A 55,095-nucleotide genomic window follows, 5' to 3' on the forward strand; every position below is an offset into this window, starting at 1 on the left:
GACTCGGACGACGAGAAGCGGGTTCGCAACGCCGTCCGGCGGCTCACCCCGTCGACCTGGCAGCACTTCCGGCGCGGGTTCAAGAACTGGACCGACGAGGACACCATCGACGGCAAGAACCCGGCCCGACGCACCGCCACCCAGAGCCCCGACGCTCCGTGCGTGTTCCTCAACGACGCCGACTTCGCCGGCGGTGGCGGTTGCGCCCTGCACGCCCAGGCGCTGCGCGACGGGGTGCACCCGTTGGAATACAAGCCGGACGTCTGCTGGCAACTGCCGATCCGCCGCGATCAGGACTGGGTGAAGCGACCGGACGACAGCAAGGTGCTGGTCTCCACCCTGTCCGAGTTCGACCGGCGGGGCTGGGGAGCCGGCGGGCACGACCTGGACTGGTGGTGCACCTCCTCGACGGACGCGCACGTCGGCACCGAGCCGATGTACCTGTCGTACGCCCCGGAGTTGACCGCGCTGATCGGCGCTGCCGCGTACGAGCGGCTGGCCGAGCTGTGCGCGACCAGGACGAGGCAGGGCATGATCGCCCCGCACCCGGCCGACCAACCCTAGCGGATCTTGGTAGCGTTCCCCGCTACCCCGGCGGTCGTCGCTCAGCGCAGGGCGTCGTCGACAAGCGTGCGAGCGCTGCGCTGGGCCGCGTCGGCGACCAGGGGGTCGCCGTCCAGCACACCGGCGACGAGCCCGCCGTCCAGCAGCAGGGTGAGCTGCTGGGCGAGCAGTTCCGGCTCGGCCGCGCCGGCCCGACGGGCCAGCTCGGTCACCCAGGCACGGACCACGGTCTTGTGCTCGACCGTCCGGGCGTGTACCGGCCCAGCGGCGGACGACTCGGCTGCGGTGTTGATGAACGCGCAGCCGTGGTAGCCCTCCCGGCGACAGGCGCCGGTCAGCGCGTCGAACATCCCAACCAGTTGGTCGCGTGGCTCGTCGCCGGCATCGCGGGCCGCCGACCGCAACGCGCCGAACCACGCCTGGTCGACCCGATCGAGGTACGCCAGCACGAGGTCGTCCTTGCGCGGGAAGTGCTTGTAGAGCGTCGCCTTGGCCACGCCCGACTCGGCGATCACCGTGTCCACCCCCACGCCGCGCGGCCCGTGCGCGTAGAAGAGTCGGAACGCGGTGTCCAGGATGCGGTCCCTGGCCGAGCCGGCCGGAGTGCGGGGCGCGGGCATCGGTGCTCCCTCGTTCTGCTGATGACAGCCCTGATCCTATAGACAGCTTCGTCTACGGAGGCAGTGCCCTCGGCCTCGCGACGGCTTCGCGACGGCCTCGCGGACGAGGGGCGGGACATGGGACCGGGGCGCTTTGGAGCTGAATCGCTTGTGACATCAGCGGAAGACACCGGCCGGCGACGGCGGATGACTCGTCTGTGACATCAGCTCCAAAGGACCGCCAACCGTAGTGCCGCTCCTCCGGGCATCCAGTGGGGGCTGCGGTAGACAGACCTGTCTGTTAGCCTGCTGCCGATCGGCACGAGCCGATTCGATGCCCCGACGGAGGATCGATCGACATGCGTATCGCAGTTCTCGGCACCGGCTCGGTCGGTCGAGCCATCGCCGCCCGCACGGCGGAGTTGGGTCATCAGGTGACCATCGGCACCCGCGACGTCGCGGCCATCCGGACCGGCGACCACGCCCACTGGGCGGCGCAGCACCCCGAGGTCGGCCTGGCGACCCTCGCCGAAGCCGCAAGCGGCGCCGAGCTGGTGGTGAACGCCACGAACGGCAACGGCTCGCTGCCGGCACTGGCCGCGGCCGGCGCACCGAACCTGGCCGGCAAGGTTCTGCTCGACATCGCCAACCCGCTCGACTTCGGTGCGGGTTTTCCACCCACCCTGTCGGTGCTCAACACCGACTCCCTCGCCGAACGCATCCAGCGCGAGTTTCCACAGACCAGGGTGGTCAAATCCCTCAACACGGTGACCGCCGAGCTGATGGTGCACCCACATCAGCTCGCCGAAGGTGCGCACAGCGTCTTCGTCTCCGGAGACGACGCGGAGGCCAAGCGGATCGTCACCGGACTGCTCGTCAGCTTCGGCCACACCGACGTGATCGACCTCGGCGACCTCTCCACCGCGCGGGGCACCGAGATGCTGCTGCCGCTCTGGTTGCGGCTCTACGGTCGACTCGACACCGCGAACTTCAACATCAAGGTCGTCCGCTGACCGAGCGGGAACAGCCCGAAGGGGGCCTGCGTCGAGCGCAGACCCCCTTCGGGTACGCCGATCACGGCTCGAACTTGTAGCCCAGACCCCGCACCGTGACGATGAAGCGCGGCGCGGACGGCTCCGGCTCGATCTTGGAGCGCAGCCGCTTGACGTGCACGTCGAGCGTCTTGGTGTCACCAACGTAGTCGGCGCCCCAGACCCGGTCGATGAGCTGGCCGCGGGTGAGCACCCGGCCCGCGTTGCGCAGCAGCAGCTCCAGCAACTCGAATTCCTTCAGCGGTAGCTGCACGGCCCCGCCGTCGACGGTCACGACGTGCCGCTCGATGTCCATCCGCACCGGGCCGGCGGCGAGCGTCGGCGCACCCGCCTCGGCCACCTCCGGGCTCTGCCGGCGCAGCACCGCCCGGATCCGGGCGACAAGTTCCCGCGGAGAGTACGGCTTCGTGACGTAGTCGTCGGCGCCGATCTCCAGCCCGACCACCTTGTCGATCTCGCTGTCCCGAGCGGTGACCATGATGATCGGCACGGCGGAGCGCTGCCGCAGTTGCCGGCAGACCTCGGTCCCCGACATCTCGGGCAACATCAGGTCGAGCAGCACGATGTCGGCGCCGGTCCGGTCGAACTCGGTGAGGGCGTCGGTGCCGGTCGCGGCGACCGAAACCTCAAAGCCCTCCTTACGGAGCATGTACGACAAGGCGTCGGAGAACGACTCCTCGTCCTCGACCACGAGAACGCGGCTCAACGGGGATTTCCTTTCCATCTGCTGTCAGACCTGCCGTAGCCCAGTCGGACCGGACTCGATCCCAACCGGCGGCAGTGTCGCCAGGAGGTCATCCGGTGGACTGGCGGGCAGCCGGAGGGTGAACGTCGATCCACCACCAAGAGTGCTCGACACCTCGACCCGTCCGCCATGGTTGCTCGCAATGTGTTTCACGATCGCCAGGCCGAGCCCGGTGCCGCCGGTGGCACGCGAGCGGGCCTGGTCGGCCCGGTAGAACCGCTCGAAGATCCGGTCCACGTCGGTAGGGGCGATACCGATGCCCTGGTCGGCGACGGCGACCTCGACGTGCTCGTCGTCGCCCCGCAGGGTCACCCGCACCGTGGTGTCCTCGCCCGAGTAGTTGATGGCGTTCTCCACCAGGTTCGCCACCGCCGTGGCGAGTTGGGAGTCGCTGCCGTACGCGGTCAGGCCACGTTGCCCGTCCACGGTCACCGCGACACCCCGGGCGGAGGCCGTGGTGCGGGTCCGGTCGACCACCTCGGCGATCACCCAGTCCAGCGCGACCGGTTCCGGTGGCGGCTGCGGCTCAGCCCCCTGCAACCGGGTCAGTTCCAGCAACTCCTGCACCAGCCGACCCAGCCGGGTCGACTCGTGCTGGATCCGTTCGGCGAACCGGCGGGCGGCCACCAGGTCCTCGGAGAGGTCGGGCGTCGCGGCGTCGGCCGGCTCGGTCGCGTCCAGCAACGCCTCGGCGAGCAGTTGCAGGGCACCGATCGGGGTCTTCAGCTCGTGGCTCACGTTCGCCACGAAGTCGCGTCGTACCCGGGTCAGCCGGTGCGACTCGGTCACGTCGACCGCCTCGACCGCGATGAACCCGTTGCCGAGACCCATTGCCCGCAGGTGCACGCCGAGCGGGTTCTCCCCCGCGCTGTCGCGACCTCGGGGCAGGTCCAGCTCGATCTCGCGTCGCACGCCGGTGCGCCGCACCTGGCCGGCGAGGGTACGGATCAGCGGGTGCGCGGCGATGGAGCCGGGTGTGCTGCCGGTACGCAGGAGCCCCATCGCGCGGGCGGCCGGGTTGATCAGAACGGGGACATCGTCGTTGTCCAGAACCACGACACCGGCCCGGAGGGAGTCGATCGTCCGACGACCGAGCCCGGCCTGCTGCTCGTCGACTATCGCGGGCCTCCCCCTGTTCCAGCGGAAGCTGACGCTCCCCGTCGACGTGGAGCGACCGTCCCGCCTCGGCAGGAACCGGGGCAGCAGCAAGCCGGCGGCCATCCCGGCCACCAACGCCACGGCCACCACGACCGCCACCGCCCACTCCACCCGGCGATCGTAGGGTCATTGTTAACCTGGCTACCACACAGAACGGGACGAACTACCCTCACTTACGGAAGTGTTCACCCCCACGTCTGGCGTCGTTCACCGTGGTTCATCCGGGATCCGTCCGCGCGCCCTACCGTTGGCGTCGCACCTGCTCAACCCCCTGCGCCGGCACCCGTCGGCGGCGACCGACCACAGGACGTGATGATGCGCGACGAGTTCCGGGCCGACCTCCAGATCGTCAGCCAACTGCTGGTGGACATGGCGGAGGGCGTCCGCGCCGCCATGCGCCAGGCCACCCGGGCCCTGCTCACCGCCGACCGGCAGGCCGCCGAGACGGTCATCGAGCGGGACGCCGAAATCGACGACCTCTACCGGCACGTCGAGGAGCGGGTCTGTGACCTGCTCGCCCGACAGGCGCCGGTCGCCTCCGACCTCCGGGCGATGATCACCGCGCTGCACGTGGCCGCTGATCTGGAGCGGATGGGCGACCTCGCCGAACACGTGGCGAAGACCGCGCTGCGCCGGCACCCCTCTCCCGCCGTCCCGGCCGAGCTGCGGACTGTCTTCACCGAGATGTCCGAGATCGCCGACCGGATGGCCGTCAAGATCGGTTCGGTGCTGGCGAAGCCCGACGCCGACCTCGCCGGTGAGCTGGACCGCGACGACGACGCCATGGATGAGCTGCACAAGAACCTGTTCGCCGTGCTGCTCGGCGACGACTGGCCGTACGGGGTGGAGACGGCGATCGACGCCACCCTGCTGGGCCGCTTCTACGAGCGCTTCGCCGACCACGCGGTGAACGCCGGCGAGCACGTGATCTACCTGATCACCGGGGAGAGCGCCCCCACCGGCAACTGACCGGCAGGCAGAGGGCCCCTCACCATCGCTGTCCGCGATGACGAGGGGCCCTTTTTCTGGTGGCTCAGCTTCTGGTGGCTCAGCGCCCCTGGTTGGCCACCGCCGCGGCGGCTGCCTTCGCGGCGGTCGGGTCGAGGTAGGTGCCGCCCAGGGTGAGCGGACGCAGCTGCGGGTCGAGGTCGTAGCGCAGCGGGATGCCCGTCGGGATGTTCAGCTTGGCGATCGCCTCGTCGGAGATCTGGTCGAGGTGCTTGACCAGGGCACGCAGCGAGTTGCCGTGCGCGGCCACCAGCACCGTCCGGCCGGCCAGGATGTCCGGCACGATCGAGTCGTACCAGTAGGGCAGCATCCGGTCGACGACGTCCTTGAGGCACTCGGTGCGCGGCATCAGCTCGGTCGGCAGCAGCGCGTAGCGCGGGTCACCCACCTGCGACCACTCGTCGTTGTCGTCGATGGGCGGCGGTGGCGTGTCGTACGACCGGCGCCAGAGCATGAACTGCTCCTCGCCGTACTCGTCGAGGGTCTGCTTCTTGTCCTTGCCCTGCAGGGCGCCGTAGTGCCGCTCGTTGAGCCGCCACGACCGCCGCACGGCGATCCAGTGCCGGTCGGCGGCGTTGAGCGCCAGCTCGGCGGTGCGGATCGCCCGGCGCATCAGGCTGGTGTGCACGACGTCCGGCAGCAGGCTGTGCTCGCGCAGCAGCTCACCGCCGCGCCGCGCCTCGCCCTCGCCCTTCGCGGTCAGGTCGACGTCCACCCAGCCGGTGAAGAGGTTCTTGGCATTCCAGTCGCTCTCACCGTGTCGCAGCAGGACCAGCGTCCCGACGGTGGGCCCTTCGCTCGCAGTCATGCGGATCATCCTGCCTCAACCGCCCGACGGACACGCGGGCAGTCGTCGTGACGACCACCACGTGAAAAAGCTGATGACCAGCGGATCCGGCCGACACTAGGGTTGTAAGGCACGCCAGTCAGATCGGTCATTACTTGCAAGCGGGGGCGCCATATGCGGACGATGCGGAGTTGGTTCCGGGACACCACCGGCGGCTTACCGACCACCTTCTGGTACCTGTGGTCGGGCACCCTGATCAACCGACTCGGCTCGTTCGTCCTCGTCTTCCTCGCCATCTACCTGACCCAGGAACGTGGCTTCTCGGCCTCGCAGGCCGGCCTGGTGATCGGCCTCTGGGGTGTCGGCGGGGCGTTCGGCACCACCGCCGGCGGCACCCTCGCCGACCGGTGGGGCCGCCGGCCGACGCTGCTCACCGCCCACGTGGGCGCGGCGGCCATGATGCTCGGGCTCGGGCTGGCCCGGGATCTCTGGGCGGTGGCGCTGGGCGCGCTGCTGCTCGGCATGTTCGCCGAGGCGGCCCGGCCCGCGTTCGGGGCGATGATGATCGACGTGGTGCCGGCGAAGGACCGGCTGCGTGCCTTCTCGCTCAACTACTGGGCGATCAACCTCGGTTTCGCCTGCGCCGCCGTCCTCGCCGGCCTCGCCGCCCAGGCCGACTACCTGCTGCTGTTCGTGGTCGACGCCGCCACCATGCTGATCACCGCGTTGATCATCTTCAGTAAGGTGCCGGAGACCCGACAGGCCGGCCCCGCCACCGCCGCCAGGGCAGCGGCGGCTCCGCGCGGCGCCCTGCGCACCATCCTCACCGACCGGGTCTACCTCGGCTTCGTGGCACTCAACCTGTTCGCCGCGCTGGTGTTCCTCCAGCACATCTCGATGCTGCCGATCGCGATGGGCGACGACGGTCTGAGCCCCGCCACCTACGGCTCGGTGATCGCGCTCAACGGCATCCTCATCGTGGTCGGCCAGCTCTTCGTACCCCGACTGATCCGGGGTCGGAGCCGCTCCCACGTGCTCGCGCTGGCGTCAGTGGTGATGGGGGTGGGGTTCGGACTGACCGCGTTCGCCGGCACCCCCTGGTTCTACGGGCTGACCGTGCTGATCTGGACGGTCGGCGAGATGCTGAACTCGCCCTCCAACTCCACGCTCATCGCCGAGTTGTCCCCGGCCGAGCTGCGCGGGCGCTACCAGGGTGTGTTCTCCCTCTCGTGGCAGATCCCGGGGCCAGCGCGCCGATCCTCGGTGGCCTGGTGCGCGAGCATGCCGGAAACGACACCCTCTGGTACGGCTGCGCCGCGCTCGGCCTGCTGACCGCGGTGGCCCACCTGGTGTCCGGACCGGCCCGGGAACGGCGTGCGGCAGCGCTGCGCCACTCCGGCGAGGCACTGGCACCGACGACCGTCTCCCGCGCGGCACAGCCTGCCGAGGCGTAACGAGTGGCGCGGCGGTGCCGGATTTCCTACTGTGCAGGGAATAGTTAACAACCTGAACTGTCGGGAGGTCGGGTGCACGCCCTGCGGCGCTGGTGGCACGACAGCGCAGGCGGACTGCCCGCCACCTTCTGGTACCTCTGGGCCGGCCTGCTGATCAACCGGGCCGGCGCGTTCGCCATGCTCTTCCTCTCGCTCTACCTCACGGACGTACGCGGCGCGAGCGAGGCGCTGGCCGGCACCGTGGTCGGCGCGTACGGGGCCGGCGGAGCGGCCGGCGTGCTGCTCGGCGGGGTGCTCGCCGACCGGTGGGGCCGCCGGGCGACCCTGCTCGCCGCGCACCTGGCCACCGTCGGCCTGATGGTGGCGCTGGCCTTCACCCGACCCCTGCTGCTGATCGCCGTGCTCTCCGCGCTGATCGGCGTGGTCCACTCGATGCCCAGCCCGGCGTTCGTGGCGGCGATCGTCGACGTGGTGCCCGCCGAACGCCGCTCGCGCGCGTTCAACCTTCAGTTCTGGGCGTTCAACCTGGGCATGGCGGTCGCCTCGCTGCTCGCCGGGGTGCTGGCCGAGGCGAGCTTCACCGCGCTCTTCCTGGTCGACGCGGGCGCCACACTGACCGCCGCCGCCGTGATCGCCTGGAAGGTGCCCGAAACCCTGCGGCTGGCCCGGCCAGCGGCTGGCCCCACGCCCGCCACCAGCGCGGCACCGAAACCCGTCCGGGCCCGTCGGCCTGGACTGCACACCGCGCTCACCGACCGTACCTTCCTGGTCTTCGTCGGGCTCACCTTCGTGCTGGCCGTACTCACCATGCAGACGTCGACCATCATGCCGCTGGCCATGCGCGCGGACGGCCTGGGCCCATCGGCGTACGGGCTGGTGGTGGCGCTCGGCGGCGCGCTGATCGTGGTCGGGCAGCTGTTCGTGCCCCGGCTGATCGACAGGCACCGCAAGGACGTGGTGCTGGCCGCCTCCACGGCGCTGCTCGCGCTCGGTTTCGGGGCGCTCGCCATCGCCGACGAACTGGCCATCTACCTGGGTGCCGCAGTGGTCTGGACGGTCGGCTCGATGCTCGCCGCCCCGCCCAACGCGCAGATCAACGCGGACCTGGCGCCACCGCAGCTACGAGCCCGCTACCAGTCGGTCTTCTACCTGACGTTCCCCGCCGCGGCGTTCGTCGCGCCCACCCTCGGCGGGGTGAGCCTCCAACACCTCGGCGACCGGCACTGGCTGATCGTGGGCGGGCTGGGTCTGCTGGCCGCGCTCGGACACCTGCTCGCCGGACCACCCCGGGAGCGGCACGTCGCCGCGCTGCGCCAAGTTGTCGACCCGAAGCCGACAACCGACGCGGACCGCGTACCGATCGGATGACCGACGCAAAGCGCCCACCACGTCCCTGAGGTCGTGGTGGGCGCTCGAAGGCGGGGCCGGCGGCGGCGGGCAACACTCACCCCCGTAAGCATCGCCCGCTCACGCCGCCGGTCCAAACAGGTGGGAACCGTCCCCCAACGGCCGTTCCACCCGTCCCCTCGCGCCTCGTCTGGTGCGCGGATCTGATCGATCCGCCGCTCCCCCGAACGTTTCCAAACGTGGCGCGGTGCAATAAAGCTAGTTCGCCCGGATTCTGGATTCAACCCAGAACGGCTGTCTCGCCGATCACAACTGGCGAGTATCCGCTGCTCCAGCCTCGTCCGTTGGCAACAGTCGGGTACCCATCGGCGATTCCCGCAAACACCTCAACCGTCTTCCCGATCGGGTGACTCGGTCCGGAAGAAGCTGCTCTGACGGCCGTTCCGCAACTGTTCCTGATAAATCAGGTTCAGCCGCCGCAGGTCAAACGTGTGGAACCACTCATCCCAGGTGATCTCGCGAATCCGGCTGCTTTCCCGGTATCCGGGAATGTTGAAGGTCAACACACCCGCACGGCCATCCCGCTCGGTGCCAGCGATGGTCGCCGGCTTGGCCCCGCGTTCCCGGGCCCACCGCTGGATCACCTCGTGGTTCGCCGTGATCAAACTCCGTCCCGGCCGCTCCGGCCGGTCCGTGATCGACGAGATCACCTGCGAACTGCGGACCGACCGCCCCGTACCCCGTCCGGTCCGGATCCCGCCGGCCGCCGTCCCGCCACCGGCCGACGGCGTCAACGTGCGCTTGGCCGGTGTGCTCTTGGCCGCCGCGCTCTTGGCCGGTGCGGTGCGCTTCGCTGTCGTACGCTTCGCCGCCGCGCTCTTGGCCGGTGCGGTGCGCTTCGCCGCCGCGCTCTTGGCCGGTGCGGTGCGCTTCGCCGTCGCGCTCTTGGCCGGCGTCGCGCGCTTCGCTGCCGGCCGCGCCGGTGCCTTCTTCGCCGGCGCCTTCCGCGCGGGTGCCGTACGCGCCGTCGCTGTTTTGCGGGCCGCCGTGCTCTTCCGCGCCGCAGCGGTCTTCCGGGCGGCCGTGGTCCTGCTCGCAGCCGTGGTCCTGCTCGCGGCGCTGGTCCTGCTCGCGGCCGTGGTCCTGCGGGCGGCCGTCGACGTCGCCGCTGTGGTTCTCTTCGCGGCGGTCGCCTTCGCCGGCGCCCTCTTCGCCGCCGCCGTCGACTTACGCGCGGCCGTCGCCTTCGTTGCGGCGGCCCGCTTCGCGGGTGCGCTCTTGTTCGCCGGCGCGGCCTTCGCGCGGCTCGACGTCGGCCTGGCCGCCGACCTCTTGGTGGCAGCCGCACGACCCGCCGACGCCCGGGTGCCGGTGGCCCGGCCCGACGGGCCGGTGCTGCTCCGACCCGCACCGGCGCGCATCGAGCGCACCAACTGTTTCACCAGGTCGGGCTTGCGCAGTGCGGAGATCCCGGAGACCCCGCGTTTGCGCAGTTGCCCGCGGATGTCCTCCACCCGCATCCGGGAGATCTCCGACTCGGAGATTCCGGGCGTACCCGGCGTCTGATTGCCGGCCTGTCGCTTCGTCCTGGTCGCAGTCGCGCCGCGACCTGAGCTGTTCCGCTGAGCCATGGGACGCTCCGCTCCTTGGCACTCCGTCATCGGCGCGCGGGGGTCCCTTGCCGCACCGCGCGGAGCGGCATACCCGTCAGGAGCACTCCGAACCACCGCCAACTCGCCATGACCGCCCCGCCCGCGCCGATCTTGCGTTTTCGGTCGTCGAAAAGCGAGGAATGCCCCCTACGCCGGGACAGCAAGTGCAAGATCGCGGCCGAACTCGATCAATCATGGCGTTGTGGTGCCTGGTTTGGTGTGATGCGAGGACTTTGTCACCCACCACAACTCCATGATCGACGGGGCTGGGGCGGGGGCAGGGCGGGGTGCGTGGGCGGGGCGGGGCGGGGCGGGGCGGGGGTCAGGTTGGGTCGGGGGTGGCGGTGGAGGGTTCGAAGAGGTGGGCGAAGGCGGCCAGGTTGGCTGTCGACTCGCCCCGCTTCACCCGCCACTCGTACTCACGCCGGATCGAACTGCCGAAGCCGATCTCCAGCATCGTGTCGAACGACTCGTCGGCGTACGTGAGCACCGCGCCGAACAGTCGGTCCAGCTCGTCGGCGTCCACGCCGGCCGGATTGACCCGACCGGTCAGGTACACGTCGCCGACCGCGTCGGTGGAGAAGGAGACGCCGTACATCCGGGCGTTGCGCTGCAACAGCCAGGCCCACAGCTCCTCGCGGCGCTCGTCCGGCTGGCGCATCACGAAAGCCTCGATCCGCAGCGCGTGCTCGCCGACGATCAGGTTGCAGATCGTCTTGAGTTTGTGGGTGCCCGGCAGCGTCACCGCGTACGAGCCGGGGCCGGTCGACTCCCAGGCCAGGTCCCGCTCGGCGCAGACCGATTCGATCAGGGTCGCAAGATCGCTCTTCGGGCTCACCGGACCCACTCTACGACCGACCCGGCTCACGCACCCGGTGACAACCGGGCCCCGGGGGTCACCAGGAGCAGGAGAGCGCCGGGTCACCCGCCAGGTCGGCGGCGAGCCGGGCTCGGTGCCCGGCGATGGCCTCGCCGTAGACCCCGAGCAGCCCGGCGACAGTGCGCTCCCAGGAGAAGTGCCGGGCGTGCTGCTCGGCACCTCGGGCCAGCACCGACCGCAACGCCCGGTTCGGCAGCAGGCTGCCCATCGCACGGGCCCAGTCGACCGGGTCGTGACCGTCGATCAGCACGCCACTGACCTGGTCCCGCACGGCGGTGACCAGCCCGCCGACGGCGGCGGCCAGCACCGGCGTACCGCAGGCCTGCGCCTCCAGGGCGACCAGCCCGAACGACTCGTTGTGCGACGGCACCGCGACCAGGTCCGCCGCCCGGTACAGGGCCGGAAGGTCGTCCCCGGTGAGCGGCGGCAGGAACCGCACCCCGTCGCTGACGCCGAGCTTGGCGGCCAACTCGATCAGGGCGGTCGGCCGGTCCAGCCCACTGCCGCTGGGTCCGCCGCAGATCACCACCGTCACCTGATCGGCCAGCGCCGGATCGCGCTCCCGCAACGCGGCGATCGCGCGGATCAGCACGTCGGGGGCCTTGAGCGGCTGGATCCGACCGACGAAGGCAACCACGTACCCGTCGACTGGAAGCCCCAGCCGGCGACGGCCCTGGCGGGCGGCCGCGGACCTGTCACCCGGCGCGGGCCGGAACCGGGCCAGGTCGACACCCGGCTGTACGACGGACACCCGGGTCGGGTCGGCGTCGTACCGGTCGAGCAGGTCGCTGGCCTCGACCCGGGTGTTGGCGACCAGCCGGTCCGCCTCGGCGACGACCTGTTCCTCGCCGATGACCCGGGCCTTGGGCTCCGGCCGGTCCCCGTCCGCGAGCTGGGCGTTCTTGACCTTGGCGAGGGTGTGCGCGGTGTGCACCAGCGGCACCCCCCAGCGCTCCTTGGCCAGCCAACCAACCTGGCCGGAGAGCCAGTAGTGGGAGTGGATCAGGTCGTAGTGGCCGGGCGGACGGGACGCCTCGGCGCGCAGCACCCCGGCGGTGAAGGCGCAGAGCTGACCGGGCAGCTCCTCCTTGGTGAGGCCCTCCAGGGGGCCGGAGGTGATGTGTCGAACCTGCACGCCGGGCGCCATCTCGACCACCGGGGGGAGATCACCGGAGGTGGCCCGGGTGAAGATCTCCACCTCCACGTTGGCCTCGGCGAGTCGCCGGGCGACTTCGAGGATGTAGACGTTCATCCCCCCGGCATCACCCGTACCGGGCTGATGCAGGGGGGACGTGTGTACCGACAGGGTCGCGATGCGGCGAGGCCGGGGCCACGGTTGGGCACCTCGCTGACGCCCGACACCGGTGTGCATTTCCGCCACATCCGCTCCTTCTTCACGGTTGATGCCGTCTCGCACGACCGGCGCTTCTCGGTCAACCTGTACGCCGGATGTCATCTTCCCCATCGGGCTTCGGAAATTCCCCGGCGCGGCCCCTCGGCGTGACGGACCTCATCACTCGAACACGCGCCCATGACTGCCGTACGCCCGGTCGGGGCGGGGCGTACGCCCGGGGTGACAATGTCGGGATGACCTCAGTCGCCATCGTCACCGGAGCGTCCAGCGGGATCGGCGCGGCCACTGCCCGCCGGCTCGCCGCCGAGGGCTTCCACGTGCTCGCCGCCGCCCGCCGCGCCGAACGGCTCACCGAGCTGGTCGCCGACATCACCGCCGCCGGCGGGCAGGCCACCGCCGTGACCTGCGACGTCACCTCGGACGAGTCGGTGGCCCGGCTGGCCGAGGCCGCCGCCCAGGCACCCGGGCCGGTCACCCTGCTGGTCAACAACGCTGGCGGAGCGCGCGGGCTCGACCCGGTGGAGTCCGGCTCGGTCGCCGACTGGCAGTGGATGTACGACGTGAACGTGCTCGGTACCCTGCGGGTCACCCAGGCGCTGCTGCCGGCGCTGGAAGCCTCCGGCTCCGGCACCATCGTGGTGGTCTCCTCCACTGCCGGCCTGACCGTGTACGAGGGCGGGGGCGGCTACACCGCCGCGAAGCACGCGCAGACCGCCATCGCCGGCACGCTCCGCCTGGAGCTGTGCGGCCGGCCGCTGCGGGTCATCGAGATCGACCCGGGCATGGTGAAGACCGACGAGTTCGGGCTGGTCCGCTTCGAGGGCGACGCGGAACGGGCCGCAGCCGTCTACGCCGGGGTGCCGGGGCCGCTGGTCTCCGAGGACGTCGCCGACTGCATCGCCTGGTGCGCCACCCGTCCCGAGCACGTCAACATCGACCGGCTGGTGGTCCGGCCCAGGGCACAGGCCGCCCAGCACAAGGTGCACCGGATCTAACAATGCTGCGCGAGGGGTGAGCCGGGTTTGCGGGCGCTGAGCCGGGGTTTGCGGGCGGTGAGCCGGGTTTGCGCGCCCCGCAGTCGCGAACGGAGATTGGCCTTGAGGTCGACATGAGCCCTGCGGCGCGGCGCCGGCCGGTCGGCGTGGTCACGCGCGGCACGACGAACCCGAACCGGCTCCGTCGGGTCGACAACTGGATCGTCGCCACCTGCGCCGACCGGTTGTTGACGGCGGACGACCCCCTGGTGGTCGACCTCGGCTACGGCGCCACCCCGGTGACCGCTGTGGAGTTGCGCGCTCGACTGGCGGCCGGGGTCCGCCCGGACGTACGGCTGGTCGGGTTGGAGATCGACGCGGCCCGGGTGGCGGCCGCGACGCCGGCCGCCGACCCACCCGGGCTGACATTCGCCCGGGGTGGGTTCGAGTTGGCCGGGCTCCGGCCGGTGCTGGTCCGCGCGTTCAACGTGCTGCGACAGTACGACGAGAGCGAGGTCGCCGGAGCCTGGCAGACGATGACCGCCGCGCTCGCTCCCGGCGGGGCGCTCGTCGAGGGCACGTGTGACGAGTTGGGGCGGCTCGCCAGTTGGCTGCTGATCGACGCAGACGGCCCGCGGTCGCTGACCCTGGCCGCGAAACTCACCACGCTGGGCAGCCCTGCCGAGCTGGCCGAGCGGCTACCCAAGGCGCTGATCCACCGCAACGTTCCCGGTGAGCCGGTGCACGCGCTGATCCGCGCCCTGGACGACGCCTGGCAGGCCGCCGCCCCGTACGCCACCTTCGGCCCTCGCCAACGTTGGCTGCACGCGGTGAGCCGCCTCCGCGAAACCGGCTGGCCCATCCTCGACAACCCCACCCGCTGGCGCCAAGGCGAACTAACCCTCCCCTGGCCCCTCCCATAGCCGCCCCCGCCCCGCCTCGCCTCGCCTCGCCTCGCCTCATTCCGCACCTCCACACCCCGCCCCGCCCCCCGCCACACGCCGATCTTGCACTTCCGGTTGATGATTTGTTCCCTTAGAGCCCCTATGTCCCAGCAGAAACTGCAAGATCGCCGGGGCCGGGTCGGGGCCGGGACCCGGGCGGGCGGGGCTGGGGCTGGAACGGGCCTGCGGGCGGGGCCGGGGCCCGGGCCGGAACGAGGCCCGGGCGGGCGGGACGGGCCCGGGGACCGGGGCCGGGCTGGGCGGACCGCGGGCGGACCGGGGCCGGGCTGGGCGGACCAGGGCCGAGGGCCCGGCTGGCGGGGGCCGAGAGCCGGGCTGGCGGGGGCCGAGGGCCCGGCTGGCGGGGGCCGCGCGGGGGGCGGGGCGGGCCGGGGCCGGGGTACGGCCATGGCAGGCCGGGGGTGGTGGGATGGGTCAGAGGGTGCAGTTGATGAGGACTGGTTCGGGGTGCAGGGTCACGCCGAAGCGGGCGTGGACCTGGTCGCGGATGGTGCGGGCCAGGTTGAGCAGGTCGCTGGTGTGGGCGGTGCCACTGCGGTTGGTCAACGCCAGGGTGTGCTTGCTGGAGATGGCCACTCCACCCTCGCCGGGATGGCCCTTGGTGAAGCCGGCCTTGTCGATCAGCCAGGCGGCGCTCACCTTGACCAGGCCGTCCGCCCCGGGCCAGGCGGGCGGGTCGCCCAGTTCGGTGGAGCGTTCCAGGAGCTGTTCGTACGTAGCGCGGTCGAGCACCGGGTTGGTGAAGAAGGAGCCGACCGAGCGAGTGTCCGGGTCGTTGGCGTCGAGCACCATTCCCTTGCCCGCCCGCAGCCGCAGCACCACCGTCCGGGCGTCGGCCAGCGGCACCTGCTCGCCCACCTCGACACCGAGGGCTCGGGCCAGCTCGGCGTAGCGCACCGGCCCGGAGAGCGGAGACCTGGTGAGTCGGAAGTCGACCGAGAGCACCACCCACCGGTCCACGTACTTGAAGATGCTGCCCCGGTAGGCGAAGCCGCACTGGGCTGCGGGGAAGACCTGGCGGGTGCCCTCGACCCGGTCGTACACCTCGACGCCGGTGATTGTCTCGGCGACCTCCTGGCCGTACGCGCCGACGTTCTGGATCGGGGTGGCACCGGTCGAGCCGGGGATGCCGGACAGGCACTCCAGCCCGGCCCAGCCGTTGGCGACAGTGGCAGCGACGAGGTCGTCCCACGGCTCGCCGGCGTCGACTCGTACGGTGACCGAGGTGGCGTCCTCGGCGATGACCCGCATGCCACGGGAGCGCACCAGCACGACGGTGCCGGGGAAGCCGGCGTCGCCGACCACCACGTTGCTGCCCCCGGCCAGGATCAGGACCGGCTCCGTCGCGGCGCGTACCGCCTGGATGAGCTCGTCGGCACTGTCGGCGGCCACGATCCGCTCGGCCGGTCCACCCGTTCGCAGGGTGGTGTAGCCGGCGAGTGGACCGGGGATGGCACGATCGGCGTCGGTTGTCGGCTGGGCGGAGGCGTCTGACACGCCCTTCACCTTAGGCTGACAAGTAGCCGTGGCACCCACTGGTCGCCCGGCACCCCCGGGAGGATGGCGATGAGCAGACTGCAGGGCAGCAAGGATTTCTGGATCGGGGCGCTCCGGACGGAGGGTCCGGCTTTCGCGGCAGCGGTGGCCGAGGCGCCGCCGGAGACACCGGTGCTGTCCTGTCCGGGCTGGACGGTCAACGACCTCACACTGCACCTGGCCGGCTTCTACCACTGGGTGTCGTCGTTCGCCGGTTCCGGCCAGACCAGCCAACCGCCTCGGTGGGAGAAGGCCGAGGCCGACCCGGGCGTGAACGCGCTCCAGCTGTGGCAGCAGGGTTACGACCGGCTGATGACCCTCTTCGACGGGCTCGACCCCGAGGCACCGGCGTGGAACTGGGCCCCGCAGCCGAAGAAGGCTGCTTTCTGGCCGCGACGGGCGGCGCACGAGACGGCTGTGCACCGCTGGGATGCCCAGCTCGCCATCGCCGCCGGCGACCCGGTGGAGGCGAAGCTCGCGGCCGACGGGGTGAGTGAGGTGCTGGACACCTGGCTGCCGGCGGGCCGGCGGCAGGTGCCGGGTGACTGGCACGGGGTGGTGCAGCTCTGCGCGACCGATGCGGCCCAGGAGTGGTATCTGCGGTTGCGCGGCGAGGGGGTGGCGCTGCTCGACACCGCGACCATCTTCGACCACGACGATCACCACGCCCGCGCCCAGGTCAGCGGCACCGCGAGCGACCTGCTGCTGGCGCTCTGGGGGCGGGTGAGTTTCGAGACGCTGGACGTCGTCGGTGACCGCAGGCTGTTGGACGGTCTGCGTACCGGCTGACCGACCCACCACGAACGAGGGCGTCACCCCATTGGGGGTGGCGCCCTTCGTCGATGTCGGAGGTTGCCTCGTCTGCCGGACGCTGCACTGGCGGTGAGCGTTCATCACGGGACCACAACGCTGAGAGAGCGCTCTCTTGACAGTGGGTTGGCGACCCACCACCCTGTCGTGAGAGCGCTCTCTTAGCCATCTGCCATCACCCGCCCGCCTTGAGAGAGGTCGATAACCCATGGCTGTCTTCCCGCGCCGCCGCCTCGCCGCGGTGGCCCTCGTCGCCGCCACCGCCCTGCTCGTCACCGCTGGCTGCGGCGGCGGCGACGAGCCGGGCGACGGATCGGTCACCCTGACCGTCGACGTCTTCGGCCAGTTCGGCTACGAGCAGCTCTACCAGGAGTACATGACCGCGAACCCCGGCGTGAAGGTCGTCGAGCGCGGCACCGGCACCAACCTCGACGAGTACTCGCCGAAGCTCACCCAGTGGCTCGCCGCCGGCCGGGGCGCCGGCGACGTGGTGGCCATCGAGGAGGGCCTGCTTGTCGAGTACAAGGCCAATCCGGCGAACTTCGTCAACCTGCTGGACCACGGTGCCGCCGAGCTCAAGGGCAACTTCCTGGAGTGGAAGTGGAACGCCGGCCTGACCGCCGACGGCAAGCAGCTCATCGGCCTCGGTACCGATGTCGGCGGGATCGCCATGTGCTACCGCAAGGACCTCTTCCAGAAGGCCGGCCTGCCCACCGAGCGTGACGAGGTCTCGAAGCTCTGGCCGACCTGGCCGGACTACATCGCCACCGGTGAGAAGTTCGCCGCGGCCAAGACCGGGGCGTCGTTCCTCGACGGCGCGACAAACACCTTCAACACCATCCTGCTGCAGACCGCCGGCAACAGCAGCGGCTACAGCTACTACGACACCAGCGAGAAGCTGGTCGTCGACAGCAACCCGGCCGTGCGACAGGCCTACGACACCACAATGGACATCATCGACTCGGGCCTCTCCGGAAAGTACGGCTCCTGGTCGGAAGAGTGGGTTTCCGCCTTCAAGCAGTCGAAGTTCGCCACCATCGCCTGCCCCGCCTGGATGACCGGCGTCATTGAGGCCAACGCCGGCACGGGAGCCCAGGGCAAGTGGGACATCGCCCGGGTGCCCGGCAACGGCGGCAACTGGGGTGGATCGCACCTCGCCGTGCCCAAGCAGAGCAAGCACCAGGCCGAGGCGATCAAGCTGGCCAAGTTCCTGACCAGCGCCAAGGGGCAGATCGGGGCGTTCAAGGCCAAGGGTCCGCTGCCCTCCTCGCCGCAGGCGCTCGACGACCCGGCGATCACCGGCGCGACCAACGCGTACTTCTCGGGGGCACCGGTCGGCGCCATCTTCGGCACCGGCGCGAAGAGCCTGAAGCCGGTCTACATGGGCCCGAAGAACCAGGCCGTGCGGACCGAGGTGGAGAACGCCGTACGGACCGTGGAGCTGGGTCAGCGCAGCCCGGCACAGGGCTGGACCGACGCGGTGACCAATGCGAAGAAGGCCGCCGCCAAGTAGCCCAACCAGCGTGCGGGCGGGCTCCGACGACCGGAGTCCCGCCCGCACGGCGGAAAGGAGTTTCCGGGCATGACCGTCCAGCTCGACGCCCGCCCGCCGGTCGTACCGGCACCCCAGCGCCCGTCAGGTCGGCTCAGCCGGCTCGACACCCGGTTCTCGCCGTACCTCTACATCGCCCCGTTCTTCCTGATCTTCGGCGTCTTCGGGGCGTACCCGCTGGCGTACACCTTCTGGGTCTCGCTGCACGACTGGGACCTGCTCGGAGTCGACCACCCCTTTGTCGGGGCGGAGAACTACACCCGGCTGCTGGCCGACGCCGACTTCTGGCACGCGCTGGTCAACACGCTGGGGATCTTCGTGATCTCGACCGTCCCGCAACTGCTCGCCGCGCTCTGGCTGGCCAACCTGCTCAACCGCGGCCTGCGGGCGCGTACCGGTTGGCGGATGGCGGTGCTGGTCCCCAACGTCACATCCACGGCCGCGGTGGCGATCGTCTTCGGGGTGCTCTTCGGCCGCGAGTTCGGCATGATCAACTGGTTGCTCGACCTGGTCGGGCTGGACGCGATCGAGTGGAAGTCCAACCGGCTGGCGTCCTGGGTGGCCATCTCCGCCATGGTCGACTGGCGGTGGACCGGCTACAACGCGCTGATCCTGCTGGCCGCGATGCAGGCCATCCCCCGCGACCTGTACGAGGCGGCGGCGATCGACGGCGCCAGCCGGGCCCGACAGTTCTGGTCGGTCACCGTGCCGCTGCTCAAACCGACGATCATCTTCTGCACCATCATCGCCACCATCGGCGGCCTGCAACTCTTCACCGAGCCCCGGATGTTCAACTCCGGCACCAACCCGATCCGCGGCGGGCCGTTGCGCGAGTCGCAGACGCTGACCATGTACATGTTCGAGAACGCCTTCGCCCCGCACTACAACTTCGGGTACGGCTCGGCAGTGGCCTGGCTGCTCTTCGCGCTCATCGCGATCGTCGCGGCGGTCAACGTGCTCATCCTGCGTCGCCTCGGTGGCGGGGACCGATCGCAGAAGGGATCGGCGCGATGAGCCGACTCTGGCGGGCCAGCCCGCTCACCTACCTCGCCCTGATCGTCGCCGCCGGACTGTCGGTGTTTCCGATCTGGTGGATGTTCGTCGTCGCCAGCCGCAGCAACGACGCGATGGGCCAACTGCCACCCCCGGTCACCCCCGGCGGCAACCTGGGCGCGAACATCGCCCGCCTGTTCGACAACACCGACGCGTACTTCCTGACCGGCCTGATCAACTCGGCGGTCGTCGCCACCACGGTGACCGTCTCCGTGGTGTTCTTCTCCAGCCTGGCCGGGTTCGCCTTCGCCAAGCTCAGGTTCCGCGGCCGTAACGCCATGCTGCTGGTGATCATCGCGACCATGATGGTGCCGACGCAGCTCGGCGTGATCCCGCTCTACCTGCTCATGAGCAAGCTGCACTGGAACGACCGGCTGCCCGCGGTCATCGTCCCGGTGCTGGTCACCGGGTTCGGGGTGTTCATGATGAGGCAGTACGCCGGCCAGGCCATCAGCGACGAACTGATCGAGGCCGCCCGCATGGACGGCTGCGGCACCGCCCGGATCTGGTGGCACGTCGTGGTGCCCGCCCTGCGTCCCGCCGCCGCCGTCCTCGGTCTGCTCACCTTCATGACCACCTGGAACGACTTCCTCTGGCCGTACGCTGTGCTGAACGACCCGACGAATCCAACAGTGCAACTGTCCCTACGCGCACTGTCGGACGGGTATTACCAGGACATGTCGCAGGTGTTCACCGGAACGGCCATCGCGACGCTGCCCCTGCTACTGGTCTTCGTGTTGTTCGGCCGGCAGATCATCGGCGGAATCATGGAAGGTGCGGTCAAGGCGTGAACGAGCGGAGCGAGTCAACCAACCGGCCCGGCAACGAGATCCGGTTTCCCGAACACTTCCTCTGGGGGACGGCCACCGCCGCGTACCAGATCGAGGGTGCGGCCCGCGACGACGGTCGTGGTCCGTCCATCTGGGACACCTTCAGCCGTACGCCGGGCAAGGTGTACCAGGGTCACACCGGCGACGTCGCCTGCGACCACTACCACCGGTACGCCGACGACGTGGCGCTGATGGCCGAGCTGGGCATGCGGGCGTACCGGTTCTCGGTGGCCTGGCCGCGGATCCAGCCCGACGGCACCGGCCCCGTCAACCCCCGTGGCCTGGACTTCTACGACCGACTCACCGACACGCTGCTCGACCGGGGAATCGACCCGATCGTCACGCTCTACCACTGGGACCTGCCGCAGGCCCTGGGCGACCGGGGTGGCTGGACCAACCGGGACACCGCCGAACACTTCGCCACCTACGCCACAGCGGTGTACGCCCGCCTCGGGGACCGGATCGACGTGTGGACCACGCTCAACGAGCCGTGGTGCTCGGCCTACCTCGGTTACGCCAACGGCCTGCACGCTCCCGGGGAGCAGGATCCGGCGGCGGCCTTCACCGCCGTACACCATCTGCTGTTGGGGCACGGCCTGGCGGCGCGGGCGTTGCGGGCGGCGGGCGCGCGCAGCGTGGGCGTCACCGTCAACCCGGCCGACGTACGCCCGGCAGACCCGCAGAGCGCGGCCGACGCCGCCGCCGTCCGCCTGGTCGACGGCCTGCACAACCGGATCTTCCTCGACCCGCTGCTGGCCGGCGGCTACCCGGACGACGTCCGCGAGCACGTGGCCCGGATCGTCGAGCCGACGTTCATCCGCGACGGCGACGAGAAAGTGATCGCCGCCCCGATCGACCTGCTCGGCATCAACTACTACGCCCCGACCTACGTGGCCGGTCGACCCGACGGCGCCGGCAACGGCGCGTACCCGGGCACCGAGGGTGCTGTGCACTTCCTGCCACCGGCCGGGCCGCTCACCGACATGGGGTGGATGATCGAACCGACCGGGCTCACCCGGCTGCTGGAGCGGATCGCCGCCGACTACCCCGGTGTGCCGCTGCTGATCACCGAGAACGGTGCGGCGTTCCCCGACAAGCCCGGCGCCGACTCGCCCGACGGCCCGACGCAGGTGATCGACGCCGATCGCATCGCCTACCTCGACGGGCACCTCCGCGCGGCGCACGAGGCGATCTCCCGGGGCGTGGACCTGCGCGGTTATCTCGTATGGTCATTCCTGGACAACTTCGAGTGGGCGGAGGGTTACCGCAAGCGGTTCGGGATCGTGCACGTCGACTACCTGACCCAGCGGCGCACACCCAAGGCCAGCGCCCGGTGGTACCAGGAGGTGATCTCCCGGAACGGGCTGTGACGAGCGGGGGGGAAAGCGCGATGACGACGGCGCAGCGGCCGACGCTCGAAGCGGTGGCAGCGCGGGCCGGAGTGTCCCGCGCCACCGTTTCCCGGGTGGTCAACGGCTCCACCACCGTCGCCGAACCGATCCGCGAGGCGGTCGCCCGGGCGGTCGCCGAGTTGGGGTACGTCCCCAACCTGGCGGCCCGCAGCCTGGTCACCCAGCGCACCGACTCGATCGCCCTGGTCATGCCGGAGGCGGCCACCCGGGTCTTCTCCGACGACCAGGTCTTCCCCGGCATCATTCGCGGCGTCAGCCAGGAGTTGGAGGCGGCCGACAAGCAACTGGTGCTGATGCTCGCCGGCTCGCCGGCCGGGCACCACCGGGTCGAGCGGTACACCACCGGCCGGCACGTCGACGGCGTGCTGTTCGCGTCGCTGCACGGTGCCGACCCGCTGCCCGGCACGCTGGCCCGACTCGGCATCCCGGTGGTGGTCAGCGGTCGGCCGCTCGGCGACGTGCCCGTCCCGTACGTCGACGTCGACCACGTGGCCGGGGTGACCGCGGCCGTCCGGCACATGATCGACAGCGGTCGTCGACGGATCGCGACCATCGCCGGGCCACAGGACATGGTCGCCGGAATCGAACGGCTCAGCGGTTACCGCAGCACGGTCGCCGACGCGGGGCTGCCCGAGCTGATCGCCATCGGTGACTTCACCAGGGAGTCCGGCTCGGCGGCGATGCGCCGCCTGCTCGCCGAGCACCCCGACCTCGACGGCGTCTTCGCCGCCTCCGACCTGATGGCGCACGCCGCAATGCGGACGCTGCGCGAGGCTGGCCGGCGGATACCCGACGACGTGGCGGTGGTCGGCTTCGACGACATCGAGACCGCCGCCTACACCGAGCCGCCGCTGACCACCGTCCGGCAGCCGATCGTGGAGCTGGGCCGCCGGATGACCCGCCAACTGCTCCGGCTGGCCGCCGGGGAGACCATCGAGCAGGCGATCATGCTGCCCACCGAGCTGATCCGTCGCGCCTCCGCCTGAAAGCGCCACCGCCTGACCGCACCACCGCACCCGCCCCGGGGTCCGCGCCGGACCTGCCCTGCAAGATCCGCACAACTTCAGGGAAATTGTGGTCTCCGAGCGCCGGGAGGCCACTGTTTCCCTGAAGTTGCCGCCTGCTGGTCGGTGGCCGGTGCGGGAGCACGCGGTTAATGCATCGCTCGGGCAGACGATCCTGGTTAGCCTCGCCGACATGCCGGATCCTGTCGCACTGCTCAGCCGCTCCCACCAACTCGTCGAGGTCGAGGCCGTCGTCACGGCCGTACGGACGGGGGCCTGACGTGCGCATTCGTGTGGCGCAGCCGGACGACGCTTCGGGCGTGGTGGCGCTGCGGGCGATCGTCTTCCCGTACCAGGTGCGCGGCGTCGAGTCGACCCGGAAGATGATCGCCGAGCCGGTACCGGGCAGGGACTGGGCCGCCTTCGTTGCCGAGGTCGACGGCCAGGTCGTCGGTTGGGTGACGGCGCAACGCAACGCGTCGACCTCGACGGCCGGCTTCGGTGACATCTCCCTCCTGCACGTCCATCCGGAGCACCGGCGGCGCGGCATCGGCACCGCGCTACTGACGACCGCGACAGGTCACCTCGCACCGCTGGGCGTCCGCCGGCTGCGCGCCTTCGCCCAGCCGGAGGCGCTGCCGTTCGCCCGTCGGCACGGCTACGAGCCCAGTCGTGAGCTGCGCTTCTCGGCGCTCGAACTGAATCCGGCACCCGCGCTGCCGGAGCCGCCCCCGGGCGTACGGCTGCTCCCGATCTCCGACCTCGACCCGCATCTGCTGTACGCGGCGGACGTGGCCTCGGCGCTGGACGAGCCGGGCGACGTGCCGGTCGACTCGATCAGCTACGAGAGCTGGCAGTACGACGTCTGGGACAACCTGGGCCTGGACAAGACGGCCAGCACCGCTGTCGAAGTCGACGGTGAGGTAGCCGCGTTCAGTCTGGTGAAGCGGGACGGGGACCGGATGTGGTCGGACTTCACCGGCAGTCTCCCGGCGTACCGGGGGCGGGGCCTCGCCCGGCTCGCCAAGACGGCAGCGCTGCACGGGGCAGCCGCGAACGGCGTGCGCGTCGCGTATACCTCGAACGACGAGGCGAACGGTCCGATGCTCGCGATCAACACCCGGCTGGGCTACCGCCCGGTGGCATCCGAGTGGAGCTGCCTGGCCGACCTGACCTGACCTGACGGCACACCCTGCGTCGATCTTGCACTTCCTGTACCGACACAAGGGACATTTACCCTCTTGCCGACAACCGAAACTGCAAGATCGGCGGGGCGAGGGCGGGGTCAGGGCGGGGTTAGGGCGGGGGCGGGGCGGGGCGGGGTCAGGGTGTTTTGGCAATTCTGCGGGCGGTGGCATACGTGTCGGCGGCTAGGAGGACCAGGCGGGCTTCGTTTACGGCGGCCGGGGTGGTCGAGCGCAGCACCGTCAGGGCCTGGCGGACCGCGTCGTCGAGCGGCCAGCCGTAGATGCCGGCGGAGATCAGCGGGAAGGCCACAACGGCCGCGCCCAGTCCGTCGGCCACCCGCAGGCTGTTGGCGTAGCAGTCGCGCAACAGCGCCGAGCGGTCCTCGCCTGCCGACCAGACCGGTCCGACGGTGTGGATCACCCAGCGGGCCGGCAGCTCCCCGGCCGTGGTCGCCACCGCTTGCCCGGTCGGCAGCCCTCCGCCGTATTGGGACGCCCGCAGCGCCCGGCACTCCGCGAGGATCGCAGGGCCACCGCGTCGGTGGATGGCCCCGTCGACCCCACCGCCACCGAGCAGGGACGAGTTCGCGGCGTTCACGATGGCGTCGACCCGCTGGGCGGTGATGTCGCCCTCGACCAGGGTGATCTCCATGTCAGTCCTTCTCGATCGACTGACCCATCGAGCGACGGGCCAGCAACGTGGCACCGGCGACCGCAGCCGGCATGACCAACACCGCGCCGAGCGGGATCAGGAAGCACAGGAAGACGGCCACTCCGAAGCCGAGCGCGGTGGGTCGGTCGGCCTTCAGGATCGTCCGGCGCTGCGGCAGCCGCATCCCGCGTCGGTAGAACGGTGCACCGACCAACTCCACGGCGAGGAACCACCCGCCCACGGCCGCCCCGATGACCGGGACGACGGTCTGGCCGACCACCGGGATGAAGCCGGCGACGAAGAGCGGGATGCCGACCAACGCCGTGAGCGCCAGCAGGCGTACCGAGTCGGCGAGGCTACGGCGCAGCGACGACCAGAAGGGCACGTCCACCGCGTCCGGCGTGCCGCCGTACCGCTGCTCCACCTGCTCGGAGATCTTCTCGTAGAACGGGTCGCCGATGACCAGGGTGACGGCGGTGAAGGTGAGCACGCCAAGCAGGCCGCCGACCCCCAGGAAGGCCAGCCCGGCGATCACCCGGACCAGGCTGCGTCCCGTGCTCGACCAGTCGTCGGCGAACGGGGTGACCAGCGCGGCGAGATCGTCCACGAAGTACACCAGTGTGCCGAGCGCGGCCAGGAAGAGCACGCCGGAGATCAACGCCGGCACGATGCCGAGCAGCATCAGCCCCGGGCTGCGGACGTAGAGACCCAACCCACGCAGGAGCAGCCCTGCCCCGGCGAGGAAGCGTCCGACGACCCCGGTCACCGGGCTGGCGATTCTGCTGGCATCCACGATCGAGCAGCCTAACCAGCAGTGATCGGATCCGCCGGGCGGAGCGCTAGCAGCGAGCCGCCGCGTACACATCAACCGGTTGACGGACGGCAGCGATCCACCGGGGAAGACGAGGTTCGTCGCTGACCGGTCGATCCGCCGGCAGGCCACCCCGACCACCCTTGAGGGGTACGAAGTCAGCGGCGGCGAGAGGCGACACGATGCCGGTCATCGAGGTGACCCACCTGAAGAAGCGGTACGGCGACCTGGTGGCGGTGGATGACGTGTCGCTCGCCGTGGAGGCCGGGGAGATCTTCGGCGTCCTCGGCCCGAACGGCGCCGGCAAGACCACCACCGTGGAGTGTGTAGCCGGGCTGCGTGTCCCCGACGGGGGCGGGGTGTCGGTCCTCGGGCTCGACCCCCGCCGGGACGCGGCCCAGCTACGCCAGCGGGTCGGGGTGCAACTCCAGGAAAGTCAACTCCCGGACCGGTTGCGGGTGGCCGAGGCGCTGGAGCTGTACGCCTCGTTCTACCGCGACCCGGCAGACCCGGCCGAGCTGATCGACAAGCTGGGCCTCGGCGACAAGCGGAACACGGCGTACAAGAAGCTCTCCGGCGGCCAGAAGCAGCGGCTCTCCATCGCGCTGGCCCTGGTCGGCAACCCGGAGATCGCCATCCTCGACGAGCTGACCACCGGGCTGGATCCGCAGGCCCGCCGGGACACCTGGGGCCTCATCGAACAGGTCCGCGACAGCGGGGTGACGATCGTGCTGGTCACCCACTTCATGGAGGAGGCCGAGCGGCTCTGCGACCGGGTCGCGGTGATCGACCGGGGTCGGGTGGTCGCCCTGGACAGCCCGGCGGGCCTGGTGTCGACGGTGGCTCCGGAACAACGGATCCGGTTCCGGCCCTCAGCTCCGGTCGACGACCGGCTCCTCACCGACCTGCCCGAGGTGTCCGCCGTGCAGCGAACCGGCAGCCAGGTGGTGGTGACCGGCACCGGCGAGCTGCTGCACGCCGTCACCTCGGTGCTCGCCCGCCACCAGATCGTCGCCGCGGACCTGCGGCTGGAGCAGTCCACCCTCGACGACGCCTTCGTCGAGCTGACCGGGCACCCGCCCGCCAACTGAGAGGGAGCCGGCATGCACGCCTTCCGCAACATCCTGAGAACCGAGGCGCGACTCTACCTGCGAGATCTTCCGACGCTGCTCACCACGATCGGGCTGCCCAGCCTGATCCTGGTGGTGCTGGGGCTGGTCCCCTCGCTCCGCAAGCCGGACCCGACCTTCGACGGGCAGACCTTCGTCAGCTACTTCGCCCCGTCACTGCTCGTCGTCACCCTGGCCATGGTGGGGGTGAACACCCTGCCCACGGTGCTGGCCAGCTATCGGGAACGCGGCGTGCTGCGTCGGTTGGCGACCACCCCGGCGCACCCGGCCGCCCTGCTCGCCGCCCAACTGGTGCTGGCCCTGGCCGGGATTCTGGCCAGCGCGCTGCTGCTCATCGTCGTCGCCCGGACGGCGTTCGGGGTGCCGCTTCCCCGGCACCCGCTCGGCTTCACGCTGGCGTTCATCCTCGGCACGGCGGCGCTGCTGGCGCTCGGGTTGCTGGTCGCCGCCGTGGCCCGGACCACGAAGGCGGCACAGGCCCTGGCCGTACCGCTGTTCCTGATCACGATGTTCTTCGGCGGGGTCTACCTCCCCCGGTTCCTGCTCCCCGACGCCGTGGCGCGGATCGGCGACTACACGCCGCCCGGGGTGCAGGCGCTCCTCGACGCCTGGACCGGCACTCCGCCACAGCCGCTGCACCTGGGAATAATGGCGGTGATCGCCGTGGCGGCCGGTGCCGGCGCGGCGAGACTGTTCCGCTGGGAGTGAGCGGGGATGCGATGACACGCGGCGGTGGGCACGACCGTCTGGCCAGCTGGCGAGAACGCGAGGCGGTCCTCTACCGCGTCTTCCCCTTCGGCGGGCTGACTCTGGGCACCCTGCTGGCCCTCGTCGCACCGGCACCTGACCAGCCCGGGGCGCTGCCCACCCTCGCCGTCGCCGTGGCGGCCGGAGGCTGGGTCGCCTGGTTCGTCACCCTGCACCCGGGCTGGCAGAGCCGGCGCAGGCTGATGGCGGTCTACTACGCCGGGCTGCTCACGTTCGCCGCCGCCCTCGTGGCGGCCAGTCCGTGGTACGGCTTCTTCGCCTGGATCGGGTACATCCACGCCTTTCCGGTGCTGCCCGGGCGCTGGCGGGTCGCCGGCGTGGTCACCACGGCCACCCTGGTCGCCACGTCGCAGGGCGGTGGTCTGTCGGTGGTGGTGTCGCACCTGCCGCTGTGGCTGTTGCTGGTGCTGTTCAACCTGGTGGTGGCTGGCTCGGTGAGCTGGTTCGCGGTGATCGCCGAACAGGAGGACGCCAAACGCAAACGGTTGATGGTGGAACTCGGTGAGACCAACCGTCAGCTCACCGAGACGGTGAATGAGAACGCCGGGCTGCACGCCCAGCTGCTCACCCAGGCCCGGGAGGCCGGCGTGCTGGACGAGCGGCAACGAATGGCGCGGGAGATCCACGACACCCTGGCGCAGGGGCTGACCGGCATCATCACCCAACTGGAGGCGGCCGAGCAGAGCCGCGACCGGTCGGCCGACTGGCGCCGGCACGTCGACAACGCGCTCGTCCTGGCCCGGGAGAGCCTCACCGAGGCCCGCCGCTCGGTGCAGGCGGTCCGCCCGGAACCGTTGGAGACGGCCCGGCTACCCGACGCCCTGGTCGAGCTGGGCGGGCGTTGGTCGGCCCTGAACGGGGTACGGGCCGACGTGGCCACCACCGGCACGCCCCGCCCGCTGCACCCGGAGGTGGAGGTGACCCTGCTGCGGGCCGCCCAGGAGGCGCTGTCCAACGTGGCCCGGCACGCCGCCGCGTCGCGGGTCGGGCTGACCCTGTCGTACATGGCGGACGTGGTCACGCTCGACGTCCGTGACGACGGGGCGGGCTTCGACGTCGCCGACCAGCCGGCGTCCCGTGAGCCGGGCGGCGGGTACGGGTTGACCGCCATGCGGCAACGGGTGACAAGGGTCGGTGGCGAGTTGGCCGTCGAATCCGAGCCGGGCAACGGCACCGCCATCTCGGCGTCCGTTCCCGCGCTACCCGGAGGTGCCGGTTGACCGCCCCGGTTCGGCTGCTGATCGTCGACGATCACCCGGTGGTGCGGGACGGCCTGCGGGGGATGTTCACCGGTGACCCCGATTTCGAGGTGGTGGGCGAGGCCGCGGACGGTTCGGAGGCGTTGGCCCTGGTCGCGTCGCTGCGGCCGGACGTGGTGCTGATGGATCTGCGGATGCCCGGAATGGACGGGGTGACCGCCATCGGCAGGCTGGCTCGCACCGGCAGCACCGCCAGGGTGCTGGTACTCACCACCTACGACACGGACGCGGACGTGCTGCCGGCGATCGAGGCGGGTGCGACCGGTTACCTGCTCAAGGACACACCTCGGGAGGATCTGGTCCGCGCGGTCCGGGCGGCGGCCCGGGGCGAGTCGGTGCTGGCACCGAGCGTCGCCGGCCGGCTGATGGGTCGGCTGCGCGCTCCCGCCGAGGAACCGCTCAGTCAACGGGAGCTTGAGGTGCTCACCCTGGTGGCCCGGGGCGCCTCCAACCGGGAGGCGGCGACCCGCCTGTTCATCAGCGAGGCCACCGTGAAGACGCACCTGCTGCACGTGTACGCCAAGCTCGGGGTCAACGACCGGGCTGCCGCGGTGGCCACCGCGTACGACCGGGGGTTGCTGACGCCCGGCGGGCGGTGAGCGGCACCGGGCAGGATGGGCGGATGCGCGCGTCCCGACTGATCTCGTTGCTGTTGCTGTTGCAGTCGCGCGGGTCGATGACAGCAAGCGAGCTGGCACGGGAGTTGGAGATCTCCGAGCGGACCGTCTATCGGGACGTGCTGGCGCTCTCCGCGGCGGGCGTGCCGGTCTACGCCGACCGAGGACGGGCCGGCGGCTACCGCCTGCTCGGCGGGTACCGCACCCGGCTGACCGGGCTGACCCGGGACGAGGCGGAGGCGCTGTTCCTCGCCGGGCTGCCCGGACCGGCCGGCGAGATGGGGCTCGCCGACGCGGTCGCGTCCGCCGAGCTGAAGGTGCTCGCCGCGCTGCCACCCGCCCTGCGCGACGCGCCGGCCCGGGCCGGGCAGCGGTTCCACCTGGACGTACCGGGCTGGTTCCGGCAGAGCGCGCCACCGCCCTGGCTGCCCGAGCTGGCCCGGGCGGTCTGGGGCGACACCGTGGTGGAGCTGCGCTACCGACGCGGCGACCAGGAGGTCACCCGCCAGGTCCAGCCGTACGGCCTGGTACTCAAGAGCGGGGTCTGGTATCTGGTCGGCCGCGTCGGCGACGATGTGCGCACCTACCGGGTGGACCGGGTCACCGGGGTCGAGGTGGGCGACGACCACTTCGACCGCGACGAGGGCTTCGACCTGGCCGAGCACTGGCGCGAGCAGGCCGGGTCGTTCCTGCGGACCATGCTGCGGGCCGAGGTCGCCGTCCGGCTGAGCCCCGCCGGCCTGCGCCAGCTCCGACACCTGGTCAGTGCCCCCAACGTGTACGACGAACTGGTCGCCGCCGCCGGCCCGCCCGACGGGCAGGGCTGGGTGGCGACGCGGCTGCCCGTCGAGTCGGTCCCGGTGGCGTACCACCAACTGCTGGGCCTCGGCCCCGAGGTCGAGGTCATCGACCCACCCGAGCTACGGCGGTTGTTCGCGGAGAGCGCCGAACGGCTCGCCGCGCTCTACCGGTAGCCGGTCACGTCCGCCGGCTTTCCCGCGTCGACCACCTCGGTGATGTAGCGGAAACCCTCGGGTTGGCTGCCGTCGAGGTCGGTGAAGCCGTACACCTTGGACAGGCTGCCGGCATCGACGGACGTGCCGTTCCAGCGGGCCCTTTCCTCGTCGACGGCGAGCGCGGCCACCGCCCGGCCGACGAAGGCCGGGGTCTCCGAGATGAGGAAGTTCGGGTCGGTGGCGGCGCCGTCGCGCCAGGTCTCCTCGGTCACGCCGAAGTGCTCCAGCATCGCCTCGGAACGGATCCAGCCGGGGGTCAGTGCCACGGCAGTGCAGCCGTGGGGCTTCAGTTCGTGCGCCTGGATGAAGGCGAGCCGGTTGACCGAGACCTTCGCCAGGTCGTAGAAGACCGACAGCCGGTAGTTCTCGTCGTTGTACGCCTTGGTGCCGTCGCCCATCTCCACCACCAGGCCACCGGGCTTGCGGATCAGCAGCGGCAGGGCGAAGTGGCTGGTGATGATGTGCGTGTCGACGGCCAGTCGCAGGGTACGGAAGCCGGCGTCGAGCGGCTGCTCCCAGACCGGCTTGTCCCAGGTGACCAGTGGGTCGCCACCCCAGATGTCGTTCACCAGCACGTCGAGTTGGCCGTGCTCGGCGTCGATCCGGGCGACCAGGTCGCGGACCTGGTCGGGCACCAGGTGGTCGACCTGGACGGCGATGCCGGTGCCGCCGGCAGCGTCGACCAGCTCGGCGGTCTCCTCGATGGTCTCCGGTCGATCCATCTCGGAGCGGCCGGCCCGGGAGCTGCGACCGGTGGCGTAGACAGTGGCCCCGGCCGCGCCGAGCTGAACGGCGATCTGCCGCCCGGCGCCACGGGTGGCACCGGCGACGAGCGCGATCTTTCCGGTTAGCGGTTGTGTCATGCCTGCGACGTTGTCAGGGATACCTGACAACCGACGTCCGAATTCGGTACTCGATCTAGTCGACCAATCGGACCCGGACCCGGCGGTTGGCCCGGCCCTTGCTCTCCACCTTCACCACCTGGACCTTGCCGATCTGGGCGGTGGAGGCGACGTGGGTGCCGCCGTCGGCCTGCACGTCCAGCCCGACGATGTCGACGATCCGGACCTCCTGCTCGTCCGGCGGGATGAGGTTGGACTGGGTACGGATGATGTCCGGCAGGGCCAGCGCCTCGGTGCGCGGCAGCACCCGGGTGGCGACCGAGCGGTCGGCGGCAACCTCGGCGTTGACCAGCTCCTCGATGCGACTCTTGAAGTCCGGGGGCACCTCGGGGAGGTTGAAGTCCATCCGGGCCTCGCCCGGTTCCATCGAGTTGCCGGTCACGAGCGCACCGAAGTCACGGAACACCACACCGCAGAGCACGTGCAGCCCGGAGTGGGTACGCATCAGCCGGGTACGGCGCTCGTCCTCCACCGCGCCGACGACCTCGGTGCCGACCGGCGGCAGCGGATCACCCTCGGCGGGAATCAGGTAGGGGTCGTCGCCCTTGCGGGTGCCGACGATCCGGGTCTGCACGCCCTGCCAGAGCAACACACCGTGGTCGGGTGGTTGGCCACCACCGCCCGGGTAGAACGCCGAACGGTCCAACACGATGCCCTGCTCGGCATCGGAGTGCAGGACCGTGCACGTCCATTCGCGCAGGGTCGGGTCGGCAAGGTCGAGCCGGTGCGTCCGGCCGTGCTGTGTGACGCCCATGACAGGGCAGGTTACTCGTTCAGGAAGCCGGCAATGCGGTCCCGCAGATCGGCGCGTTCCGACCAGAGCACGCCGGGCCGGTCGTACACGTGCAGGGTGGCCTGGGGCAGCGCCACGGCGAGCCGCTCGGCGACCTCGACCGGGTGCAGGTCGTCGCCCGCGCAACCGATCACCAGCGCCGGTGCGGTGACCGCCGTCAGGTCACCGATCCGGCGCAGCGGTGTCTGGTCGGCGAGCGTGGCCAGACCGTCGGCGAGACCGTCGCGGAGCAGTTGGTCGAGCCGTTGTCGCAGGTAGGCCCAGCCGGCCGGGGTGTTACGCACCGCCGGGGGCAACTCCAGCGTGACGATGTCGGCGACCGCCGAGGCGTCGCCGCTCTCCACCGCCTCCAGCAGGTCGGTGATGCGCTCGCGGGCGACCGGCCCGCGTGGCTCGTCGAGGACCGCCGGCAGAAAGAAGACCAGCTTGTCGAAGCGCTCCGGGCTCTCCACGAGGAGTCGGCAGAGGGCACCCGCGCCGAGACTCGCGCCGAACGCCCGGCTGGCGCCGCCAAGGTCGGCGATCGCCCGCAGATCCCGGGCCAGGTCCAGATAGTCCCACTGCCCGTCCGGGGCCTCGGAGCGGCCGTGCCCACGGAACTGGAAGAACACCTTGCGACCGTTCACCCCACTGCCGAACGGTCGGGTGGTGGCGATGCCGTTGCCCAACCCGTGCGCGAACACGGTGACCGGATCACCGGTGCCGGTGACCAGCCTTTCCAGCCGCACGCCGTGCGGGGTGGTGATCAGCTCGGTCTCCGGCTCCGGCAGCGCCGGCCGGCCGGTACGCGGCCCACCCGGCCCGGGACCCCAGGTGCGGGGCCCGCTGTCGGGTGGGGGCGGCCAGCGAAAACCTCTCACCAGAACCCTTTACCGTCACCGAGTTCGCGGAGGCCGATTCGGACATCGAGCAGGTAGATCAGACCGGCGGCGATGCCGACCAGTCCGAAGAGGCTGATCGGACCGAAGCCGAGCAGGGTGAGCACGAGGCAGACTGCCAGGATGGCGATCCAGCCGCCCTTGGGCAGCGTCCCGATGGCGGGGAAGGCGTCGGAGCGCTGCGTGATCGCGTGCACCAGGGCGACGCCCTGAACGATCAGCGCGAAGACGAGCAGGATCAGCTGGATCACTTCACGGACGGCGAAGGCGAAGATCGGCGCGGCGTTGGCCATGCGGGCCAGTTTATGTCCACGACCCCGGCTACGTCCGACAAGGACGCCACCGGGGTCGCGGCCACGGTGAACTACTCGGCTGCCGGACGGGTCCGCTTGGTGGCCCGGGGGAGCTTCGCCGACGGGGTCTCGACCGGCTTGGCGGCCTTCGGCGCGCGGGCGGCCTTCTTGACAGCGGCCGGCTTGGCCTCGGCGATCTCCGCCACGTCGGCCGGGGTCGGCGCGTCGGTGGGGGCCGCAGCGGTGGGGGTGGCGACAGCCGCGGGGGTGGCGGCCGGCGTCAGGGCCTCGGTGGCCTCGATGTCGGCGTTGACCGTCTCGGCGGCCTCCAGCACGCCGGCACCGACGACCCGCTCGCCCCGGGCGACCAGCGCGCCGTACGCCGCGAACGCGCGTTCCTGGGCGACCTGGGCGCCCGCGACCACCAGGGCGGCGTTGCGGGTCGCGGCGGCGCGCAGCTTGTCGATGTCGGCGGCCTCGCGCAGCTTCGCCAGGTCGGCGGTCTCGTTGGCGGTGCGCAGCGTCTCGGTGGCCTTCTGCTTCAGCTCGAAGCCGGTCAGCACGGCCCGGCCGCCCAGGTCGGCGACGACCCGGGTGCTGAGGACGCCGACCACGGCCGGCAGCTTGCGCAACTGCTCGATGGCCAGCTCACCGGCACCGGCTGCGGCGTAGATCGGGGCGGGGATGCGGTTGGTCTTCGGCTCGCTCATGACGTCTCCTCTTCGGCCGCCTCGGCGGCCTTCTTCTTCTGGGGGATGCTGGTGCTGCCCGGGGCGGGGGCGGTGCCCGCCTCGGTGACGGCGACCGACTCGAGCACGGCCTCGGTCGGGGTGCCGCCGACGGTGGTGGGGCCGGTGGCGGCCACATTGGCCAGGTCCGCGGCCTGGCTGGCGGGCTGGTCGGCGGGCTGGTCGGCCTGCGCCGTCTCGGCTTCGGCCTGGGCCTCGGCCAGCCGGGTGTTCTCCCGGCGGAACGTCTCGTAGATCTGACTGAGCGACTGCTTCTGCGCCATCGTCAGGTCGGCGTCCACGGCGATGGCGGCGAGCACCCCGTGGCCTTCCTTGTCGTCCAGCAGACCGGCACGCAGGTACATCGCCGGCGTGGAGACCCGCAGCGCGCTCGCCAGTTGCTGGAGCACCTCGGCGCTGGGCTTGCGCAGGCCGCGCTCGATCTGGCTGAGGTACGGGTTGCTGACCCCCGCCTGCTCGGCGAGCTGCCGTAGCGAGATCTTGGCGTTGCGCCGCAGATCGCGGATGAACCCGCCGACGTCGGGAAGGTCCTTGGGTGTGGCCATGGCAGCGACGCTAACCGCCCGCGCTAGCTCTTGCAAGCAAAACGCTAACCATAGTTAGCAAGGTCTCAGGACCCCCGTTTGCGCGCCGCTCGGCAGATCCGTACGGTCCGTCCGTGGACAAGATCACAGTCAATGGAGCAAGCATCGCGTACGACGAGGCCGGCACCGGTTCGCCCGTCGTCCTGCTGCACGCCGGAATCGCCGACCGGCGGATGTGGCGGGGGCAGGTGTCCGCGCTCGCCACCCGGCACCGGGTGATCATCCCGGACCTGCGCGGCTACGGAGACTCCGAGCTCCCACCGACCCCGTTCACGCACCACGACGACGTGGCCGGGCTGCTGGACGCGCTCGACCTGCCCCGGGCCGCCCTGGTCGGCTGCTCCTTCGGTGGGGCGGTCGCCATCGACACCGCGCTGGCCCACCCCGACCGGGTGAGCGCGCTCGCGCTGTTCGACACGGCGGTCTCCGGGAACGAGTGGTCCGACGAGGCGAATGACCTCTGGGACGACCTGGTCGGCGAGGTCGACCCGGACGACTTCGTCGCCGGTGCGGCCGGTGAGGTGAGGTTCTGGGTGGTCGGCCCGCGACGCCAGCCGGAGGACGTCGACCCGGAGCTGGTCGCGTTCGCGCAGGAGATGGACCAGCGTGCCCTCGCGGCGGAGCTGGCGCTCGGCGCGGTCGAGGTGGGAGAGCTGTCGCCACCGGCGATCGGTCGTCTCGGTGAGCTGAAGATCCCCGTCCTGGTCACCGCGGGCGCCGCCGACGTGCCGGACATCAGTCGGCTCGCCGACCGGATCGCCGCCGAGGTCCCCGGCGCGGTACGACTGCCCGACGTGCCGGACGCCGCCCACCTGCTGCCGCTGGAGCGCCCGGAGCCGGTCAACGCCGCACTGCTCGACTTCCTGGGCTAGAGCGCGCTCACCAGAGCGGGCGGACCGCCCCGACCGGTACCCCACCACCGAAGAGCGACACCTCGGCGTACTCGGTCAGCACCGGAGCGTCCACGCCGAGCCGGCGCAGCGCGGAGACCAGTACCGGCATCCGGGCCCGGTCGGCGCCGTCGTCGATCTTCAACGCGACGGCGCCGACGCCCGGCAGCGCCACGGCGATCACGCCCTCGGCACCGACCTTGGCCAGCGCACCCGGGACGCCACGCATGAGCCGGGTGTCGTCGGCCTGGGTGCCACCCACGATCTCCGGGTACGCCCGCATCGCGTCGGCCACCGTGCGCGGGACCGAGCCGGGCTCGGCGTCGACCAGCCGGAGGTACGCCCCGGCCAGACCGGCCAGCGACACCGCGAGGACCGGCGCGCCGCAACCGTCGACCCCCACCGCCGCCGCCTGCTCGCCGGTGAACTCCTCGATGGCGGCCCGCAACCGCTGCTGAAGTGGGTGCTCCGGCCGCCAGTAGCCCTCCCGCGACCATCCGGCGGCCTCGCAGGTCAACAGCATCCCGCTGTGCTTGCCGGAGCAGTTCATCTGCACCCGGGTCGGGCCGCCACCGGCCCGGAGCACCGCCTCCCGGGCGGCGGCCCCCACCGGCAGGTCGGGCGGGCAGTGAAGCGCCGACGCGTCCAGCCCGGCGCGCTCCAGCAGCGCACCGACCCGGGCCAGGTGGAACTCCTCGCCGGCGTGGCTCGCCGAGACCAGCGCCACGTCGGCCGGGTCGGTCAGGGCCAGGCCGGCCCGGAGCATCCCGATCGTCTGCATCGGCTTGCTGGCCGAGCGGGGAAAGATCGGCGAGGTCACGTCCCCGGCGGACGCCACCGCGACACCGGCAGCGTCCAGCACCACCACCGAGCCGCGGTGCGCACCCTCCACGAACCCGGACCGGACCACCTCGGCGAGCGGCGCGCCACCCTCGTACGTCTTCGTCACGCGCTGGACGGTACCGACGGTCCGGGGGTGCCCGGCGGCGGGGTGACCAGGAGGTCCACCGCCCGGGTGACAGGGGCGCTGGACAGACCCGGCCTTACAGCCCGAGCAGTTCGCGAGCCTCGGTGGTGGTCAGTGGCGGGCGCTGGGCGAGCTGGGCGAAACCCACCGCGCGGGCCACCAGTTGCATGTTCGACTCCACCGGACGGCCCTTGGCGTACGTCACGGTGTCCTCCATGCCGACCCGCAGGTGCCCGCCGGTCGACAGAGCGGCCAGCATCACCGGGATGGTGCTGCGGCCGACGCCGGTGGCCGAGAAGGTGGTGCCCTCGGGCAGGTCCCGCAGCATCCGGTGGGCCGCGACGAGGGTCTCGGTGGTGCCCGGCATCCCGCCCGGCACGCCCATCACGAAGTCGACGTGCACGTGCCCGCCGGCCGGCAGCCCGTACTTGCCGAGCAACCGCTGCAACGCGGACAGGTGGCCGAGGTCGAAGATCTCGTACTCCGGCACGATCCCGCGTTCCTGCATCCGGGTGTGCAGGTCGACGATGAACTCCCAGCGGTTGAGGAAGACGTCGTCGCCGAAGTTGACAGTGCCCATGGTGCAGGAGGCCATGTCCGGACGGGCGTCGAGCACGGCGAGCCGGGCGGCCTCCGGGTCAGTCACCGCGCCACCGGAGGAGAGCTGCACGATCAGGTCGGTGCTCTCCCGCAGCGCCGCCACGGTGTCGGCCAGCCGCACCGGGTCGAGCGTCGGTCGGGCCTCGTCGTCGCGGATGTGGACGTGGATCACGGCGGCACCGAGCGCCTCGCACTCCTTGGCGGTGAGCAGCAACTCGTCGAGGGTCACCGGCAGCGCCGGCACCTCCGCCTTGGCCGACTCAGCGCCGGTCGGGGCCACCGTGATCAACGTCCCTGTCGTCATGCCGGCGATCCTAGACGGCCCGCTCAGGAGGGGTCGATCGCCGCCGCGGTCTCGCCGATCAGCAACGCGGCGTCGTCCGGGACGTTCCGCTTCACCACCGCGAGCGCGACCTGGCCCAGCTCGTGGTGCAGCACGGCGGTGCCGACGAAGCCGACCGCCCGGCCATCGAGCGTCACCGGCGTACCGGCCACCGGCGGCTGATCGGTGGTCACCCCGTCCAGATGCAGCAGTACGAGGCGACGCGGCGGCCGGCCCATGTTGTGCACCCGAGCCACCGTCTCCTGCCCCCGGTAGCAACCCTTGTCCAGATGCACCGCCGGGGCGATCAGGTCGACCTCGGCCGGGATGGTCCGGTGGTCGGTGTCCACCCCGACCCGGGGCTGCCGGGCGGCCACCCGGATCGCCTCGTACGCCCACAGCCCCGCGAGCGGCACGCCGGCGCCGCGCAACTCCGCCACCACCTGGTCCATCGCCGACCGGGGCACCAGCAGGTCCACCCCGAGCGGACCACGTCGGGCCCAGCCGCCGATCGGCAGCGGTCGTACGTCGTACCGGGCGCTCGCCCGTGGTGGCACGGCACCGTGCGGGAACTTCGGACCCGGCACCGCGACCACGTCCGGTGCGGCGAGCCCGGTCACGCCGAGCGTGCCGAGCGCCTCCATGGCCGCCGGCCCCACCAGCGACAACAGCGCGCGCTCGGCCGTCGCGTCGCGTGGCTCGACCTTGCTGAAGAACCGCATCTTCTCCAGGTAGCTCAGCAGGCCCTCGGTCGCACCGGGCTCGGTGTCGAGCCAGGCGGTCTCGCCGTCCTCGGCGACCATGGCGTGCTGCTCGACGTGGCCGTGCGGGGACAGCACCAGCAACTCGGTGCCCTCGCCCGCGGAGAGCGCGGTCAGGTGCTGCGAGGTGACCGTGTGCAGCCAACTGGCCCGTTCTTCGCCGGGCACCGCGATGACCCCCCGGTGCGACCTGTCGACCAGACCGACAGCGGTGTCGAGGGTGCGCTGCTCGCGCAGCGGGTCGCCGTAGTGCGCGGCCACCCCCCGCACCCCGGCCGCGACGTGCGCCGGATCCGGCTGGTCACGGCTGGCCTCGTCGATGCTCTCGACGGCCACCGCGCCCGCGATGTCGATCATTTCTCGTCCCCGTTCTCGCAGCGTGCGCAGACGCCGAAGAGTGACACGTGCCCGATGTCCACCCGGAACCCGCGCTGCGCGGCCAACTGGTCGGCGAGCGGGCGGAGCAGCTCCGGATCGATCTCGTCGATCGCGCCACACTCCCGGCAGACCAGGTGGACGTGTTGGTGCTCACCGGCGGCGTGATAGGTCGGTGAGCCGTGCGACAGGTGCGTGTGGGTGACCAGACCGAGCCGTTCCAGCAGCTCGAGCGTGCGGTAGATGGTGGTGATGTTGACGCCGGCGGCCACCTCCCGGACTGCGGTGTGCACCTGCTCCGGGGTGGCGTGGCCCAGATCGAGCACCGCCTGGAGAACGAGCTGCCGCTGGGCCGTCAGCCGCAGCCCACGGGCCCGCAGCATTTCCGCGAGGGAGGATTCGGACACGCTCCGATCATAGTTCGGCCAGCAGGCTGTTCCCCGCACCGCGATCGATCACCGCTACGCTCGCGGTCATGGTGACGTCGTCCGTCGGCAATGTCCCGGCTGCTCCGAGCCTGCGGATCGCCGTGCTCGGGCGGGGCCTCATCGCGACGGACGAGCCCGTGCTCCGCGGCGACGACCTGGGCGTTCTGCGCGGCGACGGGCTCTTCGAGTCCATGCACCTGCGCCAGGGTCGGCCATGGTTGCGCGACGAGCACCTGGCCCGGATGACCACGGCCGCGGCGGCTGTCGACCTGGATCTGCCTCCCGCCGACGCGCTCATCGACCTCCTCGACACGGTGCGTGCGGGCTGGCCCGTACCCGTGGAGGGCGCGCTACGGCTGGTCTGCACCCGGGGCTCCGAGGCCGGCGGCCCGCCGACCGTCTACGCCACGCTGACCGAGGTGCCGGCGTCGTCGCGGGCGGCCCGGCGGAACGGGATCACAGTGGCCACCCTGCCGTTGGGGGTGCCCGCCGACGCGCGTACCGGGCTCGACTGGTTGCCGGCCGGGATCAAATCCACGTCGTACGCGGTCAACAGCGCCGCCCGTCGCTGGGCACAGCGGGCCGGCGTGGACGACGTGCTCTGGGTCTCCTCCGACGGGTACGCCCTGGAGGGGCCGATCGCGAACGTGGTGTGGCTCACCGCGGGCACGCTCTGCACCGTGCCGGCCGCGACCACCGGCATCCTGCCCGGCACGACCGCGGCCTGGCTGCTCGCCCACGCTCACGAGCTGGGCCTGGACGCCGCCGAACGGATGGTCACGCCAGCCGAGCTGCACGCCGCCGACGGGGTCTGGTTCAGCTCGTCCGTGCGCGGGCTCGCCGAAATCCGAACGCTGGACGGGGTGCGCCGGGACCCTTGCCCGCGCACCCCCGCCCTGCACTCACTGCTGGGCTTCCCCGTCGGGTAGCGGTCAGCCGCCGACCCGGACGAGTCGGGCGGAGAGGTGCGGACTGAGCCCGTGCCCCATGGCGGCCATCTCCTGGGCGTAGAGCAGCGCACCCTCGACGATGCCGAAGAGCCGGTGCCCGCCGGTGACCTCCTTGGCGGTCGGAGTCCGGACCACCGCGTCGGTGGCGAATTCGATCTGCGTGCCGGTGCGCTTGCCCAGGTGCAGCTCCATGATCCCGGTCGGGGTGGTGATCAGCGCCTCCAGCTCATCGGTCGCCCGACCGTCCACCAGCACGGGTCGCCACCAGCCAACCTCACGCCCGGCCGGCCGGACCGGCTTGCTCTGCTCGTCGAGGATCCACGCACGCGACTCGTAGTGCAGGAACGGTCGGCCGTCGTGGCTGATCCGGATCTCCTGCGCGTAGTCGAAGTCCTCGATGGTGGGGAAGCCGCCCTTGCCCCGGCCCCGCCACAGACCGATGTACGGCAGCAGGGCGTCCAGCGCGGGGTGCAGCTTCGGCCCGACCCGCAGGTCGTGGCTCTCCTCGAACGGGTACTCCTCGACCGGCGGCGCGTTCAGCCACGGCGGCTGCAGCGGGTTCTCGCTCATCAGCGTCACCAGCGTCCTCTCGAAATGCGTACGGCAAGGTAGACCAGGCCACCGGCGAGCCCGCCCAGGCCAGCGACCAGCAGGCTGACAAACCCGATCTCGGTAACCATCCCGGCCATCCTATGCTGGGCCACATGGCCCGCAATCTCGTCGTAAAGGCCACCGCCGGGGCGGACGCCCCGGAGCGGTGCGCGCAGGCATTCACCGTCGCCGCGACGGCGGTAGCGGCCGGGGTGGACGTCTCGCTCTGGCTGACCGGTGAGTCCACCTGGTTCGCGCTGCCCGGTCGCGCCCAGCAGTTCGACCTGCCGCACTCCGCGCCCCTGGCCGAGTTGTTGCACGTCATCCTGACCAGCGGCCGGGTGACCGCCTGCACGCAGTGCGCGGCCCGTCGGGAGATCGGCCCGGACGACGTACTCCCCGGCGTCCGGATCGCCGGTGCGGCGGTCTTCGTCGAGGAGGCGTTGGCCGAGGGCGCGCAGGCGCTCGTCTACTGACCGCACGGCGGCGGCCTGTCGATCCGAGCGGAGTGTCGATACCGACCCGACATCTCGGACGGCTGCCTACGATTCGGATGTGACCGAGGCGGCGGAGAGGTTCTTCGAGACACTGCCGTCGCGCGCAGCCGAGGTTCTGGGCGGCCTGGCCGACGGCACCCTCCAGATCGACCTCGGCGACGACCACCGCACCGAACACTGGCTGGTCCGGATGCGGCCCGGGTCGGTGCAGGTCACCCGGGAGCGTGGGCCGGCCGACGCGATCTGGTACAGCAGCGCCGCCCTCTTCGACCGGCTGATCAGGGGCGAGGCCCAGGGGGTCGCGGCGGTGCTGCGCAACGAGAGCACGTTCAGCGGGAACGTGGTGCTCTTCCTCGCCTTCCGCCGGTTCTTTCCGAACCCGCCCGGCACCCGCGACCCCCGCGAAACGGCCCGCCGAGCAGCCGGGCGACTTCGGTGAAGGACCTCGTCAGCATCCTGGACGGCAACACCTTCCTGGTCAGCGACCGGCGTGGCGACATCGAACCGTCCTACGACTTCCCCACCGGGCTGTTCTCCTTCGACACCCGCTTCCTGTCCACGTGGGTGCTCACCCTGGACGGCGAACGGCTGCACGCCCTCTCCGTCGACGATGCCGAGTCGTACCGCACCCGGTTCTTCCTCGCCCCCGGCGAACCCACGCACTATCTGGACGCCAAGGCGTCGGTGATCCGCAGCCGGGCGATCGTGGGCAGCTTCGAGGAGGAGCTGACCGTGCTGAACCACCTCGGCGCGGAGGTCGAGTGCACCCTCCGGATCGAGATCGGGGCCGATTTCGCCGACCTTTTCGAGATCAAGAACTCTCGGCAGAAGCGGGGACGGACCACGATCACGGTCGCCGAGAACGAATTGCGGCTGTCCTACCGGCGAGAGGCGTTCCACCGGGAGATGGTGGTCAGCACCAGCGCGCCGGCGCAGGTCGACGACACCGGAATGACCTTCCGGATCCGGATAGCCCGCAACGACAGATGGACCACCAGACTGCACGTGTCCAGCGTCGTCTTCGGTGCCCGGGGCGAGGACATCCGGGCCACCCTCCCGTACGGCGGCAGCCGCAGCGCGGACGCGATCCGGGCCGAACAGCAGGAGCTCATCGACCGGGCACCGAAGCTCGGCTGCGACTGCGAGCCGCTGGCCGGGGCGTACCGGCGCAGCCTCAACGACCTGGCCGCGCTGCGCTACGAGTCGATCGCCCTGGGCGTACGGCTGATCGCCGCGGGACTCCCCTGGTTCATGACCCTGTTCGGCCGGGACAGCATCATCACCTCGTTGCAGGTGCTGCCGTTCCTGCCGGAACTGGTTCCGCCGACCATCCTGATGCTGGCCGGACTACAGGGGCAGCGGGTGGACGACTTCCGGGACGAGGAACCCGGCAAGATCCTGCACGAGCTGCGGTACGGGGAGACCGCCGGCTTCGAGGAGCAGCCACACTCGCCGTACTACGGGTCGGCCGACTCGACGCCCCTGTTCATCATCCTGGTCGACGAGTACGAGCGGTGGACCGGTGATACGGCACTCGTCCGCAAGCTGGAACCGCAGATCCGCGCGGCGCTGGAGTGGATCGACACCTACGGTGACCTGCTCGGCACCGGTTACCTCTGGTACCAGACCCGCAACCCGGAAACCGGCCTGCAGAACCAGTGCTGGAAGGACTCCTGGGACGCCATCTCGTACGCCGACGGTCAACTGCCCGGCTTCCCCCGGGCCACCTGCGAGTTGCAGGGCTACGCCTACGACGCGAAGGTCCGGGCCGCCCGGCTGGCTCGGGACTTCTGGAACGACCCGGAGTTCGCCGACGAGTTGGAGCGGCAGGCCGCCGACCTGAAACGGCGGTTCGACCGCGACTTCTGGATCGCCGACCGCGAGCACTACGCGCTCGCGCTGGACGCCGACGGCCGGCAGGTGGACGCGCTGACCTCGAACATCGGGCACCTGCTGTGGAGCGGCATCGTGGACGAGTCCCGCGCCCGCAAGGTGGTCGAGCACCTGCTCGGGCCACGGCTGTTCTCCGGCTGGGGGGTGCGGACGCTCGCCTCGGACGAGGGGCGGTACAACCCGATCGGCTACCACGTGGGCACCGTCTGGCCGTTCGACAACTCGATCATCGCCTGGGGGTTGTGGCGGTACGGCTTCCGGGAGGAGGCCGGGTTGCTCTGCGACACGATGCTGGCCGCGTCCCGGTACTTCGAAGGTCGGCTGCCGGAGGCGTTCGCCGGCTACGCCCGCGACCTCACCGACTATCCGGTGGAGTACCCGACCGCATGCAGCCCGCAGGCCTGGTCGACGGGCACCCCGCTACTGCTGCTGCGGGTGATGCTGGGGTTGGAGCCGCAGGGCGAGCACCTGATCATCGACCCGGCCGTGCCACCGGGCATGGGCCGGGTGGAGCTGCTGGACATCCCCGGCCGGTGGGGCACGGTCGACGCGTTGGGCCGCAGCCGTGGCCCCGAGGACCAGCCGGACGGCCGCTGACCCGCCCGGCTCAGCTCGGGCAGCCGACGGTGGCGGCGAGTCGGGTGGCGTCCGGGCTGATCTCGGCCAGCACCGTGACGGCACCGCTGCGGTACGCGTACACCGGGGGTTGGTCCAGCAGTGGGGCGTTGCCGGCCAGCGGGGCGAGGGCGACCGTCGAGGCCGCCGGGCCGGGGCCGTTGACGAACCAGGCGGTACGGGCGAGCCCGCCGCCCGGGCAGGGCGCGGTGGCCAGCTCCGGCGCGGCGTCGCCCGGCCGGTCGAGGGCCTTCAGCGCGGCGGTCAGCGCGGCGGCCTCCGGGCCGGCAGCGGTGGCCGGAGCCGGCGTGTAGCCGGCGCCGACGGGCCGGCAACCGGTGTCGACGACCAGTCGCACCCGGCCGTCGACCGTCGGGCGGCCCTCGACGGCCACGAATTCTCCTGCGTCGGCGCGCAGCTCGGGGCCGTCCACCCCGGGCCCGACCCCCGCCCGCCAGCTCGCCGGCAGCCGCTCGGCGATGCCGGCCAGCACGGCCCGCTCGTCACCGGTGGCAGCGAGGACCCCGACCTCGCGCCGCAACCTCGCCCCGTCGGCGAACGGGGTGACCCGGCAGCCGGACGCGACCCGCGCCGGGCTCAGTTCCAGCAGTCCGGCCGCACCGGCCGCGCGAGCCAACTCGCCGACCGCCCGGTCGACCACCGGGCCAGCCTGATCGAGGGAACGCTGCTCGCGGACGGTCGGCGGGTCGTTCCGCACCGATATCCAGGTGAGCCCGGCCAGAAGGACTGCCCAGGTCACTGTCACGGCCAGCAGCCAACGCCGCCGCGACCGGGCCGGTGTCGGCGCGGCGGGGCCGGCCGAAGAGGCCCAACCCGTCTGGACAGCACCGCTCACCCGGCCATGGTGTCACGCGCCCGCTGCCGGGCCGGCAGCGGAGGCGGTCGGCCCGACGGAGCGACAGCGGGTCAGTGGTCGTTCAGCCGGGGCGGCGGGTCGAGCCGGTAGCCGACGCCCCGCACGGTGTGCACCTGCGGGCCGCCCGGTAGGCCCCGCAGCCTGCGGCGAAGCCGCCTGACGGCGGATTGCAACGCTGCGGTGTCAGCGCCACCCAGCGCGGAGACGCAGAGCCGTTCGTAGCTCCACACCGCCAGCGGTGGGCCGATGAGCAGGGTGAGCAACTCCCGTTCGGTGGGGGTCAGCGGGAGCACCTCGCCGCGCCAGGTGACCTGATGTCCGGCCCGGTCGACGACCAGCTCACCCCACTTCACCAGGCCCCGAGCCTCGTTGAGTGGCAGGACCGTGGGACTGACCGGCGCCGGACCCGCCGGCGACGACAACAGCTCGCGTAGCTCGGTCAGATCGGAACAGCTGAGCACCGGGGCACGCCCGTCGAGTTGGCTCAGCACCCGCTCCCGCACCGACATGTCCGTGCCCACGCAGAGGACGATGGGGACCGCTTCGTCGGACCCGCCGCTTTCATCCCTGAAATTCACCAGTAGATAGTGACGCATGCCGATGGATTTCGGCACCCGTCCCGGCGTGCCGGCACGCCGGGCACGAACGACCGGGGCCAGCCACCCCCGGGAGGGTGACCGGCCCCGGTCGATCAGAGCAGTGGGTCAGGCGACGGTGACGGCAACCTCGTTGACGCCCCGGCCGGCAGTGACGGCGGTGTCGCCGTTGCCGTGCCGGGACAACGCCCGCAGCGTCCAGGAACCCGGTGCGGCGAAGAACCGGAACTGCCCGGCGGACGAGGTGACCACCTCGGCGGTGAACTCACCGGTCGAATCGAGCAGCCGGACGTACGCGCCGGGCACCGGCTCGGCCTCGGCGGAACGGACGATGCCGGTGATCACGGTTTCCTTCTCCAGGTCCAGGCTGGCCGGCAGCGGCGCGGCCTGGTCAGGCGCGGCGCAACCCGCGGCGGTGGGAAGAGTCATGATCATGCCTCCCCGGGTTCGTCGCCGAGCGCGACCGGCACACCGACCAGCGAGCCGTACTCGGTCCAGGAGCCGTCGTAGTTCTTGACGTTGCGGTGACCCAGCAGCTCCTGGAGCACGAACCAGGTGTGCGACGAGCGCTCACCGATCCGGCAGTAGGCGATGGTCTCCCTGCCGTCGTCGAGCCCCGCGTCGCCGTAGATCCTGCGCAGCTCGTCGTCGGACCGGAAGGTGCCGTCCTCGTTCGCCGCCTTGGACCACGGCACGCTGATCGCGGTGGGGATGTGGCCGGCCCGCTGCGCCTGCTCCTGCGGCAGGTGGGCGGGGGCGAGCAGGCGACCGGCGAACTCGTCGGGGCTGCGCACGTCGACCAGGTTCTTGGTGCCGATCGCCGCGACGACCTCGTCGCGGAACGCCCGGATGGACGTGTCCGGCTCCTGCGCGACGTACTGCGTCGCCGGGCGGGACACCGCGTCGGTGACGAGCGGACGGGCGTCCAGCTCCCACTTCTTACGGCCGCCGTCGAGCAGCTTCACGTCCCGGTGGCCGTAGAGCTTGAAGTACCAGTAGGCGTACGCGGCGAACCAGTTGTTGTTGCCGCCGTACAGGACGACGACGTCGTCGTTGCTGATGCCCCGCTCGGAGAGCAGCGCCTCGAACTGCGACTTGTTGACGAAGTCCCGGCGGACCTGGTCCTGGAGGTCCGTCTTCCAGTCAATCTTGATGGCGCCGGCGATGTGGCCGGTCTCGTAGGCCGAGGTGTCCTCGTCGACCTCGACGAAGACGACGCCCGGGGCGTCGAGGTTCTTCTCGGCCCACTCGGCCGAAACGAGTGCGGTGTCGCGACTCATCGATTCACTCCCTGGTGAGGATGGATGGTGAGCCAACGCGCGGAGATCGATGGATGCAACTGTCGCACCACGCGCGGGACCCAGCGGAAGGACGGGATCACGGGTTCGTGCGACGGCGCCGCTGCCGGGCGTTCGGTGGGATGACCGGAGGGTATGAGAACCCTGTGCCGGTGGCCGCCGTCAGGCGGCCGGAGACAGCCCCGCCGTCAGATGACGGGGCGACACAGGCAGGTGGCCACGCGGCACAGGTCGACCGCGCGCCGTTTGGTGAGGTGGGTCCCCATGGGCAGGGAGCTTACCAGCCAGTGACCGTGCTGCCACTGGGCCGACCACCATCCGGGAATCGCCGGGATCGCCGGGGATTCCGGCGTCCCACCGCGCCTCCGGTGTCAGCCAGCGGAGTTGATCGGGACGTTCTTCGCGTCGACGGTGACCGCCAGCCCGTCCGGCAGCGGACGGACCTCCCGGACCGCGAGCTGGAACGGCAGCTCCGGCAGGGGCACGTCGATGGAGATGCTCTTGGCGTAGTTGTTCAGGAAGGCCCGGGCCAGCGGCAGGTTCGGCAGACCTGCGGCGTCCAGGTCGTTGAACCGCAGGGCGACAGCGCCGTTGTCGGCGACCGTGACGTCGGCGGTGCCGCTGATGGTGAGCTTCTGACCGAGGATGTCGGCCGGGGCCGTGACGGTGAGCTTGCCGTTCTGCTCGCCGAGCGTGAGACCCGGGCGCTTCAGCAGCGCGGCCAGACTCTCGTAGCTGATCGTGCCGGCGCCGTTGACGGTGTCCGCCACGATGTCACCCTGGCCGGTGCGCAGGGTGTCCAGCGAGGCCCGCACGTTGCGGGCGGTCACGTCGAGCGCCGGGAGCCGAACGGCTTCGCCCTCGACCGGGGCCTGCACGTCCCGCAGGTTGATGGTGATCCGCTGGTAACTGCCATCCAGCACCTGGGTGAGGAACGGGGTCCCGCCCACCTCCACCTCAGGGGCGGCGGACTGCGCGCCCTGCTTGGTGATCTCCTGACGGACACGGTCGGCGATCATCCGCTCGGCGACCCCGACCGCGACCCGGTCGGCGACCACCAGCACCCCCGCCAGCAGCAGGAGGAGCACGAACAGCCCGATGAGCAGCTTGCGGCCACGCCGTCGGGGTCGCGCCTGGTCCACCGGATAGTCCTGCGCCACGCCGCCTCCTGTCTCCGCCCGTCGCGCCGCGACGGGGTCGTTCATACCGACGCCGCAGGGCGGCGCACCCGTAGGTACCCGACCGGCCCAGCGCTCAACCGCGACTCAGAGGAAGAGCATGCACATGGCGTACGCGGCGGGCGCCGCCAGGGCGAAGCCGCCGAGCGGGCCCTGCATGTGCCGGGCCACCCACATGGTTGGCGGTTCACCGGCCATCAACCGGCCCGCCTCCGCGTACCCCACGGCGAGGTCGGAGAGGACGGCGGTGACCGCCGCGACCAGGCCGATCACGGCGGCCCGGGTCGGCGTGAAGGGAGCCACCAGGTAGCTGCCGAGGAGCGCGCTGGTCAGCGTGCCGACCATCGCGCCGGCCACCACCCCGGCGGCGCCCCGGGGCACCTGCGGTGCGAGCCGGGGCCAGGGCAGGACGGCGTCGGTGAGCCGGGCGACGGTGAGCGCGACACCGCTCGCGGTCAGGCAGACGGTGATCGCCTGGGTGCCGGCCGGGATCCGGCTGAGCACGATCAGGGTGCCGAAGGCCACCACCCCGACCACGATGAGCAGTGTGGAACCGAGGGAGTCGGTGACCCGGACCCGGTCGACACGACGAACCAGTTGGCCGAGAACCGCGGCGAGGAACCCACCGGCAGCCAGGTAGCCCAGCGGCGCCAGGCCGGCGACGTCGGTCCGCACCGCCGCGACGTCGACCAGCGCCGCGACAACGGCGCTGATCCCGGCGACCACCAACAGTGCGGGTGGACGCATCGCCATCGTCCAGGCGAGCACGAAGAGAAGTTGGACGCCGAAGATGATGAAGGCGAACGGCAGCCGGTGACCGGGACCCGACGTCTGCGCGCCGAGCACCAGGCCGACACCGAGCAGGGCGGCGAAGCCGGCGATGGTCAGCGCCAGTTGACGGTGCACCGCGACCGGGGGGATGACCTCCTCTTCCGGCTCGTCGATCTCGTCTTCGGATCGGCGGGCCGGCTCGCCGGAGCGGCGGGCACGGCGCGGCCCACCCCGTTCGCGGCGGTCGCCATCGGTGGCGGCCGGACCGGTACGCGGCGCGGGCGGTTGGCCGCGCGTCGCTGCGGCGGCCGGACCCGATTGGGGCCCGGCGGGCCACGATTCGCGGCCGGCCTCGGGCGAGGTGGAGGGAAACACGACCCGATCGTGCCAGACCGACGGCCCGACGCGGTGGTCAAGGGTTTCGGCGACGTTAAAAACCGGGCCACGATCAGGGGCAAGCTAGACAAACGGGAAATGGCCTGACGGCACAGCCGAGGCGATCGGTTAGGCTCAACGCGTTACCCGCCCGTCAGCGACGCCGGGACCACGCAATTTCTCAGCGCACTCCGTGATGAGTGCGACTGGTCGCGTGCGGCCTCGCGCCGCCGGGACGGAGGTGATCGTGGAGATCCTGCTGCTGGTGACCGCGCGCGCAGGAGAACCGTCGGCTGTGCTGCCGGCGCTGGACCTGCTGCCGCACTCGGTCCGCACCGCGCCGCGTGACGTTCGCACCCTGGTCGCGGGCCCCAGCCCCGACGCGGTGATGGTGGATGCCCGATCGGAGTTGAGCGAGGCCCGGGCGACCTGCCGGATGTTGCACGCCACCGGGCTCGGCGTGCCGTTGGTCGCGGTGGTGACCGAGGCCGGCCTGATCGCACTCAACGCCGACTGGGGCGTCGACGACGTCATCCTCGCCTCGGCCGGCCCCGCCGAGGTCGAGGCACGGCTGCGGCTGGCGGTGGGCCGGCTCAGCAACGCGACCGCTGGCGCGGGTGGCTCGATCCGGGCCGGCGAGTTGACCATCGACCCGGACACCTACGCGGCCAAGCTCAAGGGCCGTCCGCTCGACCTCACCTACAAGGAGTTCGAGCTGCTCAAGTTCCTGGCCCAGCACCCGGGCCGGGTGTTCACCCGGGACCAGCTCCTGCGTGAGGTCTGGGGCTACGACTACTTCGGCGGCACCCGCACGGTGGACGTGCACGTCCGGCGACTGCGCGCCAAGCTCGGCTCGGAGTACGAGTCGATGATCGGCACCGTTCGCCAGGTCGGCTACAAGTTCGTCGTGCCTCCGTCGCGGTCGCTTGCCGAGGCGGAGCACGCGCCCCTGCCGGTCTGATCCGGAGGCGACTCCGGGCGATTTCCCATATGCCCTTTTTGTGCAGCTTGGCAGTTCTATTCTGACTGCCGGGTTTGTCGGAGAAAGGGGCGACGGTGCGCGCACTGACCACGGGGGCGACGGGCCGGCGTGACCGGCAAGCCAGGCGGAAGCCGTGACGCGGGGCAGCGCCACCGCCCGGGCCGCGGGGATCGTGACACTGGTGGTGGCGGGGCTGCTCGGCTCGGCGTACATGCTGGGCCGCAGCCTCGTTCCCGACCAGACGCCTCGGCAGTCCACCGGTGTCACCACGAGCGCCGACGGACCGCACTACGCCGACCAACCCAGCGTCGGCGAGCCGAGCAGAGCTCCGAGCGCCAGCGCGAGCGCGGCCGAGACCGGCCCGGCCGAGACCGGCCAGGACGGGTCCGGACGGGTGGCCGGAGGCGACAACCTGTTCGGCGCGCACGCCACCACCGGCACCCCGCGGCTCGCGCTGACCTTCGACGACGGGCCGGACCCGCGCTACACGCCGCAGGTCCTCGCCCTCCTGCGCGAATACGACGTGCGCGCCACGTTCTGCGTCGTCGGAGAGAACGCGCAGAACCACCCCGACCTGATCCAGTCGATCGTGGACGACGGGCACACCCTGTGCAACCACTCCTGGCACCACGACGTCGGCCTCGGCACCCGGTCGGCCGACGCGATCCGCTCCGACCTTCTACGCACCAACGCGGCGATCCGGGCGGCGGTGCCGAACGCGCCGATCGTCTGGTACCGCCAGCCGGGCGGAGCCTGGACGTACCCGGTGGTGTCGGTGGCGCGGCAGCTCGGCATGACCCCGCTGCACTGGTCGGTGGATCCGTCGGACTGGGAGCTGCCCGGCGCCACCAAGATCACCGCGACGGTGCTGAGCCAGGCCGCGCCGGGCTCGGTGGTGCTGCTGCACGACGCCGGTGGGGACCGGCAGGGCACGATGGACGCGCTGCGCCGGATCCTGCCCGACCTGACCGCCCGGTTCGAGCTGGAGGCACTCCCCACCGACCCGACGTGAGCCGGGGCTTTAGGGCGACGCCCCGGGCGTCACGACACGCAACGGATACGGTGGCGGGATGAGCAGCGCGGAGCCGACCAGCGACCAGGTGACCCGGAGCGACCAACTGGCGCCGGCGGAGATCGCCGACGTGCTCGCCCTCGCCGACGCCGCAGGTGACACGGACGGAGCCGACCCGCTCGACGAACACGTCCTGCTCCGGCTGCGCGACCCCGACGCCCCCGCCGTGCACCTGATCGCCCGCGCCGACGACGGCACCCTCACCGGGTACGCGCACCTGGACACCACCGACCAGGTCGGCGGAATCGGGGTGGAGCTGGTCGTGCACCCCGCGTACCGGCGGCGGGGCACCGGGCGGGCGCTCGCCCGGGGCGTACTCGCCTCGGCCACCGGGCCGCTGCGGGCGTGGGCGCACGGCGACCACCCCTCGGCCGCCGCGCTCGCCGTCGACCTCGGCTTCGCCCGCGCCCGGGTGCTCTGGCAGCTGCGCCGGCCGTTGGCGGCCCCGCTGGGTGAGCCGCGCCTGCCCGACGGGGTGGCGCTGCGCGCGTTCCGGCCCGGGGCGGACGACGCGGCCTGGCTGGCCCTCAACGCACGGGCCTTCGCCGAGCACCCCGAACAGGGCCGGTGGACGTCGGACGACCTGCGGGTCCGCCTCGCCGAGCCGTGGTTCGATCCGGCAGGCTTCCTGCTCGCCGAAGAGACCGCGACCGGCCGACTGCTCGGTTTCCACTGGACCAAGGTGCACGAGCGGCCGGGGTCGGCCCGGATCGGCGAGGTGTACGTCCTGGGGGTGGAGCCGACCGCGCACGGTGGCGGGCTGGGCCGGGCCCTGACCACCGCCGGGTTGGCACACCTTCGGGACAAGCGCGGCCTCGACCGGGTGATGCTCTTCGTGGACGACTCGAACACCGGGGCCGTCGCGCTCTACGAGCGGCTGGGCTTCGCCCGCTGGTCCGCGCACATCAACTACCACCTGGGCTGACCGTCGGCCGCATCACCGAGGGGTAACGGGCGAGCGTCGGCGGGATAACGCCGAACCGGAAATATGCCCATACTTCCGACAGGGGTATCCGGGTTCACTTAACGGACAACTCACCCTCAGCAAGCGGTCACCTCAGGGGCCGTACGTGTTCACCTTGCGTTCACTTGCGACCGGCGAACCGGCTACCTGGCACTTCTAACTTTCGTGTCAGCCGGTCAGTGCCGGTCCTCGGGCCCCGGGATCGGGGCGCCAAGTCAGACGCGAAGGGAAACCCCTCAGGTGAAGCTCCAGCGGTACGGCACTATTGCCTGCCTCGCTCTTGCCGCGACGCTCGGCCTCAGTGCATGCGGCTCGGACAACAACGAGCCCGCCTCCGGCGCGAGCGCCTCGGGCTCGGCCGCCGCGGTCGACTGCGCTACCGGAACGCTGAACGCCCAGGGCTCGTCGGCGCAGAAGAACGCCATGGCCGAGTGGATCAAGGCGTACCAGCAGAAGTGCCAGGGCACCACGATCAACTACGAGGCTTCCGGCTCGGGCGCCGGCATCCAGGCGTTCATCGCCGGGACCGCCGACTTCGCCGGCTCCGACTCCGCGCTCAAGCCGGAGGAGCAGCCGCAGGCGGACGCCAAGTGCGTCGGTGGCAAGGCCATCCACCTGCCGATGGTGATCGGCCCGGTGGCCGTCGCCTACAACGTCAGCGGCGTGGACAACCTCCAGCTCAAGCCGGCCACCCTGGCGAAGATCTTCGCTGGCAAGGTCACCAAGTGGGACGACGCCACGATCAAGGCCGACAACCCGGAAGCCAAGCTCCCGGCGACCACGATCCAGACCGTCCACCGTTCGGACGAGTCGGGCACCACCGACAACTTCACCAAGTACCTCTCGAAGACCGCTGAGAGCGACTGGACCCTGGGCAACGCCAAGGCGTGGAAGGCCCCGGGCGGCACCGGCGCCAAGGGCTCGGACGGCGTGGCCAGCCGGGTCAAGGGCGCCGACGGCTCCATCGGCTACATGGAGTGGTCGTTCGCCGAGAACGCCGGTCTGAAGATGTCGAAGATCGGCAACGGCAACGGCGAGTTCGCCGCGCTGACCGCCGAGGCGGCCGGCAAGACCATCGCGGGTGCTGCCGTCGAGGGTCAGGGCGACGACCTCAAGCTGAAGATCGACTACAACACCAAGGAGGCCGGGGCGTACCCGATCGTCCTGGCCACGTACGAGATCGTCTGCAGCAAGGGCCTCGCGGCCGACAAGCTGAAGCTGGTCAAGGGCCTGCTGGGCCACGCTGCCAGCGCCGAGGGCCAGGCCTCTCTCACCGAGCTGGGCTACGCCCCGCTGCCGGAGACGGTCCGCACCAAGGTCGAGACCGCGGTCAAGAACCTCTCCTGACCCGATTCCACACCTCCGCAACCGAATCGAGCGAGCAGATGGGTGAAACCCCTCACCGCTCGGCCGACGCCGGCACCGGCGGGACGCGCGTGACCCAGAGTCACGAGTGGCCCGCCGGTGCCTCGGCGCGTGTGGCCGAGGCACCAGTCAGCACCCGTTCCCCGGGCGGCACCGGGCTGGGCGGCGGCGGCGCGCTGCCGCGCAGCCGTAAGTTCGGCGCCGAGCGGGCCTTCCGCGGCCTCACCCTGGCCGCCGGCACCGCCGTTCTGGTCATCATCGCCGCCATCGCGATCTTCCTGGTCGCCAAGGCGGTGCCGGCCCTACGCGCCAACACCGAGAACTTCTGGTCCTACGAGGGCTGGTCCCCCAACGACACCGAGCCGAAGTTCGGCATCGGTGCACTGGCCTTCGGCACCGTGCTCAGCTCGGCGCTCGCCCTGCTCATCGCGGTGCCGGTGGCGCTCGGCATCGCGCTCTACCTCTCGCACTACGCGCCACGCCGGTTGGGCACCGCGCTCGGCTTCCTGGTCGACCTGCTGGCCGCCGTACCGAGCGTGGTCTTCGGCCTCTGGGGGCGGGACGTCTTCAGCAGCCCCGTGCGGGACTTCTCGGTCTGGCTGAACCAGCACTTCGGCTGGATCCCGCTCTTCGGTGGCGACGGCCCCTTCGGGGCGTCCGTCATGCTCGGTGCCCTGGTGCTCGCGATCATGGTGCTGCCGATCATCACCTCGCTCTCCCGCGAGGTGTTCCTCCAGACGCCGACGGCGAACGAGGAGGCCGCCCTCGCCCTGGGCGCCACCCGCTGGGAGATGCTCCGCACCGCGGTGCTCCCCTACGGCCGTCCCGGCATCATCGCCGCGATGATGCTCGGCCTCGGTCGTGCGCTCGGCGAGACCATCGCCCTGGCGCTGACCCTCGGCATCACCTTCGGCATCTCGTTCAACCTCATCCAGAACGGCGGCAACACCATCGCCGCCAACATCGCCAACGCGTTCGGCGAGGCGAACGAGACCGGACGGGGTGCGCTCATCGCCTCCGGTCTGGTGCTGTTCACCATCACGCTGATCGTCAACATCACGGCGCGGGCGATCATCTACCGCCGCCGGGAGTTCACGGAGTCGGCCGCATGACCACAACCGCCACCTCCCACCGCACCCGGCCGCCGGCCCAGCCCGACTCGCTGCGGGCAAAGCGACTGCCCTGGTACGCCGCCCCGGCCATCGCCGTGGCGGCCCTGGCGCTCTCCGCCGTGGTCGTCTACGGCACCGGCATCGGCGGCCCGGTCCTCGTGGTCGTCCTCGGCGCGATCCTCTACCTGGTCGGGCTCTTCGCCGCCGCCAACGCGGTCGAAGGACGCCGATCGGCCCGCAACCGCACCTGGAGCGCACTGATCCACTCCGCCTTCGTGCTGGCGGTGCTGCCGCTCGTGTCGGTGGTCTGGACGCTGGTCAGCAAGGGTGCCGACCGACTGGACGTCAACTTCTTCCAGACCTCGATGAACAACATCGGGGCCCGGGACGCCAACGGCGGCGCGTACCACGCGATCGTCGGCACGCTGGAGCAGGTCGGTATCGCCACCCTGATCACCGTCCCGCTCGGCGTTCTCTGCGCGATCTACATCGTCGAGTACGGGCGGGGCAAGTTCGCCTTCGCGATCCGGTTCTTCGTGGACGTGATGACCGGCATCCCGTCGATCGTCTCCGGCCTCTTCGTGCTGGCGTTCTGGGTGCTGATCGTGTCGCCGTGGTTCAACGACGGTCGGCCCAGCTTCTCCGGCTTCGCCGCCGCGCTCGCGCTGAGCGTGCTCATGCTGCCCACCATCGTCCGGTCCACCGAGGAGATGCTCCGCCTCGTACCGGCGCCACTGCGCGAGGGCGCGTACGCGCTCGGCGTACCCAAGTGGAAGACCATCCTGCGGGTGGTCCTGCCGACGGCGCTGCCCGGCATCGTCACCGGCGTCATGCTCGCCATCGCCCGCGCGGCCGGCGAGACCGCTCCGGTGCTGCTGGTCGCCGGCGGTGGCGCCGCGATCAACACCAACCCCTTCGAGAACAACCAGTCGTCGCTGTCCCTCTTCGTCTACCAGCAGGCCGGCGACGCGTCGAAGTACGCCCCGGCACGGGCGTGGACCGCGGCACTCACCCTGGTCGCCCTCGTGCTCATCCTGACGATCGCGGCGAAGCTGCTGGCCCGTCGCAACAGGCTCAGCCGATGAACCCCGGAGGTACCACCATGGCCAAGCGCGTCTCCGCCTCGAACGTCACCGCGTACTACGGCGGCTTCAAGGCGATCGAGAACATCAACCTGACGGTCGAGCCGAAGACGGTCACCGCTCTCATCGGGCCGTCCGGTTGCGGCAAGTCGACGTTCC

General features: G+C 71.3%; 59 protein-coding genes and 2 pseudogenes (2 of these 61 cut by a window edge). 32 read left to right on the top strand and 29 right to left on the bottom strand.

Translation table 11 applies throughout. The annotated features are described in order from the left end of the window. A protein-coding gene (locus ACIBEF_RS20135; RefSeq protein WP_396794790.1) for a hypothetical protein crosses the window boundary here: on the top strand, positions 1-564 show its 3' portion. It extends 234 nt beyond the left edge of the window; the window shows 564 of its 798 coding nt (coding positions 235-798); its start codon lies off the left edge, out of view; it ends in the stop codon at positions 562-564. A 41-nt stretch (positions 565-605) separates the two neighbouring features. Here the strand turns inward: ACIBEF_RS20135 and ACIBEF_RS20140 are convergent, their stop codons facing one another. Then, positions 606-1,184 (bottom strand): TetR/AcrR family transcriptional regulator, encoded by a 579-nt coding sequence (locus ACIBEF_RS20140; protein WP_396794742.1) that lies wholly within the window; start codon positions 1,182-1,184, stop codon positions 606-608. Between the two features lie 338 nt (positions 1,185-1,522). Between ACIBEF_RS20140 and ACIBEF_RS20145 the strand changes: the two genes are divergently transcribed. Beyond that, entirely contained in the window at positions 1,523-2,176 is a 654-nt protein-coding gene (locus ACIBEF_RS20145) for an NADPH-dependent F420 reductase (RefSeq protein ID WP_396794743.1), read from the top strand. A 61-nt stretch (positions 2,177-2,237) separates the two neighbouring features. Here the strand turns inward: ACIBEF_RS20145 and ACIBEF_RS20150 are convergent, their stop codons facing one another. Next, entirely contained in the window at positions 2,238-2,921 is a 684-nt protein-coding gene (locus tag ACIBEF_RS20150; protein ID WP_030329696.1) for a response regulator transcription factor, read from the bottom strand. Positions 2,922-2,945: 24 nt separating this feature from the next. Next, entirely contained in the window at positions 2,946-4,229 is a 1,284-nt protein-coding gene (locus ACIBEF_RS20155; protein ID WP_396794744.1) for a sensor histidine kinase, read from the bottom strand. Positions 4,230-4,433: 204 nt separating this feature from the next. Here ACIBEF_RS20155 and phoU point away from each other — a divergent pair, with 204 nt between their 5' ends. After that, positions 4,434-5,087, top strand: a complete 654-nt coding sequence (gene phoU, locus ACIBEF_RS20160; protein WP_396794745.1) for a phosphate signaling complex protein PhoU — start codon at positions 4,434-4,436, stop codon at positions 5,085-5,087. 79 nt (positions 5,088-5,166) lie between these two features. Here the strand turns inward: phoU and ACIBEF_RS20165 are convergent, their stop codons facing one another. Continuing rightward, entirely contained in the window at positions 5,167-5,934 is a 768-nt protein-coding gene (locus ACIBEF_RS20165) for a phosphoglyceromutase (protein WP_357229052.1), read from the bottom strand. 153 nt (positions 5,935-6,087) lie between these two features. Between ACIBEF_RS20165 and ACIBEF_RS20170 the strand changes: the two are divergent. Together ACIBEF_RS20170 and ACIBEF_RS20175 are read left to right on the top strand one after the other, a co-directional pair. Further along, positions 6,088-7,367: pseudogene (locus tag ACIBEF_RS20170) on the top strand (MDR family MFS transporter). A 72-nt stretch (positions 7,368-7,439) separates the two neighbouring features. Next, positions 7,440-8,735, top strand: a complete 1,296-nt coding sequence (locus ACIBEF_RS20175; RefSeq protein WP_396794746.1) for an MFS transporter — start codon at positions 7,440-7,442, stop codon at positions 8,733-8,735. 365 nt (positions 8,736-9,100) lie between these two features. Here ACIBEF_RS20175 and ACIBEF_RS20180 read toward each other — a convergent pair. Beyond that, positions 9,101-9,469: pseudogene (locus ACIBEF_RS20180) on the bottom strand (hypothetical protein); the annotation flags it as partial. Here ACIBEF_RS20180 and ACIBEF_RS20185 point away from each other — a divergent pair. Next, positions 9,408-10,280: a hypothetical protein gene (locus tag ACIBEF_RS20185; RefSeq protein ID WP_396794795.1), complete on the top strand. Its 873-nt coding sequence runs from the start codon at positions 9,408-9,410 to the stop codon at positions 10,278-10,280. The pseudogene ACIBEF_RS20180 and the gene ACIBEF_RS20185 sit on opposite strands and share 62 nt — an antisense overlap. A 408-nt stretch (positions 10,281-10,688) precedes the next feature. On the opposite strand, the gene ACIBEF_RS20190 is transcribed toward ACIBEF_RS20185, so the two are convergent. Continuing rightward, positions 10,689-11,204 carry a YbjN domain-containing protein gene (locus ACIBEF_RS20190; RefSeq protein ID WP_396794747.1) on the bottom strand — a complete coding sequence of 172 codons (516 nt, stop codon included), beginning with the start codon at positions 11,202-11,204 and terminating at the stop codon, positions 10,689-10,691. Between the two features lie 58 nt (positions 11,205-11,262). Beyond that, positions 11,263-12,627 carry a D-inositol-3-phosphate glycosyltransferase gene (gene mshA / locus ACIBEF_RS20195; RefSeq protein ID WP_396794748.1) on the bottom strand — a complete coding sequence of 455 codons (1,365 nt, stop codon included), beginning with the start codon at positions 12,625-12,627 and terminating at the stop codon, positions 11,263-11,265. 206 nt (positions 12,628-12,833) lie between these two features. On the opposite strand from mshA, the gene ACIBEF_RS20200 reads away from it, so the two are divergent. After that, complete coding sequence (locus tag ACIBEF_RS20200; RefSeq protein ID WP_396794749.1) at positions 12,834-13,595, top strand: SDR family oxidoreductase; 762 nt, start codon at positions 12,834-12,836, stop codon at positions 13,593-13,595. A 113-nt stretch (positions 13,596-13,708) separates the two neighbouring features. Further along, a complete protein-coding gene (locus tag ACIBEF_RS20205; RefSeq protein WP_396794750.1) occupies positions 13,709-14,497 on the top strand; it encodes a class I SAM-dependent methyltransferase in 789 nt (262 codons plus the stop codon). A gap of 456 nt (positions 14,498-14,953) precedes the next feature. On the opposite strand, the gene ACIBEF_RS20210 is transcribed toward ACIBEF_RS20205, so the two are convergent. After that, positions 14,954-16,036 carry a UDP-N-acetylmuramate dehydrogenase gene (locus tag ACIBEF_RS20210; protein WP_396794751.1) on the bottom strand — a complete coding sequence of 361 codons (1,083 nt, stop codon included), beginning with the start codon at positions 16,034-16,036 and terminating at the stop codon, positions 14,954-14,956. Positions 16,037-16,105: 69 nt separating this feature from the next. Here ACIBEF_RS20210 and ACIBEF_RS20215 point away from each other — a divergent pair, with 69 nt between their 5' ends. The 7 genes from ACIBEF_RS20215 to ACIBEF_RS20245 all read left to right on the top strand — a co-directional run bounded on the left by ACIBEF_RS20215 (position 16,106) and on the right by ACIBEF_RS20245 (position 23,914). Next, the gene (locus ACIBEF_RS20215) at positions 16,106-16,864 is read left to right on the top strand and encodes a maleylpyruvate isomerase family mycothiol-dependent enzyme (RefSeq protein ID WP_396794752.1); all 759 of its coding nucleotides are present in this window, start codon (positions 16,106-16,108) and stop codon (positions 16,862-16,864) included. 229 nt (positions 16,865-17,093) lie between these two features. Continuing rightward, on the top strand, positions 17,094-18,398 hold the full coding sequence (locus ACIBEF_RS20220; RefSeq protein ID WP_396794753.1) for an ABC transporter substrate-binding protein: 1,305 nt from the start codon (positions 17,094-17,096) through the stop codon (positions 18,396-18,398). Between the two features lie 69 nt (positions 18,399-18,467). Next, positions 18,468-19,451: a carbohydrate ABC transporter permease gene (locus tag ACIBEF_RS20225; protein WP_396794754.1), complete on the top strand. Its 984-nt coding sequence runs from the start codon at positions 18,468-18,470 to the stop codon at positions 19,449-19,451. Then, complete coding sequence (locus tag ACIBEF_RS20230; RefSeq protein ID WP_396794755.1) at positions 19,448-20,281, top strand: carbohydrate ABC transporter permease; 834 nt, start codon at positions 19,448-19,450, stop codon at positions 20,279-20,281. The genes ACIBEF_RS20225 and ACIBEF_RS20230 overlap by 4 nt, the downstream gene beginning before the upstream one ends. Then, the gene (locus tag ACIBEF_RS20235; RefSeq protein ID WP_396794756.1) at positions 20,278-21,690 is read left to right on the top strand and encodes a GH1 family beta-glucosidase; all 1,413 of its coding nucleotides are present in this window, start codon (positions 20,278-20,280) and stop codon (positions 21,688-21,690) included. The genes ACIBEF_RS20230 and ACIBEF_RS20235 overlap by 4 nt, the downstream gene beginning before the upstream one ends. Positions 21,691-21,710: 20 nt before the next feature. Beyond that, a complete protein-coding gene (locus ACIBEF_RS20240; protein WP_396794757.1) occupies positions 21,711-22,718 on the top strand; it encodes a LacI family DNA-binding transcriptional regulator in 1,008 nt (335 codons plus the stop codon). Between the two features lie 299 nt (positions 22,719-23,017). Beyond that, positions 23,018-23,914, top strand: coding sequence for a GNAT family N-acetyltransferase (locus ACIBEF_RS20245; RefSeq protein WP_396794758.1), 897 nt, complete (start codon positions 23,018-23,020; stop codon positions 23,912-23,914). A 145-nt stretch (positions 23,915-24,059) separates the two neighbouring features. Here ACIBEF_RS20245 and ACIBEF_RS20250 read toward each other — a convergent pair whose 3' ends face one another. Together ACIBEF_RS20250 and ACIBEF_RS20255 are read right to left on the bottom strand one after the other, a co-directional pair. Next, positions 24,060-24,575, bottom strand: coding sequence for an O-acetyl-ADP-ribose deacetylase (locus tag ACIBEF_RS20250; protein ID WP_396794760.1), 516 nt, complete (start codon positions 24,573-24,575; stop codon positions 24,060-24,062). 1 nt (position 24,576) lies between these two features. After that, positions 24,577-25,368 carry an EI24 domain-containing protein gene (locus ACIBEF_RS20255; protein WP_396794761.1) on the bottom strand — a complete coding sequence of 264 codons (792 nt, stop codon included), beginning with the start codon at positions 25,366-25,368 and terminating at the stop codon, positions 24,577-24,579. 200 nt (positions 25,369-25,568) lie between these two features. On the opposite strand from ACIBEF_RS20255, the gene ACIBEF_RS20260 reads away from it, so the two are divergent. Genes ACIBEF_RS20260 through ACIBEF_RS20280 form a run of 5 tightly spaced genes read left to right on the top strand, consistent with a single transcriptional unit; the run spans position 25,569 to position 30,134 of the window. Beyond that, entirely contained in the window at positions 25,569-26,477 is a 909-nt protein-coding gene (locus ACIBEF_RS20260; RefSeq protein ID WP_396794762.1) for an ABC transporter ATP-binding protein, read from the top strand. 12 nt (positions 26,478-26,489) lie between these two features. Beyond that, a complete protein-coding gene (locus ACIBEF_RS20265; RefSeq protein WP_396794763.1) occupies positions 26,490-27,224 on the top strand; it encodes an ABC transporter permease in 735 nt (244 codons plus the stop codon). An 11-nt stretch (positions 27,225-27,235) separates the two neighbouring features. Further along, positions 27,236-28,504 carry a sensor histidine kinase gene (locus ACIBEF_RS20270; RefSeq protein WP_396794764.1) on the top strand — a complete coding sequence of 423 codons (1,269 nt, stop codon included), beginning with the start codon at positions 27,236-27,238 and terminating at the stop codon, positions 28,502-28,504. Then, positions 28,501-29,142 carry a response regulator gene (locus tag ACIBEF_RS20275; protein ID WP_396794765.1) on the top strand — a complete coding sequence of 214 codons (642 nt, stop codon included), beginning with the start codon at positions 28,501-28,503 and terminating at the stop codon, positions 29,140-29,142. The genes ACIBEF_RS20270 and ACIBEF_RS20275 overlap by 4 nt, the downstream gene beginning before the upstream one ends. A 23-nt stretch (positions 29,143-29,165) precedes the next feature. Then, positions 29,166-30,134, top strand: coding sequence for a helix-turn-helix transcriptional regulator (locus tag ACIBEF_RS20280; protein ID WP_396794766.1), 969 nt, complete (start codon positions 29,166-29,168; stop codon positions 30,132-30,134). Here ACIBEF_RS20280 and ACIBEF_RS20285 read toward each other — a convergent pair. The 6 genes from ACIBEF_RS20285 to ACIBEF_RS20310 all read right to left on the bottom strand — a co-directional run bounded on the left by ACIBEF_RS20285 (position 30,125) and on the right by ACIBEF_RS20310 (position 34,336). Further along, positions 30,125-31,039, bottom strand: a complete 915-nt coding sequence (locus tag ACIBEF_RS20285) for an SDR family oxidoreductase (protein WP_396794767.1) — start codon at positions 31,037-31,039, stop codon at positions 30,125-30,127. The genes ACIBEF_RS20280 and ACIBEF_RS20285 overlap by 10 nt on opposite strands. A gap of 55 nt (positions 31,040-31,094) precedes the next feature. Continuing rightward, positions 31,095-31,832 (bottom strand): alanyl-tRNA editing protein, encoded by a 738-nt coding sequence (locus ACIBEF_RS20290; RefSeq protein WP_124858939.1) that lies wholly within the window; start codon positions 31,830-31,832, stop codon positions 31,095-31,097. An 11-nt stretch (positions 31,833-31,843) separates the two neighbouring features. Continuing rightward, positions 31,844-32,731, bottom strand: a complete 888-nt coding sequence (locus ACIBEF_RS20295; protein ID WP_396794768.1) for an alpha/beta fold hydrolase — start codon at positions 32,729-32,731, stop codon at positions 31,844-31,846. Beyond that, a complete protein-coding gene (locus tag ACIBEF_RS20300) occupies positions 32,728-33,042 on the bottom strand; it encodes a DUF2516 family protein (RefSeq protein ID WP_334507220.1) in 315 nt (104 codons plus the stop codon). The genes ACIBEF_RS20295 and ACIBEF_RS20300 overlap by 4 nt, the downstream gene beginning before the upstream one ends. Positions 33,043-33,113: 71 nt before the next feature. Next, the gene (locus ACIBEF_RS20305) at positions 33,114-33,752 is read right to left on the bottom strand and encodes a hypothetical protein (RefSeq protein WP_396794769.1); all 639 of its coding nucleotides are present in this window, start codon (positions 33,750-33,752) and stop codon (positions 33,114-33,116) included. Further along, positions 33,749-34,336 (bottom strand): helix-turn-helix domain-containing protein, encoded by a 588-nt coding sequence (locus tag ACIBEF_RS20310; RefSeq protein WP_396794770.1) that lies wholly within the window; start codon positions 34,334-34,336, stop codon positions 33,749-33,751. The genes ACIBEF_RS20305 and ACIBEF_RS20310 overlap by 4 nt, the downstream gene beginning before the upstream one ends. Positions 34,337-34,449: 113 nt before the next feature. Here ACIBEF_RS20310 and ACIBEF_RS20315 point away from each other — a divergent pair, with 113 nt between their 5' ends. Next, the gene (locus tag ACIBEF_RS20315; RefSeq protein ID WP_396794771.1) at positions 34,450-35,247 is read left to right on the top strand and encodes an alpha/beta fold hydrolase; all 798 of its coding nucleotides are present in this window, start codon (positions 34,450-34,452) and stop codon (positions 35,245-35,247) included. Positions 35,248-35,254: 7 nt separating this feature from the next. Here ACIBEF_RS20315 and ACIBEF_RS20320 read toward each other — a convergent pair whose 3' ends face one another. From ACIBEF_RS20320 to ACIBEF_RS20335, 4 genes are all read right to left on the bottom strand, one after another. Beyond that, positions 35,255-36,214: an asparaginase gene (locus ACIBEF_RS20320; protein WP_396794772.1), complete on the bottom strand. Its 960-nt coding sequence runs from the start codon at positions 36,212-36,214 to the stop codon at positions 35,255-35,257. A gap of 94 nt (positions 36,215-36,308) precedes the next feature. Beyond that, positions 36,309-37,136, bottom strand: coding sequence for a 3-keto-5-aminohexanoate cleavage protein (locus ACIBEF_RS20325; RefSeq protein WP_357229734.1), 828 nt, complete (start codon positions 37,134-37,136; stop codon positions 36,309-36,311). 23 nt (positions 37,137-37,159) lie between these two features. Next, positions 37,160-38,272 carry a YgfZ/GcvT domain-containing protein gene (locus ACIBEF_RS20330; protein WP_396794773.1) on the bottom strand — a complete coding sequence of 371 codons (1,113 nt, stop codon included), beginning with the start codon at positions 38,270-38,272 and terminating at the stop codon, positions 37,160-37,162. Then, positions 38,269-38,697, bottom strand: coding sequence for a Fur family transcriptional regulator (locus ACIBEF_RS20335; RefSeq protein WP_124820328.1), 429 nt, complete (start codon positions 38,695-38,697; stop codon positions 38,269-38,271). The genes ACIBEF_RS20330 and ACIBEF_RS20335 overlap by 4 nt, the downstream gene beginning before the upstream one ends. 68 nt (positions 38,698-38,765) lie before the next feature. On the opposite strand from ACIBEF_RS20335, the gene ACIBEF_RS20340 reads away from it, so the two are divergent. Then, positions 38,766-39,647 (top strand): aminotransferase class IV, encoded by an 882-nt coding sequence (locus ACIBEF_RS20340; RefSeq protein WP_396794774.1) that lies wholly within the window; start codon positions 38,766-38,768, stop codon positions 39,645-39,647. 3 nt (positions 39,648-39,650) lie between these two features. Here ACIBEF_RS20340 and ACIBEF_RS20345 read toward each other — a convergent pair whose 3' ends face one another. Both ACIBEF_RS20345 and mtfM read right to left on the bottom strand, forming a co-directional pair. Continuing rightward, the gene (locus ACIBEF_RS20345; RefSeq protein WP_396794791.1) at positions 39,651-40,241 is read right to left on the bottom strand and encodes an FABP family protein; all 591 of its coding nucleotides are present in this window, start codon (positions 40,239-40,241) and stop codon (positions 39,651-39,653) included. 2 nt (positions 40,242-40,243) lie between these two features. After that, entirely contained in the window at positions 40,244-40,348 is a 105-nt protein-coding gene (mtfM, locus tag ACIBEF_RS20350; RefSeq protein WP_030327764.1) for a small membrane protein MtfM, read from the bottom strand. Positions 40,349-40,360: 12 nt separating this feature from the next. On the opposite strand from mtfM, the gene ACIBEF_RS20355 reads away from it, so the two are divergent. The 3 genes from ACIBEF_RS20355 to ACIBEF_RS20365 all read left to right on the top strand — a co-directional run bounded on the left by ACIBEF_RS20355 (position 40,361) and on the right by ACIBEF_RS20365 (position 43,246). Next, positions 40,361-40,735, top strand: a complete 375-nt coding sequence (locus ACIBEF_RS20355) for a DsrE family protein (RefSeq protein ID WP_124820325.1) — start codon at positions 40,361-40,363, stop codon at positions 40,733-40,735. 79 nt (positions 40,736-40,814) lie between these two features. Then, on the top strand, positions 40,815-41,195 hold the full coding sequence (locus ACIBEF_RS20360; RefSeq protein WP_396794775.1) for an SCP2 sterol-binding domain-containing protein: 381 nt from the start codon (positions 40,815-40,817) through the stop codon (positions 41,193-41,195). Then, on the top strand, positions 41,192-43,246 hold the full coding sequence (locus ACIBEF_RS20365; RefSeq protein ID WP_396794776.1) for a glycogen debranching N-terminal domain-containing protein: 2,055 nt from the start codon (positions 41,192-41,194) through the stop codon (positions 43,244-43,246). Before ACIBEF_RS20360 ends, ACIBEF_RS20365 begins: the two co-directional genes overlap by 4 nt. 10 nt (positions 43,247-43,256) lie before the next feature. Here the strand turns inward: ACIBEF_RS20365 and ACIBEF_RS20370 are convergent, their stop codons facing one another. The 7 genes from ACIBEF_RS20370 to ACIBEF_RS20400 form a co-directional block, all read right to left on the bottom strand. Further along, positions 43,257-44,120, bottom strand: coding sequence for a hypothetical protein (locus tag ACIBEF_RS20370; protein WP_396794777.1), 864 nt, complete (start codon positions 44,118-44,120; stop codon positions 43,257-43,259). Positions 44,121-44,191: 71 nt separating this feature from the next. Beyond that, the gene (locus ACIBEF_RS20375) at positions 44,192-44,650 is read right to left on the bottom strand and encodes a winged helix-turn-helix domain-containing protein (RefSeq protein ID WP_396794792.1); all 459 of its coding nucleotides are present in this window, start codon (positions 44,648-44,650) and stop codon (positions 44,192-44,194) included. Positions 44,651-44,845: 195 nt separating this feature from the next. Continuing rightward, positions 44,846-45,166, bottom strand: a complete 321-nt coding sequence (locus ACIBEF_RS20380; protein WP_355005813.1) for a DUF1416 domain-containing protein — start codon at positions 45,164-45,166, stop codon at positions 44,846-44,848. Positions 45,167-45,168: 2 nt separating this feature from the next. Then, on the bottom strand, positions 45,169-46,017 hold the full coding sequence (locus ACIBEF_RS20385) for a sulfurtransferase (RefSeq protein ID WP_355005814.1): 849 nt from the start codon (positions 46,015-46,017) through the stop codon (positions 45,169-45,171). A 206-nt stretch (positions 46,018-46,223) separates the two neighbouring features. Next, on the bottom strand, positions 46,224-46,301 hold the full coding sequence (locus ACIBEF_RS20390) for an Ms5788A family Cys-rich leader peptide (RefSeq protein WP_310503780.1): 78 nt from the start codon (positions 46,299-46,301) through the stop codon (positions 46,224-46,226). Between the two features lie 105 nt (positions 46,302-46,406). After that, positions 46,407-47,195 (bottom strand): DUF2993 domain-containing protein, encoded by a 789-nt coding sequence (locus tag ACIBEF_RS20395; protein WP_396794778.1) that lies wholly within the window; start codon positions 47,193-47,195, stop codon positions 46,407-46,409. A 105-nt stretch (positions 47,196-47,300) separates the two neighbouring features. Further along, positions 47,301-48,359, bottom strand: a complete 1,059-nt coding sequence (locus ACIBEF_RS20400; RefSeq protein ID WP_396794779.1) for a hypothetical protein — start codon at positions 48,357-48,359, stop codon at positions 47,301-47,303. A gap of 241 nt (positions 48,360-48,600) precedes the next feature. Here ACIBEF_RS20400 and ACIBEF_RS20405 point away from each other — a divergent pair, with 241 nt between their 5' ends. The 7 genes from ACIBEF_RS20405 to pstB form a co-directional block, all read left to right on the top strand. After that, positions 48,601-49,320, top strand: a complete 720-nt coding sequence (locus tag ACIBEF_RS20405) for a response regulator transcription factor (RefSeq protein ID WP_184188346.1) — start codon at positions 48,601-48,603, stop codon at positions 49,318-49,320. Positions 49,321-49,552: 232 nt separating this feature from the next. Beyond that, positions 49,553-50,353 carry a polysaccharide deacetylase family protein gene (locus tag ACIBEF_RS20410; protein WP_396794793.1) on the top strand — a complete coding sequence of 267 codons (801 nt, stop codon included), beginning with the start codon at positions 49,553-49,555 and terminating at the stop codon, positions 50,351-50,353. A gap of 58 nt (positions 50,354-50,411) precedes the next feature. Further along, positions 50,412-51,338 (top strand): mycothiol synthase, encoded by a 927-nt coding sequence (gene mshD / locus ACIBEF_RS20415; RefSeq protein WP_396794780.1) that lies wholly within the window; start codon positions 50,412-50,414, stop codon positions 51,336-51,338. Positions 51,339-51,617: 279 nt separating this feature from the next. Further along, on the top strand, positions 51,618-52,724 hold the full coding sequence (gene pstS, locus ACIBEF_RS20420) for a phosphate ABC transporter substrate-binding protein PstS (RefSeq protein ID WP_328651975.1): 1,107 nt from the start codon (positions 51,618-51,620) through the stop codon (positions 52,722-52,724). 38 nt (positions 52,725-52,762) lie between these two features. Continuing rightward, entirely contained in the window at positions 52,763-53,854 is a 1,092-nt protein-coding gene (gene pstC, locus ACIBEF_RS20425; protein WP_355005819.1) for a phosphate ABC transporter permease subunit PstC, read from the top strand. Next, positions 53,851-54,939: a phosphate ABC transporter permease PstA gene (pstA, locus tag ACIBEF_RS20430; protein ID WP_355005820.1), complete on the top strand. Its 1,089-nt coding sequence runs from the start codon at positions 53,851-53,853 to the stop codon at positions 54,937-54,939. Before pstC ends, pstA begins: the two co-directional genes overlap by 4 nt. A 17-nt stretch (positions 54,940-54,956) precedes the next feature. Continuing rightward, positions 54,957-55,095, top strand: the start of a protein-coding gene (pstB, locus tag ACIBEF_RS20435; protein ID WP_112584183.1) for a phosphate ABC transporter ATP-binding protein PstB. Its footprint extends 638 nt past the window's final position; 139 of the gene's 777 nt are visible here — the first part of the coding sequence; it begins with the start codon at positions 54,957-54,959; its stop codon lies off the right edge, out of view.

The sequence above is a fragment of the Micromonospora sp. NPDC050795 genome, assembly GCF_044456785.1.
Lineage (GTDB): Bacteria > Actinomycetota > Actinomycetes > Mycobacteriales > Micromonosporaceae > Micromonospora.

What these genes read in the sequence shown, in the direction of transcription:
- ACIBEF_RS20140 (WP_396794742.1), bottom strand. Translation starts at nt 1,184, where the DNA reads ATGCCCGCGCCCCGCACTCCGGCCGGCTCGGCCAGGGACCGCATCCTG.
- ACIBEF_RS20145 (WP_396794743.1), top strand. Translation starts at nt 1,523, where the DNA reads ATGCGTATCGCAGTTCTCGGCACCGGCTCGGTCGGTCGAGCCATCGCC.
- phoU (WP_396794745.1), top strand. Translation starts at nt 4,434, where the DNA reads ATGCGCGACGAGTTCCGGGCCGACCTCCAGATCGTCAGCCAACTGCTG.
- ACIBEF_RS20165 (WP_357229052.1), bottom strand. Translation starts at nt 5,934, where the DNA reads ATGACTGCGAGCGAAGGGCCCACCGTCGGGACGCTGGTCCTGCTGCGA.
- ACIBEF_RS20200 (WP_396794749.1), top strand. Translation starts at nt 12,834, where the DNA reads ATGACCTCAGTCGCCATCGTCACCGGAGCGTCCAGCGGGATCGGCGCG.
- ACIBEF_RS20205 (WP_396794750.1), top strand. Translation starts at nt 13,709, where the DNA reads ATGAGCCCTGCGGCGCGGCGCCGGCCGGTCGGCGTGGTCACGCGCGGC.
- ACIBEF_RS20215 (WP_396794752.1), top strand. Translation starts at nt 16,106, where the DNA reads ATGAGCAGACTGCAGGGCAGCAAGGATTTCTGGATCGGGGCGCTCCGG.
- ACIBEF_RS20220 (WP_396794753.1), top strand. Translation starts at nt 17,094, where the DNA reads ATGGCTGTCTTCCCGCGCCGCCGCCTCGCCGCGGTGGCCCTCGTCGCC.
- ACIBEF_RS20225 (WP_396794754.1), top strand. Translation starts at nt 18,468, where the DNA reads ATGACCGTCCAGCTCGACGCCCGCCCGCCGGTCGTACCGGCACCCCAG.
- ACIBEF_RS20230 (WP_396794755.1), top strand. Translation starts at nt 19,448, where the DNA reads ATGAGCCGACTCTGGCGGGCCAGCCCGCTCACCTACCTCGCCCTGATC.
- ACIBEF_RS20240 (WP_396794757.1), top strand. Translation starts at nt 21,711, where the DNA reads ATGACGACGGCGCAGCGGCCGACGCTCGAAGCGGTGGCAGCGCGGGCC.
- ACIBEF_RS20250 (WP_396794760.1), bottom strand. Translation starts at nt 24,575, where the DNA reads ATGGAGATCACCCTGGTCGAGGGCGACATCACCGCCCAGCGGGTCGAC.
- ACIBEF_RS20260 (WP_396794762.1), top strand. Translation starts at nt 25,569, where the DNA reads ATGCCGGTCATCGAGGTGACCCACCTGAAGAAGCGGTACGGCGACCTG.
- ACIBEF_RS20265 (WP_396794763.1), top strand. Translation starts at nt 26,490, where the DNA reads ATGCACGCCTTCCGCAACATCCTGAGAACCGAGGCGCGACTCTACCTG.
- ACIBEF_RS20270 (WP_396794764.1), top strand. Translation starts at nt 27,236, where the DNA reads ATGACACGCGGCGGTGGGCACGACCGTCTGGCCAGCTGGCGAGAACGC.
- ACIBEF_RS20280 (WP_396794766.1), top strand. Translation starts at nt 29,166, where the DNA reads ATGCGCGCGTCCCGACTGATCTCGTTGCTGTTGCTGTTGCAGTCGCGC.
- ACIBEF_RS20285 (WP_396794767.1), bottom strand. Translation starts at nt 31,039, where the DNA reads ATGACACAACCGCTAACCGGAAAGATCGCGCTCGTCGCCGGTGCCACC.
- ACIBEF_RS20290 (WP_124858939.1), bottom strand. Translation starts at nt 31,832, where the DNA reads ATGGGCGTCACACAGCACGGCCGGACGCACCGGCTCGACCTTGCCGAC.
- ACIBEF_RS20300 (WP_334507220.1), bottom strand. Translation starts at nt 33,042, where the DNA reads ATGGCCAACGCCGCGCCGATCTTCGCCTTCGCCGTCCGTGAAGTGATC.
- ACIBEF_RS20305 (WP_396794769.1), bottom strand. Translation starts at nt 33,752, where the DNA reads ATGAGCGAGCCGAAGACCAACCGCATCCCCGCCCCGATCTACGCCGCA.
- ACIBEF_RS20310 (WP_396794770.1), bottom strand. Translation starts at nt 34,336, where the DNA reads ATGGCCACACCCAAGGACCTTCCCGACGTCGGCGGGTTCATCCGCGAT.
- ACIBEF_RS20325 (WP_357229734.1), bottom strand. Translation starts at nt 37,136, where the DNA reads ATGACGACAGGGACGTTGATCACGGTGGCCCCGACCGGCGCTGAGTCG.
- ACIBEF_RS20330 (WP_396794773.1), bottom strand. Translation starts at nt 38,272, where the DNA reads ATGATCGACATCGCGGGCGCGGTGGCCGTCGAGAGCATCGACGAGGCC.
- ACIBEF_RS20340 (WP_396794774.1), top strand. Translation starts at nt 38,766, where the DNA reads ATGGTGACGTCGTCCGTCGGCAATGTCCCGGCTGCTCCGAGCCTGCGG.
- mtfM (WP_030327764.1), bottom strand. Translation starts at nt 40,348, where the DNA reads ATGGTTACCGAGATCGGGTTTGTCAGCCTGCTGGTCGCTGGCCTGGGC.
- ACIBEF_RS20355 (WP_124820325.1), top strand. Translation starts at nt 40,361, where the DNA reads ATGCTGGGCCACATGGCCCGCAATCTCGTCGTAAAGGCCACCGCCGGG.
- ACIBEF_RS20375 (WP_396794792.1), bottom strand. Translation starts at nt 44,650, where the DNA reads ATGTCGGTGCGGGAGCGGGTGCTGAGCCAACTCGACGGGCGTGCCCCG.
- ACIBEF_RS20380 (WP_355005813.1), bottom strand. Translation starts at nt 45,166, where the DNA reads ATGACTCTTCCCACCGCCGCGGGTTGCGCCGCGCCTGACCAGGCCGCG.
- ACIBEF_RS20385 (WP_355005814.1), bottom strand. Translation starts at nt 46,017, where the DNA reads ATGAGTCGCGACACCGCACTCGTTTCGGCCGAGTGGGCCGAGAAGAAC.
- ACIBEF_RS20390 (WP_310503780.1), bottom strand. Translation starts at nt 46,301, where the DNA reads ATGGGGACCCACCTCACCAAACGGCGCGCGGTCGACCTGTGCCGCGTG.
- ACIBEF_RS20410 (WP_396794793.1), top strand. Translation starts at nt 49,553, where the DNA reads ATGCTGGGCCGCAGCCTCGTTCCCGACCAGACGCCTCGGCAGTCCACC.
- mshD (WP_396794780.1), top strand. Translation starts at nt 50,412, where the DNA reads ATGAGCAGCGCGGAGCCGACCAGCGACCAGGTGACCCGGAGCGACCAA.
- pstC (WP_355005819.1), top strand. Translation starts at nt 52,763, where the DNA reads ATGGGTGAAACCCCTCACCGCTCGGCCGACGCCGGCACCGGCGGGACG.
- pstA (WP_355005820.1), top strand. Translation starts at nt 53,851, where the DNA reads ATGACCACAACCGCCACCTCCCACCGCACCCGGCCGCCGGCCCAGCCC.